Origin of the sequence: Comamonas sp. Tr-654, assembly GCF_011752915.1 — a bacterium.
Classification (GTDB): Bacteria; Pseudomonadota; Gammaproteobacteria; order Burkholderiales; family Burkholderiaceae_C; genus Comamonas.
Genome location: NZ_VWWQ01000003.1, coordinates 281,219 through 338,889, shown reverse-complemented (window position 1 = coordinate 338,889; position 57,671 = coordinate 281,219). Strand labels below are relative to the sequence as shown.

44 protein-coding genes and 3 tRNA genes (2 of these 47 running past the window's edge) are annotated in these 57,671 nt (G+C 63.9%); 24 read left to right on the top strand and 23 right to left on the bottom strand.

Features of this window, described 5'->3' with window-relative positions; genetic code table 11:
* The 4 genes from F3J24_RS11175 to F3J24_RS11160 form a co-directional block, all read right to left on the bottom strand.
* Nucleotides 1–791, bottom strand: the 5' portion of a protein-coding gene (locus F3J24_RS11175; protein ID WP_167005941.1) for a lytic transglycosylase domain-containing protein. It extends 100 nt beyond the left edge of the window; the window shows 791 of its 891 coding nt (coding positions 1–791); its start codon is at nt 789–791; its stop codon lies off the left edge, out of view.
* 105 nt (nt 792–896) lie between these two features.
* Nucleotides 897–1,883, bottom strand: coding sequence for a ribosome small subunit-dependent GTPase A (rsgA, locus tag F3J24_RS11170; RefSeq protein WP_167005938.1), 987 nt, complete (start codon nt 1,881–1,883; stop codon nt 897–899).
* Nucleotides 1,884–1,888: 5 nt separating this feature from the next.
* Complete coding sequence (locus F3J24_RS11165; RefSeq protein ID WP_167005935.1) at nt 1,889–2,227, bottom strand: 4a-hydroxytetrahydrobiopterin dehydratase; 339 nt, start codon at nt 2,225–2,227, stop codon at nt 1,889–1,891.
* A 19-nt stretch (nt 2,228–2,246) separates the two neighbouring features.
* Nucleotides 2,247–3,548 (bottom strand): M48 family metallopeptidase, encoded by a 1,302-nt coding sequence (locus F3J24_RS11160; protein ID WP_167005932.1) that lies wholly within the window; start codon nt 3,546–3,548, stop codon nt 2,247–2,249.
* Nucleotides 3,549–3,578: 30 nt separating this feature from the next.
* On the opposite strand from F3J24_RS11160, the gene orn reads away from it, so the two are divergent.
* A complete protein-coding gene (gene orn, locus F3J24_RS11155) occupies nt 3,579–4,187 on the top strand; it encodes an oligoribonuclease (protein WP_167005929.1) in 609 nt (202 codons plus the stop codon).
* Between the two features lie 283 nt (nt 4,188–4,470).
* Nucleotides 4,471–6,597, top strand: coding sequence for a DEAD/DEAH box helicase (locus F3J24_RS11150; protein ID WP_167005926.1), 2,127 nt, complete (start codon nt 4,471–4,473; stop codon nt 6,595–6,597).
* 179 nt (nt 6,598–6,776) lie between these two features.
* Here the strand turns inward: F3J24_RS11150 and F3J24_RS11145 are convergent, their stop codons facing one another.
* The 7 genes from F3J24_RS11145 to F3J24_RS11115 form a co-directional block, all read right to left on the bottom strand.
* Nucleotides 6,777–8,009 carry a multidrug effflux MFS transporter gene (locus F3J24_RS11145; protein ID WP_167005923.1) on the bottom strand — a complete coding sequence of 411 codons (1,233 nt, stop codon included), beginning with the start codon at nt 8,007–8,009 and terminating at the stop codon, nt 6,777–6,779.
* A gap of 158 nt (nt 8,010–8,167) precedes the next feature.
* Nucleotides 8,168–8,243: transfer RNA gene (locus tag F3J24_RS11140), tRNA-Lys, on the bottom strand.
* 49 nt (nt 8,244–8,292) lie between these two features.
* Nucleotides 8,293–8,368: transfer RNA gene (locus F3J24_RS11135), tRNA-Lys, on the bottom strand.
* 49 nt (nt 8,369–8,417) lie between these two features.
* A tRNA-Lys gene (locus tag F3J24_RS11130) sits at nt 8,418–8,493 on the bottom strand.
* Nucleotides 8,494–8,572: 79 nt separating this feature from the next.
* Nucleotides 8,573–9,451: an NAD(P)-dependent oxidoreductase gene (locus tag F3J24_RS11125; protein ID WP_167005920.1), complete on the bottom strand. Its 879-nt coding sequence runs from the start codon at nt 9,449–9,451 to the stop codon at nt 8,573–8,575.
* A 216-nt stretch (nt 9,452–9,667) separates the two neighbouring features.
* Nucleotides 9,668–10,645 carry a GMP reductase gene (locus tag F3J24_RS11120; protein WP_167005916.1) on the bottom strand — a complete coding sequence of 326 codons (978 nt, stop codon included), beginning with the start codon at nt 10,643–10,645 and terminating at the stop codon, nt 9,668–9,670.
* A gap of 199 nt (nt 10,646–10,844) precedes the next feature.
* Nucleotides 10,845–11,492, bottom strand: coding sequence for a TetR/AcrR family transcriptional regulator (locus F3J24_RS11115; protein WP_167005912.1), 648 nt, complete (start codon nt 11,490–11,492; stop codon nt 10,845–10,847).
* Nucleotides 11,493–11,598: 106 nt separating this feature from the next.
* Between F3J24_RS11115 and F3J24_RS11110 the strand changes: the two genes are divergently transcribed.
* The 4 genes from F3J24_RS11110 to F3J24_RS11095 all read left to right on the top strand — a co-directional run bounded on the left by F3J24_RS11110 (nt 11,599) and on the right by F3J24_RS11095 (nt 18,646).
* Nucleotides 11,599–13,095: an efflux transporter outer membrane subunit gene (locus F3J24_RS11110; protein ID WP_167005909.1), complete on the top strand. Its 1,497-nt coding sequence runs from the start codon at nt 11,599–11,601 to the stop codon at nt 13,093–13,095.
* A 125-nt stretch (nt 13,096–13,220) separates the two neighbouring features.
* Nucleotides 13,221–14,393, top strand: coding sequence for an HlyD family secretion protein (locus F3J24_RS11105; protein ID WP_167005906.1), 1,173 nt, complete (start codon nt 13,221–13,223; stop codon nt 14,391–14,393).
* 7 nt (nt 14,394–14,400) lie between these two features.
* Entirely contained in the window at nt 14,401–15,981 is a 1,581-nt protein-coding gene (locus F3J24_RS11100) for a DHA2 family efflux MFS transporter permease subunit (protein WP_304515584.1), read from the top strand.
* A gap of 181 nt (nt 15,982–16,162) precedes the next feature.
* Nucleotides 16,163–18,646 (top strand): UvrD-helicase domain-containing protein, encoded by a 2,484-nt coding sequence (locus F3J24_RS11095; protein WP_167005903.1) that lies wholly within the window; start codon nt 16,163–16,165, stop codon nt 18,644–18,646.
* Nucleotides 18,647–18,727: 81 nt separating this feature from the next.
* On the opposite strand, the gene F3J24_RS11090 is transcribed toward F3J24_RS11095, so the two are convergent.
* The 4 genes from F3J24_RS11090 to F3J24_RS11075 form a co-directional block, all read right to left on the bottom strand.
* On the bottom strand, nt 18,728–20,803 hold the full coding sequence (locus tag F3J24_RS11090) for a PhoX family phosphatase (RefSeq protein ID WP_167005900.1): 2,076 nt from the start codon (nt 20,801–20,803) through the stop codon (nt 18,728–18,730).
* Between the two features lie 247 nt (nt 20,804–21,050).
* Complete coding sequence (locus tag F3J24_RS11085) at nt 21,051–21,869, bottom strand: BPSS1780 family membrane protein (RefSeq protein WP_167005897.1); 819 nt, start codon at nt 21,867–21,869, stop codon at nt 21,051–21,053.
* Nucleotides 21,870–21,990: 121 nt separating this feature from the next.
* Entirely contained in the window at nt 21,991–22,947 is a 957-nt protein-coding gene (locus F3J24_RS11080; protein WP_167005894.1) for a homoserine kinase, read from the bottom strand.
* A 118-nt stretch (nt 22,948–23,065) separates the two neighbouring features.
* A complete protein-coding gene (locus tag F3J24_RS11075; protein WP_167005891.1) occupies nt 23,066–23,428 on the bottom strand; it encodes a hypothetical protein in 363 nt (120 codons plus the stop codon).
* Between the two features lie 100 nt (nt 23,429–23,528).
* On the opposite strand from F3J24_RS11075, the gene polA reads away from it, so the two are divergent.
* The 5 genes from polA (at nt 23,529) to F3J24_RS11050 (ending at nt 29,673) form a co-directional block, all read left to right on the top strand.
* Nucleotides 23,529–26,342, top strand: coding sequence for a DNA polymerase I (gene polA, locus F3J24_RS11070; RefSeq protein WP_167005888.1), 2,814 nt, complete (start codon nt 23,529–23,531; stop codon nt 26,340–26,342).
* 207 nt (nt 26,343–26,549) lie between these two features.
* Nucleotides 26,550–27,212, top strand: a complete 663-nt coding sequence (locus F3J24_RS11065) for an AzlC family ABC transporter permease (protein WP_167005884.1) — start codon at nt 26,550–26,552, stop codon at nt 27,210–27,212.
* Nucleotides 27,209–27,520: an AzlD domain-containing protein gene (locus tag F3J24_RS11060; RefSeq protein WP_205244717.1), complete on the top strand. Its 312-nt coding sequence runs from the start codon at nt 27,209–27,211 to the stop codon at nt 27,518–27,520. The genes F3J24_RS11065 and F3J24_RS11060 overlap by 4 nt, the downstream gene beginning before the upstream one ends.
* 92 nt (nt 27,521–27,612) lie before the next feature.
* On the top strand, nt 27,613–28,518 hold the full coding sequence (locus tag F3J24_RS11055; RefSeq protein WP_167005881.1) for a dienelactone hydrolase family protein: 906 nt from the start codon (nt 27,613–27,615) through the stop codon (nt 28,516–28,518).
* 201 nt (nt 28,519–28,719) lie between these two features.
* Nucleotides 28,720–29,673: a ZIP family metal transporter gene (locus tag F3J24_RS11050; protein WP_167005879.1), complete on the top strand. Its 954-nt coding sequence runs from the start codon at nt 28,720–28,722 to the stop codon at nt 29,671–29,673.
* 48 nt (nt 29,674–29,721) lie between these two features.
* On the opposite strand, the gene F3J24_RS11045 is transcribed toward F3J24_RS11050, so the two are convergent.
* From F3J24_RS11045 to F3J24_RS11035, 3 genes are all read right to left on the bottom strand, one after another.
* On the bottom strand, nt 29,722–30,459 hold the full coding sequence (locus F3J24_RS11045; RefSeq protein WP_167005876.1) for a LytTR family DNA-binding domain-containing protein: 738 nt from the start codon (nt 30,457–30,459) through the stop codon (nt 29,722–29,724).
* Nucleotides 30,440–31,510, bottom strand: coding sequence for a histidine kinase (locus tag F3J24_RS11040; RefSeq protein WP_167005873.1), 1,071 nt, complete (start codon nt 31,508–31,510; stop codon nt 30,440–30,442). Before F3J24_RS11040 ends, F3J24_RS11045 begins: the two co-directional genes overlap by 20 nt.
* 192 nt (nt 31,511–31,702) lie before the next feature.
* The gene (locus F3J24_RS11035) at nt 31,703–32,668 is read right to left on the bottom strand and encodes a DMT family transporter (protein ID WP_167005870.1); all 966 of its coding nucleotides are present in this window, start codon (nt 32,666–32,668) and stop codon (nt 31,703–31,705) included.
* A 340-nt stretch (nt 32,669–33,008) separates the two neighbouring features.
* Between F3J24_RS11035 and argH the strand changes: the two genes are divergently transcribed.
* From argH to pbpC, 11 genes are all read left to right on the top strand, one after another.
* On the top strand, nt 33,009–34,457 hold the full coding sequence (gene argH, locus F3J24_RS11030; RefSeq protein WP_087084859.1) for an argininosuccinate lyase: 1,449 nt from the start codon (nt 33,009–33,011) through the stop codon (nt 34,455–34,457).
* 99 nt (nt 34,458–34,556) lie between these two features.
* Nucleotides 34,557–35,537: a Bug family tripartite tricarboxylate transporter substrate binding protein gene (locus F3J24_RS11025; RefSeq protein ID WP_167005867.1), complete on the top strand. Its 981-nt coding sequence runs from the start codon at nt 34,557–34,559 to the stop codon at nt 35,535–35,537.
* 154 nt (nt 35,538–35,691) lie between these two features.
* Nucleotides 35,692–41,703, top strand: a complete 6,012-nt coding sequence (locus F3J24_RS11020) for an alpha-2-macroglobulin (protein WP_167005864.1) — start codon at nt 35,692–35,694, stop codon at nt 41,701–41,703.
* A 224-nt stretch (nt 41,704–41,927) separates the two neighbouring features.
* Nucleotides 41,928–43,049, top strand: coding sequence for an ABC transporter ATP-binding protein (locus F3J24_RS11015; protein WP_167005861.1), 1,122 nt, complete (start codon nt 41,928–41,930; stop codon nt 43,047–43,049).
* Between the two features lie 46 nt (nt 43,050–43,095).
* Nucleotides 43,096–44,385 (top strand): ABC transporter substrate-binding protein, encoded by a 1,290-nt coding sequence (locus F3J24_RS11010; protein ID WP_167005858.1) that lies wholly within the window; start codon nt 43,096–43,098, stop codon nt 44,383–44,385.
* On the top strand, nt 44,385–45,341 hold the full coding sequence (locus tag F3J24_RS11005) for a carbohydrate ABC transporter permease (RefSeq protein WP_240154312.1): 957 nt from the start codon (nt 44,385–44,387) through the stop codon (nt 45,339–45,341). The genes F3J24_RS11010 and F3J24_RS11005 overlap by 1 nt, the downstream gene beginning before the upstream one ends.
* Nucleotides 45,338–46,204, top strand: coding sequence for a carbohydrate ABC transporter permease (locus F3J24_RS11000; RefSeq protein ID WP_205244716.1), 867 nt, complete (start codon nt 45,338–45,340; stop codon nt 46,202–46,204). Before F3J24_RS11005 ends, F3J24_RS11000 begins: the two co-directional genes overlap by 4 nt.
* A gap of 34 nt (nt 46,205–46,238) precedes the next feature.
* Nucleotides 46,239–46,625 (top strand): VOC family protein, encoded by a 387-nt coding sequence (locus tag F3J24_RS10995; RefSeq protein WP_167005854.1) that lies wholly within the window; start codon nt 46,239–46,241, stop codon nt 46,623–46,625.
* Nucleotides 46,626–46,706: 81 nt separating this feature from the next.
* Complete coding sequence (locus F3J24_RS10990) at nt 46,707–47,582, top strand: endonuclease/exonuclease/phosphatase family protein (RefSeq protein ID WP_167005852.1); 876 nt, start codon at nt 46,707–46,709, stop codon at nt 47,580–47,582.
* Between the two features lie 87 nt (nt 47,583–47,669).
* Entirely contained in the window at nt 47,670–48,227 is a 558-nt protein-coding gene (locus tag F3J24_RS10985; RefSeq protein ID WP_003058133.1) for an HdeD family acid-resistance protein, read from the top strand.
* Between the two features lie 210 nt (nt 48,228–48,437).
* On the top strand, nt 48,438–50,795 hold the full coding sequence (gene pbpC, locus F3J24_RS10980; protein ID WP_240154311.1) for a penicillin-binding protein 1C: 2,358 nt from the start codon (nt 48,438–48,440) through the stop codon (nt 50,793–50,795).
* 27 nt (nt 50,796–50,822) lie between these two features.
* Here the strand turns inward: pbpC and F3J24_RS10975 are convergent, their stop codons facing one another.
* Nucleotides 50,823–51,716: a LysR family transcriptional regulator gene (locus tag F3J24_RS10975; protein ID WP_167005847.1), complete on the bottom strand. Its 894-nt coding sequence runs from the start codon at nt 51,714–51,716 to the stop codon at nt 50,823–50,825.
* An 80-nt stretch (nt 51,717–51,796) separates the two neighbouring features.
* Here F3J24_RS10975 and F3J24_RS10970 point away from each other — a divergent pair, with 80 nt between their 5' ends.
* Nucleotides 51,797–52,417, top strand: a complete 621-nt coding sequence (locus tag F3J24_RS10970; protein WP_167005845.1) for a nitroreductase family protein — start codon at nt 51,797–51,799, stop codon at nt 52,415–52,417.
* Complete coding sequence (locus F3J24_RS10965; RefSeq protein ID WP_167005843.1) at nt 52,414–53,295, top strand: EamA family transporter; 882 nt, start codon at nt 52,414–52,416, stop codon at nt 53,293–53,295. Before F3J24_RS10970 ends, F3J24_RS10965 begins: the two co-directional genes overlap by 4 nt.
* Nucleotides 53,296–53,335: 40 nt before the next feature.
* On the opposite strand, the gene lldD is transcribed toward F3J24_RS10965, so the two are convergent.
* From lldD to F3J24_RS10945, 4 genes are all read right to left on the bottom strand, one after another.
* A complete protein-coding gene (lldD, locus tag F3J24_RS10960) occupies nt 53,336–54,472 on the bottom strand; it encodes an FMN-dependent L-lactate dehydrogenase LldD (protein ID WP_167005840.1) in 1,137 nt (378 codons plus the stop codon).
* Nucleotides 54,469–55,239 (bottom strand): transcriptional regulator LldR, encoded by a 771-nt coding sequence (gene lldR, locus F3J24_RS10955; RefSeq protein ID WP_167005837.1) that lies wholly within the window; start codon nt 55,237–55,239, stop codon nt 54,469–54,471. Before lldR ends, lldD begins: the two co-directional genes overlap by 4 nt.
* A 17-nt stretch (nt 55,240–55,256) precedes the next feature.
* Complete coding sequence (gene lldP / locus F3J24_RS10950; RefSeq protein WP_167005834.1) at nt 55,257–56,921, bottom strand: L-lactate permease; 1,665 nt, start codon at nt 56,919–56,921, stop codon at nt 55,257–55,259.
* 462 nt (nt 56,922–57,383) lie between these two features.
* Nucleotides 57,384–57,671, bottom strand: the end of a protein-coding gene (locus F3J24_RS10945; RefSeq protein ID WP_043006410.1) for an L-lactate permease. Its footprint extends 1,371 nt past the window's final position; 288 of the gene's 1,659 nt are visible here — the last part of the coding sequence; its start codon lies beyond the right edge, outside the window; the stop codon is at nt 57,384–57,386.

Genomic DNA, 57,671 nt, shown 5'->3' with positions numbered 1-57,671 from the left:
TGCACGGTTTTCTCGCCTGCATTGTAGGCGGCCGATACCAGTGCCACATCGCCCTCGAAGCGCTCCAGCAGCCAGCGCAGATAGGCCAGGCCGCCGCGCACGTTCTGCTCGGGATTCCAGGCATCGCGCACACCAAAGCGCTCGGCCGTCTCGGGAATGAGCTGCATCAGGCCCTGGGCGTTGCGCGGCGATAGCGCCTGCGCCTCGAAATTCGACTCCGAGCGCACGATGGCCAGTGCCAGCCGCGGATCGATCGAGAAGCGGGGCGCGAGGCGTTGCACGAGTTCGGCCATGCGCCGCTTCTCCCTGGGCAGACTGCTCACATAGCTGGCCACCACCTCATGGGGGACGGCCTCCTGGCTGGCCTCCAGAAACTCCTGTGGGGGCGCATCGCCCTGGGTCAGGCAGTCGGGCAGTCGGTCGCCGGGCAGCTTGCCGGCCAGCAGCAAGCGGGCTTTCTCGTGGCCGCGCTGGGCGGCCAGAGCCAGCAGCGTCGTGCCCGTGGCTGGGTCGGGAGTCAGGCCTCGCCCCAGCAACAGCAGCCGGCCCAGCCGATATTGGGCCTCTAGGCTGCCATAGCGTGCTGCCGCGCAATAGCGCTGCGCTGCGCGCCATGGCTGCCGGCTCAGCTCGGCCTTGTAGCCTTCTTCGATCCAGTGAGACAGCGTGGGTGGCTCGTCCTCCCAGCTGGGGGCAGAGTCCGTGCCCTGGGCCCAGGTCAGGCCCATGCCCGCAGACAGCGCTAAGGCGAGGGCGGCGTGCAGGCTGGGCTGAAAAATTCTGGGCTTCATGACGTGAACACCGGGTTATGGCCGGCAGCCAAGCCAGGCGGCGGGCGCTCATCGGGCTTGGGATGGCGGCGTGGCAGACACTGAATAGCTAGCGCGGCATTGCGCTCAGTAGCGTGGTTCCTGACTCAGTTCATCGAACAGCTCGCCATAGATCCGGTAGCGGTTGGCATGGATGGCGTGGGGGCTGTCCTGTGCTTCTACCTGGGCCATGACGGCGCAGCCCGGCTCATGCAGATGGGTGCAGTTGTAGAACTTGCACTGGTCCGCCAGCGCACCGATGTCGGGCATGCAGGCGGCCAGCTGCGTGGGGGCGATGTGGTACAGGCCAAATTCCTGAAATCCAGGTGAGTCAATGATGGCGGTGGTGCGTGCCTCGTCCACCCAGTACAGGGTGGTGCTGGTCGTGGTGTGCTTGCCAGTGTTCAGCGCCTGCGAAATTTCGTTGGTCGCCACCTTGGCATCGGGCAGCAGCAAGTTGATCAAGGTGCTCTTGCCTACGCCCGAAGGACCGAGAACCAGGGTTGTCTTGCCTTGCAGCAGACCGATGATAGCGTCGCGATCCTCGTCGTCGGCATCTTCCAGCGACAGCGGCAGCACCATGTAGTGCGGCGGCGCATCCGCTGCATCGCGCATGGTCCGGTAGGGCTCCAGCCGCTGCCAGGCGCGCAGGAATGGCTCTTCCAGGTCCATCTTGTTGAGCGCAATGATGGGCTTGATGTGCGCGGCCTCGGCGGCGATCAGCGCACGGGCGAGCTGCACTTCGCTGAATACCGGCTCGGCGGCTATCAGAATCAGGAGCTGGTCCAGGTTGGCTGCAAAAGTCTTGGTGCGAATGTCATCCTGGCGGTAGAAGACGTTGCGGCGCTCCACGATTTTCTCGATCGTGCCTTCATCGCCCTGGCCGGGTGGGGGAGCCAGCCATTGCACATGGTCGCCCACCACGGCCTGGCTCTTCTTGCCGCGCGGATGGCAGATGCGGCGCTCGCCGTCCGGGGTCTCGACCACGCAGTGGCGGCCATAACTGGCAACCACCAAGCCTGTCTGGGTGCCGCCTGCTGCTTGGGCGCCTGGGCGCCGTCCTTGTTTTGCCATAGAGATCAGGCTGGCTTCAGCAGTGCTTCGATGCGGCGCGCGCAATCGATGTCGGTCTCGGAGATGCCGCCCACATCATGGGTGTTGAGGCTGACCTTGCAGCGGTTGTAGCCGACTTCCAGATCGGGGTGGTGGTCCTGCTGATGGGCAATCAGGGCCAGTGCGTTCACAAAGGCCATGGTTTCGTAGAAGTTCACGAAACGGAAGGTCTTGCCGATGGCCGCAGGGCCGGCAGACAGCTCCCAGCCTTCGAGGGCTGCCAGCTGCTCCTGCACTTGCTCTGTGCTCAAAGCGCTGCGCTTGAGCTGGGACCAGTCTTTCTGTTGCAGTGTGGGTGTGCTCATGTCTGAAACCGTTATGGTGTTACAAGCTGCCTGCGGGAGCCGGCATGCGCGCCAGGCGATCCACGGCAGGAGGATGTGAATAGTAAAAGCTCACATACCAAGGGTCTGGCGTGAGTGTGGACGCATTGTCCTCGTAAAGCTTGAGCAGTGCCGAAGCCAGCTCAGCGCCATCGGCCTGCTGCATGGCATAGGCATCGGCCTCGAATTCGTCGCGGCGCGACATGGCGGACATCAGCGGTGTGACGAAGAAGCTGAACACCGGCACCGCCAGCATGAACAGCAGCAGGGCCAGGGCATTGTTGTCGGCCGCGATGCCCATCTCCGGCCCCAGCAGCACCGAGACTCCGAGTCCGGTGTAGAACCACATTTGCTGGCTGAGCCAGCCCAGCAGCGCAAAGCCCAGCAGCGAGACGCCAAACATCAGGACCATGCGCTTGCTGATGTGCTTGTGCTTGAAGTGGCCCAGCTCGTGCGCCAGCACGGCTTCGACTTCGCCGGGGCTGAGCTGCCTGAGCAGGGTGTCAAAGAAGACCACGCGCTTGGAATTGCCGAAGCCCGTGAAATAGGCGTTGGCATGCGCTGAGCGCCGGCTTCCGTCCATCACGAACAGTCCTTTGGCCGCAAAGCCGCAGCGCTCCATCAGCCGGGTCACGCGGCTCTTGAGGCTTTCATCGGCCAGCGGTTCGAACTTGTTGAACAGCGGTGCGATAAAGCTGGGGAAAATCCACATCAGCAGCAGATTGAAGGCCGTCCAGGCGCCCCAGGCCCAGAGCCACCACAGCGGCCCGGTCGATCCCATCAGCCAGAGAATCAAGGCCGCCAGCGGCAGGCCGATGATGGCAGCCACCAGCGTCGACTTGAGCAGATCCCCCAGCCACAGAGCTGGCGTCATCTGGTTGAAGCCGAAGCGCTGCTCCAGTCTGAAGGTCTGATAGAGCGACAAAGGCAGCTCGATCAGCGCCGAGATCACGGCAAAGCTGGTCAGCAGCGCCAGTTGCTGCCACAGGCCGGGGCCCATGGACTCAAGCAGCCAGCGGTTGAGCCAGTCCAGCCCGCTCAGCAGCGTCCAGCACAGCAGAACGGCGGCCGACAGCGTGATGTCGATCAGCGACACCTTGGCCTTGGCCAGCGTGTAGTCGGCCGCCTTCTGGTGGGCGGACAGGCTGATGCGATGGGCGAATGCCGGCGGCACGGCGCCGCGATGGGTGGCCACATGGCGCACCTGGCGCGAAACAAGCCACACGCGCAGCAGCCATTGCAGGGCCACGGCCGTCGCAAACAGCAGCGAAAGTGCCAATGTGAAATCTAGTTTGGAAGCCATGTATTGGCAGTGTAGGCGACAATTTGCGCCATGTCTGAAGCTTCCTGTACGAATTCCGTCAGCGCCGCACCCGTGGCCGCTACCCCACCGGTTCTGCCCAAATCCGATCTCAATATGGTGTGGCTGGACTGCGAAATGACGGGGCTGAACCCCGACCGCGACCGCATCATCGAGATTGCAGTGGTGGTCAGCAGCTCCGATCTGCAGATTCGCGTCGAAGGCCCGGTATTTGCCATCCATCAGTCCGACGAGCTGCTGGGCGGCATGGATGCCTGGAACAAGGGCACGCATGGCAAAAGCGGTCTGATCGACAAGGTCAAGGCTTCGACCATCAGTGAAGCCGAGGCGGAGGCCGCGCTGATTGCCTTTCTGGGCAAATACGTGCCCAAGGGCAAGACGCCGCTGTGCGGCAACAGCATTGGCCAGGACCGGCGCTTCATGGAGCGCTACATGCCCAAGCTCAACAATTTCTTTCACTATCGCAATATCGATGTGAGCACGCTCAAGGAACTGGCCAAGCGCTGGAAGCCCGAGGCCTATACCTCCTTCAAGAAGGCGCAGCGCCACACGGCCCTGGCCGATGTGCACGAGTCTATCGATGAGCTGCTGCATTACCGCCGCCAGCTGCTCAGCGTCTGATGGCTCGGTGGCGGGGTCGTATAGCCCTGCCACTTGCGGGAAAACCCGGTGCATGCGACAATGCACTGCTTACCCGATCAATGGGTAATTTTTGCGCATCTCCATCACACACCGGGTTCTTACTTGCGTGCAACGGCCTGCATACAGCCGACACGACAAGCCATAACGCCCATCTGCCCCGTTTTGCGAACGGGCCAGTCAAAGTCTGACGGTGGATGTTGATAACCAACCGTCAAAGAAGCGAGCAGCACGCTGACTGCGTCGCTTTTTGCGTGAGCTATTCATGACAGAAAACTCCCTGGAGCAGGGCCAAGTGGCCGCTGCTGATATTGCTTTGTCTTCGCCTGAAATCGATTCCCGTCTGGACGCCATGCTGGCTGACATGGACGCAGAAGACGCTGCTGAAGAAAACACTGCAGAAGAAACTGCTGCTGAAGAAGTCCCTAATGGCTTCGTTGAACTGGGTCTGGCTCCAGAGCTGGTTCAGGCTGTGGCCGACCTGGGCTACACCCAGCCCACACAAGTGCAGCAAAAGGCTATCCCTCTGGCCATGGGCGAAGCCGCTGATGCCAGCGGTTTCATCGACCTGATGGTGTCCAGCCAGACCGGCTCGGGCAAGACCGCCGCCTTCCTGCTGCCCGTGCTGCACACCCTGATTCAGCAACGCGCTCAAGCCGATGCCGAAGCCAAGGCCGAGTTCGAGCGTCTGTGCGCAGAAGCCACCGCCAAGGGCGAGCCTCTGCCCAAGCGCAACAAGCGCAAGGACCCTACCAACTCCCGCAACTTCAAGGCTGCCGTACCTGGCGCCCTGGTGCTGTGCCCCACGCGTGAGCTGGCCCAGCAGGTGGCGCATGACGCCATCGAACTGGTCAAGCACTGCCGCGGCATCCGCATTGCCAACGTGGTGGGCGGCATTCCTTACCAGCTGCAGATCGCCAAGCTGCAGAACGCCGATCTGGTGGTGGCCACTCCCGGCCGTCTGCTGGACCTGCAGCGTTCCATGCAGATCAAGCTGGACAAGGTGCAGTTCCTGGTGGTCGACGAAGCCGACCGCATGCTGGATCTGGGCTTCTCCGACGACCTGGCTGAAGTCAATCAGATGACTGCCCAGCGCAAGCAGACCATGATGTTCAGCGCCACATTTGCACCTCGTGTGCAGCAACTGGCCATGCGCGTGATGCACGACAACGGCTCCGGCGTGAAGAAGGTGACTGTTGATACGCCTCAGGAAAAGCACGCCAACATCAAGCAGGCGCTGTTCTGGGCCGACAACATGCAGCACAAGCGCAAGCTGCTCGACCACTGGCTGCGTGACAGCAGCATCAATCAGGCCATCGTGTTTGCGTCCACCCAGGTGGAATGTGACGGTCTGGCCAACGACCTGCAGCAGGACGGCTTCTCTGCCGTGGCCCTGCACGGTGCTCTGAGCCAGGGCCTGCGCAATCGCCGCCTGATGGCGCTGCGCAACGGTCAGGTGCAGATCCTGGTGGCCACCGATGTGGCTGCACGCGGTATCGACGTGCCCACCATCACCCACGTCTTCAACTACGGCCTGCCCATGAAGGCCGAGGACTATACCCACCGTATCGGCCGTACCGGTCGTGCCGGCCGCGAGGGCGTGGCCGTGACGTTTGCGGAATTCCGCGACCGTCGCCGCGTGTTCGATATCGAAGGCTATACCCGCCAGCAGTTCAAGGCCGAGACCATTCCCGGCATGGAACCCCAACAGCGTTTCCCCGCCTCCGGCGAGCGTGACGGTCGCCGTGGCGGCGGCGCCGGTGGTCGCGGTGGCTTCGGTGGTCGTCGCGATGGCGATGGCTATGGCCGCAAGTCCGGCTTCGGCAGCTTCGGCGGCGGCCGTGGCAATGATCGCGGTGGTTTCGGTGGCGACCGTGGCGGTGACCGCTTCGGTGGCGATCGCGCCGGTTTTGGTGCACCTCGCGGTGATCGCTTTGCCGATCGCGGCGGCGACCGTGGTGGTGATCGTGGCTTCGGCGGCGGTCGTCCCGGCTTCGGTGGCGAACAACGCCAGGAGCGCAGCTTCGAGCGTCGTGATGACCGCGGCAGCTTCGGCGGCGGCGATCGTGGCGAGCAGCGCGGCGGCTTCCGCGGTGGTGAATCGCGCGGCTTCGGCGGCGGCGAATCGCGTGGCGGCGGCTTCGGTGGCGGCCAGCGCCGTGAAGGCGGCGATTTCGGCCGCAAGAGTTTTGGTGGCGGCCGTGAAGGCGGTCATGCCGGTGCTCCCCGCGAAGGCGGCTTCCGTGGTGGCGAATCGCGCGGCTTCGGTGGCGGCGATCGTCGTCCTGCCTTTGGTCAGGGTGCCGGCAAGCCTTACCAGCCCCATGGCGAACGTGGCGGCGAGCGCAGCTTCGAGCGCAAGCCCCGCGCACCGCGTCGCGACGAGCGTTGATCGCTGATTCGGGCTGCGGCCCGAAGCATGAAAAAAGCCGGCTCTTGAAGCCGGCTTTTTGTTGCCCGTACAGGACTGGGATCATTCTTGAAAAGTGAGCTGCTAGCGTATGTCATTCAATGAGTTCAGATACTTTTCAATCTGAAGTCTATGAATCACGTGCGGTAGCTGCTCCTTTTTTAATGCTCGGAGGCATGGCGGCCGATGTCCGGCCAGTGGTGGTGAAGATAGATCCAGGCAACCAGGCCGATCAGCATCATCAGAATCGAGCCCGTGGCCAGCAGTGCGGCCGAATGCATGACCAGCGGCGCAATCACGCCGGCCACAAAGCCGTTGGCCACCGAGCCCACCACGGCCTGCAGCGAAGAGGCCAGGCCGCGCCGCGCAGGGTGGATGTCCAGCACCAGCAGCGTCACCACGGGCACCATCAGCGCCCAGCCGTAGGCGAACAGGCTGATGGGAATCAAGGCCCAGCTCACATGGGCAGGCCAGATCAGGTTGGCCACCAGATTGATGATGGAGGTCACGCACATCACCAGAAAGCCGTGGCGGATCTGGCGCTTGGGCGGGATGCGTCCGGCCAGGCGGCCGCTGGTCCAGCTGCCGGCCATGATGCCGCCGATGGTGGCGATGAAGAACCAGAAGAACTGCGTGGGCGCCAGCTGCAGGATATCGCCCAGAAAAGCCGGGGCCGACAGCAGATAGAGAAACATGCCGTTGAATGGAATGCCGCTGGCCAGGGCCAGCAGCAGAAAGCGCGGATCGGTGAGCAAGATGCCATAGCCTTGCATCAGCGGTCTGAACTGGAAGGGCTGGCGTTTTTGTGGCGGCAGCGATTCGGGCAGAAACTTGACGTTGATGAGCCAGAGCAGCACGCCCACGATGGTCAGGAACCAGAATACGGCCTGCCAGCTCAGGTGCACGAACAGCCAGCCGCCGATCACTGGAGCCAGTGCCGGCGCAACGCCGAAGAAGATGGTGATCTGCGCCATCACGCCCTGGGCCTGGGTCGGCGGAAAGATGTCGCGCACGATGGCGCGCGAGACCACGATGCCGGCGCCGGTGGACAGGCCCTGCAGCGTGCGGAAGATCACCAGCTGGGTGATGTTCTGCGACAGTGCGCAGCCGGCCGAGGCGATGGTGAACATCACCAGTCCCCAGAGGATGACGGGGCGGCGTCCGAAGCTGTCGGCCAGGGCGCCATGAAACAGGTTCATGAAGGCAAAACCCAGCAGGTAGGCAGACAGGGTCTGCTGCATTTCTACGGGAGTTGCACCCAATGCCTTGGCAATGCCCGAGAAGGCGGGAATATAGGTGTCAACCGAGAACGGGCCAAGCATGCCGAGGATGGCAAGCAGCATGGCCAGAGTCCAACGCGGTCCGCGCCAGAACGTGGAGAGGTCGTTTTGCATAGTGAGTCTTGGGTGGGCAAATACTGCCCGGGGATATCTGCATGATGCCTGATATGGCGCGACTCCGATGTCGGCGCCCATGCTTTTGCAGATTCGGCGGCGCTCGGGCGCGGCCAAGAAAAAAGCCAAAGTTTCTGAAAACTTTGGCTTTTGAATTTTGGTGGGCCCTGAGTGATTCGAACACTCGACCAACGGATTAAGAGTCCGCTGCTCTACCAACTGAGCTAAGAGCCCGCCGGATAAACCGGAGGATCAATCTGAAGAATCAGACCGAAGAAAATTTTGGTGGGCCCTGAGTGATTCGAACACTCGACCAACGGATTAAGAGTCCGCTGCTCTACCAACTGAGCTAAGAGCCCGCCGGAGTAAATCCGGAGGATCAATCTGAAGAATCAGACTGAAGAAATTTGGTGGGCCCTGAGTGATTCGAACACTCGACCAACGGATTAAGAGTCCGCTGCTCTACCAGCTGAGCTAAGAGCCCCACACAACGCCTGCGCTGCAAGCGAGACCGCAATTATGCGCTAATTCTGGAGGGCTTGCAGGAAAACCCGTGGGTTTTTTTAATCCAGTGCGTTGCGGCGTTGCAATTCCACGAACAGGCCCGACTGGTCCAGGTCGCCCAGGCCATTTTTCACGCCCTCGGCATAGAGCTGTTCCAGCAGGCCGGTGATGGGTGCGTCAAAGCCGATTTCCTCGGCCGTGGCGGTGGCGTTGCGCATGTCCTTGAGCTGTACCGTCATGCGTCCGCGCGGTGCAAAGTCGTGCTTGACCATGCGTTCGCCATGCACTTGCAGGATGCGGCTGTCGGCAAAGCCGCCGGAGATGGCTTCACGCACCTTGGCCGGGTCGGCACCGCCGCGTTCGGCCAGCAGCAGGGCTTCGGCCACGGCACCGATGGTGATGCCCACGATCATCTGGTTGGCCAGTTTTGCGAGCTGGCCTGCGCCATGCGGACCCACATGGGTGGCACGGCCCAGCGCAGCAAAGACGGGCAGGGCCTGTTCGAAATCCGCAGCCTCGCCGCCGGCCATGATGGCCAGGGTGCCGGCTTCTGCGCCCAGCGTGCCGCCCGAGACGGGAGCATCCAGATGGCGCAGGCCCAGCGCGGCAAGCTTGCCGGCATGTTCACGCGCCTCGCGTGGCTGGATGGAGGCCATGTCGATGAATAACGAGCCCTTGGGCATGGCTTCGGCCACGCCCAGGTCGAACAGCACTTCGCCCACGATGGCGCCGCTCTCCAGCAGGCTCACGGCAAAGTCCACCCCGCGCACGGCATCTGCCGCGCTGTCGTGGATGCTCACGCCATCGGCAGCCAGCGGCTCGGCCTTGGCGCGGGTGCGGTTCCAGGCGTGGACCTCGTGGCCGGCCTGGGCCAGGCGGCGGGCCATGGGCAGGCCCATCATGCCCGTGCCCAGAACGGCGATCTTCAGTGTGTTCATGGCGTTGTTTCCCTGGAGTTATGGAACGTCAGCACGTTCTTGTGAATGACGACATGCTAAGCCCTGAGACAGCCCGCAATCGCGGTCATGACCACAGATCAGCTGTGTGTGGGGGGTGCGGAAAATGCAAGGCCACAAACAACAAAGGCAGCCTGAGCTGCCCTTGATGCTTTTTTTGGAGGTTCACCTTCGCGCTGGTGAGTCGCGCCTGGCGGCCTACATCAGCAGATGCTCGCCGGCGTTGTCGCCGCCGAGGATGACGTAGTTGACCTTGCGGATGTCCATGAGCTTGGTGCCGCCTGCGTAGCTGATGGAGGACTGCACGTCCTGCTGCATCTCGATCAGCGTGTTCATCAGCGGGCCCTTGACGGGCTCGAGAATGCGCTTGCCTTCCACATGCTTGTACTCGCCCTTGTTGAAGTCGGAGGCCGAGCCGTAGTATTCCTTGAACAACTGGCCATCCACTTCCACGGTCTTGCCGGGCGACTCTTCATGGCCCGCGAACAGCGAGCCGATCATCACCATGGTGGCACCGAAACGGATGCTCTTGGCAATGTCGCCGTGGCTGCGGATGCCGCCGTCGGCAATGATGGGCTTGGTCGCCACGCGGGCGCACCACTTGAGCGCCGACAGCTGCCAGCCGCCTGTGCCGAAGCCGGTCTTGAGCTTGGTGATGCAAACCTTGCCGGGGCCCACGCCGACTTTGGTGGCGTCCGCACCCCAGTTTTCCAGGTCGATCACGGCTTCGGGCGTGGCGACGTTGCCGGCAATCACGAAAGCCGCGGGGATCTTGGCCTTGATGTAGGCAATCATGTTCTTCACGCTCTCGGCATGGCCGTGGGCAATGTCGATGGTGATGTATTCGGGGCAGATGCCGTCGGCCACGAAACGGTCCACCGTTTCGTAGTCGGGCTGCTTGACGCCCAAAGAGATGGAGGCAAACAGTCCCTTGGACTGCATGTCCTTGGTGAAGGCCACGTTGTCGATGTCAAAACGGTGCATCACATAGAAGAAACCGTTTTGTGCCAGATAAGTGCAGATCTTCTCGTCCACCACCGTCTTCATGTTGGCGGGCACCACGGGCAGCTTGAAGCTGCGGTTGCCCAGCACGACGCTGGTGTCACATTCCGAACGGCTTTCCACGCGGCACATGCGGGGCAGCAGAAGAATGTTGTCGTAGTCGAAGATTTCCATGGTTCCAAGCTCCGGAAAAGGTCACGGCGGGAATCTCACCCACCTCAATTTTCAAGGATAGGCGCTTGGCTTGGAGCCCGGTTTTCGGCAGTGCTGGCATGCAGCAGGCAAAAAAAACCGGACCTCAAAAAACTTGGGCCCGGTGATTGATTCTATACGGCGTCGGCGCAAATCGTATGTTCCGACATCGTTATGAGGGTTATAAGGATTTTCTTATAGCGTCACTTTTGCCCTGTGTGTGACCCGGTGTGCCGTAGACCCGCATGAAGGCATCCACAGCGCGCTCGGTGCACAGGGCAATCTCCTGCGCAGAAGGGGCAGGCAGGTGCTGGAACATGAAGCGAGGCAGCAACTCGGCCTCCAGCAGCGCCAGCAGATGATGGCGCATGACCTCGGTGTCGGCATCGCGCAGCAGGCGGCGCTCTATGCCCTGTTGCAAAAAGGCATTGATGGCGACGTTGCCACGCGCTGGCCCCATGTCCCAGCAGCGCTGGCCGATATTGGCGCGCCCGCCTTCGCAGACCAGCAGGCGGCGCACGGCCATCACCTCCGGCGAATACAGCAGGCCCAGGAAACGCTGGCCGAAGTTGCGCAGCGTCTGCGCCGCATCGTCATTGCTGGCCTGCAGCGCCAGCATAGTGTTCTGGAAGTCGGCTTCAGAGGCCTGAAACATCACCTCCAGAAACAGCGCCTCCTTGGACGGAAAGTAGTTGTAGAGCGTGGCCTTGGAGCCGCCCAGCCGCGTGCAGATCTCGGACATGGAAGTGCGCTCGAAGCCCAGTTCGCCAAAGGTGGCCGCTGCAACGTCAATGATTGCCTGTCGCTTTTCTTCCGTTTTGGTGCGCATGGGGCGAAATGTCCTGGGGCGGTTGTGATGTCTTTCAGTGTAGCGCTTGCGATCTCGAATGCTGAAAACATATACTGTACCGTACAGTTCATTATTAAAGTATTTCATGACTCAATGCATAGCCGCCGCGCCGCAGAGCCCTCGGCGTGGGCGCCATGGCTGGTGGGTTCTGGGCTTGCCTGCGCTACTGGCAGCCTGTGCCCAGGTTCCCGAATGGGGAGGCAAGGCCGTATTGGCGCAGCCCGTGCCCGAGACTCTGCAGGCTGCAAACCATGCCCCGCCCATGGACTGGCCCACCCAGCAATGGTGGCAGCGCTATGGCGATGCACAGCTCGATCAGCTGATCGCCCAGGCCCTGGAGGGCGCTCCCGATATGGCTGCTGCTGCAGCCCGCGTGCAGCAGGCCAGGGCCATGCTGGGTGTGAGCGAAGCGGCCTCTGCGCCGCAGCTTTCCGCCCGCGTCTCGGTCAGCGAGGACAAGCTCAGCTACAACCATCTGACGCCAGAGGCCTTCGCGCCGCGCGGCATGAATGACTATGGTCGCGCCACCCTGGACCTGGGCTGGTCGCTGGATCTGTGGGGCAAGCAGCGCGCCGCCGTGGCCGCCGCTGCCGGCGAGCTGGCAGCACGCGAGGCCGATGCAGCCCAGGCGCGTCTCTTGCTGTCCAGCAATGTGGCCCTGGCCTACGCACAGCTGCTGCGCCTGGCCGCCAATGTGCAGACGCTTGAGCAATCGGTGCAGGTGCGCCGGACCACGGCCGAGTTGTTTGAGCAGCGCTACGCCAACGGGCTCGAAAACCAGGGCAGCGTGCACAGCGCCAGGGCGCGTCTGGCCGCTGCGCAGGCCGAACTGGCACAGATGCAGGAACAGGTCGCCTTGCAGCGCAACAGCATTGCTGCGCTGATGGGAGCCGCTCCCGATCGTGGTGCGGCCATCGTGCTCGATGCCGGCCGCCTGCAATCACCGTGGCAGCAGCAATGGGCCTTGCCGCAGCAGTTGCCGGCGCATCTGCTGGGCCGTCGCCCCGATGTGGTGGCCGCCCGTCTGCAGGCTCAGGCGCTGGAGTCGCGCGTGGCATCGCAGCAGGCCGAGTTCTACCCCGATGTGAACCTCAGTGCCTTTGTCGGCGTGCAGTCGCTGGGCCTGGACATGCTGACCCGAAGCGGCTCCAGCATCGCCAGCGTGGGCCCGGCCATCAGCCTGCCGATCTTCAATGGCGGCCGCTTGCGCTCGCAACTGGGTGCCGCGCGTGCCCGTTATGACGAGGCCGTGGCCCAGTACCGCAGCACGCTGAACCGGGCCTTGCAGGAGGTGGCGGACAACGCCGTCAGCCAGCGGGCGCTGCAGCAGCAACTGGCGGCCATGCAGCAGGCCGTGACGGCCGCGACCGAGGCGCATCGTGTGGCGCGCAACCGCTATGAGGGCGGGCTTGCGCGCTATCTCGATGTGCTGTCGGCGGAAGACCAGCTGCTTGCCAGCGTGCGCCAGCTGGTCGACGTGCAGTCGCGCGCCCTGACGCTTGATATCGGTCTGTACCGCGCGCTGGGCGGTGGCTGGAGCGAGTCCGCCGGCGCCTCTGATGCGACCGCGCCAGAGGCCTGAGCCACTTTCCAGAACTGAATCACGACTTACGCAAAGCAGGTTCGGGCAAGACGACTGCCTCAGCAGGCTGGCCGTGATTGCGGTCTTGTTTGCGTGACTCCCATGAATATTTCCAAGGTTTTTGTATGACTGAAAACGCTTCTTCCGTGAGCGCGAATCCTGCCGTGCGCGAACAGCGCCGCAACCGGCTGCTGGCGGGGCTGGCAGGCGTGGTGCTGCTTGCCGGTGCGGCCGCCGGCGCCTATTGGTGGCTGCATGCCTCCCACTTCGTCTCCACCGACAACGCCTATGCGGCGGCAGAGGTGGCTCAGGTCACGCCGTCCATAGGCGGCACGGTGCTGGAAGTGCTGGTCAGGGACACCCAGGCCGTCAAGCAAGGCGATGTGCTGGTGCGCATCGATCCCACGGACGCCAGGCTGGCATTGGCCCAGGCCGAGGCCGAGCTGGCCCGCGCCACACGCCGCGTCAAGGGCTATGTGGCCAATGATGGCGGCCTCAAGGCCCAGGTGACGGCCCGCGAGGCCGATGAAAAGCGCGCCGCCGCGCAACTGCTGGCGGCCGAGGCCGATATGGAGCGTGCCACCATCGATTTGCAGCGCCGCCAGGCCTTGGCCAAGAGCGGTTCGGTCTCGGGCGAGGAACTGACGCAGGCGCAGAACGCTTTTGCCGCAGCCAAGGCGCAGCTCGCATCGGCCGTGGCCGCGCAGGCCCAGGCCAGGGCCAACCGCGAAGCCGCCATTGGCGCCAAGCAGGTCAACGCCACCTTGATCGAGGGTGCAGATGCCCAGACCAATCCCGAGGTGCAACTGGCGCAGGCGCGTCGCGATCAGGCTCAGGTCGATCTGGATCGCAGCACGGTGCGCGCTCCCGTCGATGGCGTGGTGGCCAAGCGCAGCGTGCAGATCGGGCAGCGCGTGCAGGCTGGTGCGCCCTTGATGACGGTGGTACCGGTGCAGCGGATCTATGTGGATGCCAACTTCAAGGAGGGCCAGCTGGGCAAGGTGCGTGTGGGCCAGCGCGTGCAGCTGCAGTCCGATCTGTACGGCAGCGATGTGAAGTACAGCGGCACTGTGGTGGGCTTCAGCGGCGGCTCCGGTTCGGCGTTTGCGGCCATTCCCGCGCAGAACGCCACGGGCAACTGGATCAAAGTCGTGCAGCGCCTGCCCGTGCGCATTCAGCTCGATGCCGCCGAGCTGGCCAGGAACCCGCTGCGCGTGGGCCTGTCCATGCAGGTGACGGTGGACACCCGCAGCGGCCCTGCCGACGCAGCCGGCGTGGCGACCACGGCCGCGCAGTGAGTGCCTCATGAGCGATCACAACGCAAGTGCGGCCGCAGCGGCCGATGCGCCTGCCGTGCCCATGGCCGCCGGCATGGTGCCGCTGACGGGCGGCACGCTGTGGCTGGCGGCCCTGGTGCTGGCCGCAGCCAATTTCATGGCCGTGCTGGACATGACGGTGGCCAATGTCTCCGTCCCCAGCATCGCCGGCAATCTGGGCGCGACTACCAGCCAGGGCACCTGGGTCATTACCAGCTACGCGGTGGCCGAGGCCATCACCGTGCCGCTGACCGGCTGGCTGGCGGCGCGCTTTGGCGCGGTGCGCGTGTTTGCAACGGCCATGGGCTTGTTCGGTCTGGCATCGCTGCTGTGCGGCCTGGCCAATTCGCTGGGCATGCTGGTCTTTGCGCGTATCTTGCAGGGTCTGGCCGGCGGCCCGCTGATGCCGCTGTCCCAGTCGCTGCTGCTGCGCATCTTCCCGCCGCGCATGGCGCCTGCGGCCATCGGCCTGTGGTCCATGACCACGCTGATCGCCCCCGTGCTGGGCCCCATCGTGGGCGGCTGGATCTGCGACGAGTACACCTGGCACTGGATCTTTCTGATCAACATCCCGGTGGCCCTGGTCTGCGCGTTTGCGGTCTGGCATCTGGTCAGGCGCTACGAGCAGCCGCTGCTCAAGAACCCCATAGACACCGTGGGCCTGATTCTGCTCATCGTCTGGGTGGGTTCGCTGCAGCTGATGCTGGACGAAGGCAAGAACCTGGACTGGTTTGCCTCGCCCATGATCGTGGCGCTGGCTGCTGTGGCCGCGGTGGGCTTTGCGGCCTTCATGATCTGGGAGCTGCATGCCGAGCACCCGATCGTGGATCTGCGCGTCTTCAGGCACCGCGGCTTTTCCATGGCCGTGCTGACCATCAGTCTGGCGTTTGCGGCCTTCTTCGCCGTCAATGTGCTCACGCCGCTGTGGCTGCAGAGCTTCATGGGCTACACGGCCACGCTGGCGGGTCTGGTCACGGCCTGGACGGGGCTGTTCGCGCTGATCGTGGCGCCGGCCGCCGCCGGGCTAGCGGCCCGGGTGGATCCGCGCCGGCTGATCTTTGGCGGCGTGTTCTGGATGGGGGTGATCACCTGCTGGCGCGCGTTTGCGACCACGGACATGGGCTACTGGGACATCGCCATGCCGCTGATGTTCATGGGGCTGGGTCTGCCGTTCTTCTTCATACCGACCACAGGGCTGGCGCTGGCCAGCGTGGAGCCGCAGGAGATGGACAACGCGGCCGGCCTGATGAACTTTCTGCGCACCCTGTCTGGCGCGGCGGCGGTCTCCGTGGTCAACACGGCCTGGGAGAACGGCACGACGCGCAAGCATGCGGATCTGGTGGGTTTGAGCGATGCCGGCGGCGAGGTGCTGCACGGGCTGCAGCAGTCGGGGATGAGTCCCGATGCGGCGCTGTCGGCGCTCGATCAGCTCATCACCAGCCAGAGCGTGATGCTGGCCACCAATCAGATCATGTTCATCATCGCGGGCGGCTTTGTGCTCGCGGCCTGCGCGATCTGGCTGGCACCGAGGCCGAGCCGCACGGTCGAGCCCGGTGCGGGTGGACACTGAGTGTGAGTGCCGTGGCTTGAATGAACTGATAGCTGCTTGCGATTGATATCCATGAATTTCAGGTATGAAAGTATCTGAAATCCATATTTATCAAGCGCAGGCTGCTTTTCTTTCAGGAGCATGAAGCCATGAAAGCAGCAGCAAGTCGCAGGGAGTCGCCAGCATTTCTACAATGGGGGCTATGTTCCCGATCGACCTGCTTGACTCCGCGCCAGACGGTGCAAACTCCGGCGCCAACCTCGCCTCTCACTCGCCCCTGCTGACCGGCCTCAACGATGAGCAACTCGCCGCAGTGACCCTGCCTGCGGGCCATGCGCTGATTCTGGCGGGTGCCGGCTCGGGCAAGACGCGTGTGCTGACCACGCGCATCGCCTGGCTGCTGCAGACCGGGCAGGCCACGCCCGGCTCCATCATGGCCGTGACCTTCACCAACAAGGCTGCCAAGGAGATGCTCACGCGCCTGTCGGCCATGCTGCCCTACAACGTGCGCGGCATGTGGATCGGCACGTTCCACGGCTTGTGCAACCGACTGCTGCGCGCCCACTACCAGGCGGCCAAGCTGCCGCAGGCGTTTCAGATTCTGGATACGCAAGACCAGCTCTCGGCCATCAAGCGTCTGTGCAAGCAGTTCAATGTGGATGACGAGCGCTTTCCGCCCAAGCAGCTGATGTACTTCATTGCGGGCTGCAAGGAAGAGGGCATGCGCCCTGGCGATGTGGTGGCGACCGACCCCGACACTCGCAAGAAAGTGGAGCTGTACCAGCTCTACGAAGAGCAATGCCAGCGCGAAGGCGTGGTCGATTTCGGCGAGCTGATGCTGCGCAGCTACGAGCTGCTGCGTGACGATGCCCATCTGCGCCACCACTATCAGCGCCGCTTTCAGCACATCCTGGTGGACGAGTTCCAGGACACCAACAAGCTGCAGTACCAGTGGCTCAAGCAGCTGGCGGGCGACGATGTGGGCGGGCGCTACGAGTCGGCTGCCAGCGTGATTGCCGTGGGTGACGACGACCAGAGCATCTATGCCTTTCGCGGAGCGCGCGTGGGCAATATGGCCGACTTCATCCGCGAGTTCGACGTCAAAAACCAGATCAAGCTGGAGCAGAACTACCGCTCCTTCAGCAACATCCTTGATTGCGCCAATGCGCTGATCAGCCACAACAGCAACCGCCTGGGCAAGAACCTGCGCACCAGCCAGGGTCCGGGCGAGCCGGTGCGCATCTACGAAGCGCCCAGCGATCTGGCCGAGGCTGCGTGGATGGTCGACGAGATCAAGCAACTGGTCAGAAACGATGGCTTCACGCGCCAGGAAATTGCCGTGCTCTACCGCAGCAATGCGCAAAGCCGGGTGATCGAGTCGGCGCTGTTCAATTCCAAAATTCCGTACCGTGTGTATGGTGGCCTGCGCTTTTTCGAGCGTGCCGAAATCAAGCACGCCCTGGCCTATCTGCGCCTGCTGGAGAATCCGCACGACGACACCAGTTTCCTGCGCGTGGTGAACTTCCCCGCGCGCGGCATTGGCGCGCGCACCATCGAAGTCCTGCAGGACACGGCGCGCAGCAGTGGCACTTCGCTGAGTGACGCCGTCACCGCCGTGGGCGGCGCGGCAGGCACCAAGCTGCAGGGCTTTGTGGCCCAGATCGATGTGCTGCGCGAGCAGACGCAAGGGCGCACGCTGCGTGAAATCATCGAGACCGTGGACGAGCAAAGCGGCCTGATCGAGCATTACCGTAACGAGAAGGAAGGCGCGGACCGCATCGAGAACTTGCAGGAACTGGTCACGGCTGCCGAGAGCTTTGTGACCCAGGAAGGCTTTGGCCGCGATGCCGTGGCCATGCCGCTGGACGAGCAGCAGAATGCGCCGCAGCTGAGCCAGTCGCTCGTCAGCCAGGGGCTGGACCCGAATCAGCCGCTGCTGGACGAGGCGCTCAGGGCGCCGGCCGGTACGGCAGCCTCTCTGGTCAATGCCGACACTGGCGAGACGCTGTCGCCGCTGCAGGCCTTCCTCGTCCATGCGGCGCTGGAAGCCGGCGACAACCAGGCCCAGGCCGGCCAGGATGCCGTGCAACTGATGACCGTGCATGCCAGCAAGGGCCTGGAGTTCGATGCCGTGTTCATTGGCGGTGTCGAGGAAGGCCTGTTCCCGCACGAGAACGCCATGATGGATCGTGGCGGTCTGGAGGAGGAGCGGCGCCTGGCCTATGTGGCCATCACGCGTGCGCGCAAGCGTCTGTATCTGAGCCATTCGCAGACGCGCATGCTGCATGGCCAGACGCGCTACAACGTCAAGAGCCGCTTCTTTGATGAGCTGCCCGAAGAAGCGCTCAAGTGGATCACTCCCAGGCAAAGCGGCTTTGGCAGTTTTGCGCCCTCTTCAGGCGCCGGTGGTGCCTGGGGATCAAGGGCTGGAGGTCAATACGGCTCGGGCTCGAGCTGGGACGGCAAGCAGACCGAAGTCTTTGCCAGCCCGCCTGTGCCACAGCAAAAGGCCGAGCCTGCGCATGGCATCAAGGCCGGTATCGCGGTGTTTCACAACAAGTTCGGCGAGGGCAAGGTGCTGGCGGTGGAGGGCACGGGTGACGATGCGCGTGCCCAGGTCAGCTTCGGTCGCCATGGCACCAAGTGGCTGGCGCTGGCGATTGCCAAGCTGACGATTGTGGATTGAGTTTCCCCAAGTCCCTGGCACAGAAAAAAGCCGCGGCCTTTTGCAAGGCGCGGCTTTTTTGTTGAGGCCCGGGTGCGGTGCTTACTTGGCGCTGAGCTTGATTTGCGAAGGTGTGGCTGTGATGTAACCGACCGATGCTGCGACTTTGTTCTTGTAGTTCTTGTTGATTTCGGTATCTACCGCATCCTTGACAGCTTGCACGGTTTTGCTGGTGTATTCACCCGCATGCTGGAAGCTGCTGAGAATATAGGTCCAGCCGTTGAGGTCTTCCACACCGTGAAGACCGGTGGACTCTGCGCCAGCAGGGCAAGACAGCACGCGAGCCAACGATTTGGTGTCCACGTTGTATCCCCACATGTAATTGTTCACGTGCTGGCCGCTGTCCTCGCCGATAAACAATGTGCGCAGCTTTTCGGAGTACTTCAAGTTGTCAGGCTGAGAAATCTTGTCTTGCGCATCAGTGTTGCCGATGGCGTCGGGCGCGGCCAGCTGTTCGCCAGCAATCAGCAAGCTGGTTTCTGTTGGCACCCATTCGCTGTCCATGGATGCTCCGGTATCGTCCTTTTGGCCGCCACCCAGTTTGTGTTGCAGCACATAGCCGGCGGTGCTCGATGCAAACCCGGCAAGGCTGGCCACGGGAGTTGCACCTGCTGCTGCGTTCAAAGGCAGTTCCTTGTTGTGCGTGCTGCCGGCAACCAAGGAGCTAGTGCTGCCGGAAACAGCCGAGTAGGCCATCTTGTCTTTGGCGTTGACGGTTGTGCCTTCGAGCTTGTTGAACACCAGGCTGCCTCCTTTGAGCGCCGCGTAGCGGTGTGTTTCCAAGAAGGCTGCCGCTTTTTCCTGACCTGCTTTGAGCTTGACCCAGGCGCTCTTGCCGTTGAGTTTGATTTCCGTGAAGCTGGCATCGCTGGGGTTGCTTGTTGTCGAAGCAAAAATGCCGTTTTCCTTGATGCTGCCGTTGGTCGTAACTGTGGTCAGGGCGCTGGTGTTGATCAGTGTCTTGATTTCATCACTGGTTGCTTTGCCCAGCTTGATCCACTGAATCTTGCCCGCACTGGTTTCATTCAGTGCCGTCGTATATTTCGCGACGTACAAGGTACCCGAGGACAGGTCGCCTGCTTTATCTGCGATGAACAGGAACAGGCCACCATTGTTAGAGTCGTCTCCGCCCAGAACGGTCTTTTGATCCGGGAACACCTGCACCAGTTCACGAGAGTAGCGGCCCAGATTGAAGTACTTGCGGAAGTCTGCGGTGCCATCGGCCTTAACCGTGACTTCTGGCAAATGACCATACCAGTAAGGGTTGGCATCGGGATTGCCAAAGGCGTTTTGGCTGAAGGCCTTGAGCGTCGAGAGCGATTGGTTGTCACCCTGATCAAAGGCGTCAGGATGATACTCCTCGCTCGAGAGGTGAGTGCCCCAGGGAGACAGGCTCCCGCCGCAAGGAATCCATAGACCGTGGGATTCGTTTGCGAAGGTGTTGACGTTGTGATAGCTCTTGAGCGTGAGCTTGCCTGTGCTGCTATCTTGATTCAGGGCCAATACTGCGATGGGCGAAGGCAGCTTGCCGTATGCGTTGGAGTTGTATTCAAATTGCACAACTGCATAGACGGTGTTGGCGGGAGCGCCAGATAGGCTCAGCAGAGAGGAGCCGTCAACGCAATCGGAGAAAACTTGGCCTGCTTTGGTCCACTCGGTAGGCGCATTTGCCTTGCTGTAACCATCCAGTGTTGCTGCCGACCCATCAGCAGCTTTCACCGTTGTAATGGGGTTGCCATTGGCGTCAAAATAGCCGCCAGCGACGATCTTGCCGCCGCCAGTCTTTTCCACACTGTCGCCTGTGTTGAAGAAAGTGGCATAACCCAAAGTGTAGGCCTGTTGGCTCTTGTCGTCGAAGTTGACAGTCAAGGTGGAGCCCACGGCCATTGTTGCCATGCCTGTAGGGCTGCTCAGGCTAGGTGCAGCCATGGCGGTGAAGCTGGCCGAGACGTAGTTCTTGGTAACGGGAGGCGTTGTGGGCGTTGTCGGGGTGTCGTCATCGCCACCACCACATGCGGCCAGCAGGCTGGATGCGGACACGACCGAACCCAGGGGGAGTAGGGGAGCGCCGGAAAAGAGTTGCAGGGCCTTACGACGGCTGAGCAGATTTTGTGCCATGAGAGTTTCGCAGTGTGGGGTGAAGTGCGGACTTGGGGCCGCGCTGAATTGGATGAATGCCAGGACATGAGGTGCATGCCTTGGTCAGTCCTGCGAATCCTAGGAAACGAATATGACAGCGGCGTGGCTGCTTGATGACATCGGCATGAATGATGGTTTGCGCCGCTGTCGGGGGCGGACCGGCGTGAGGCCCATAAAAAAAGCCCCGACCTGGGAGGGCGGGGCTGCTGCGGTCTGCCGCCGGCGCTTACAAATCCGGCGCGGGCGGGGCGTTGTCGATCAGCGTCTGCTCGGCGTCGGGAGGGCTGAAGCTGTCACGGAAGGTAAACACGATGGAGGTAAAAAAGATGGCAGCCAGCATCAGGGCCGTTGCCACCATCAGACCCCCGGCAATGCTGCCGATGAGCATGGCCAGAATGCCGGTGACGATGGCCAGGGCCATGCCGGAGACGATGAACACGCCGATCCAGCAGACACCGAACACCAGATAGGCACCGATATTGCGAATGCAGCCGACAAAGCTGAAGAACAGCGATTTGACGGGGCTGATGCCATGCCAGTGAATGAGCGCCGGTGCATGCCAGAAGGCCAGCGACAGCGGCAGGTAGAGAAACATGCTCAGCCACATGGCGGACTGGAACTCGGGCTCCTCGGCGAGCTCGCGGGTCATGGGTGTCTGGCCCAGGTAGACGCTGGCAAAGGTGCCGCCATCGACCAGGCTGGAGGCACCGATGATGAGCAGAAAGCCGGCGGCATAGAGGCCGCCCAGGATCAGCATGGAGTGCAGGTGCTGGCTGCCGGAGCGAAAGGACACCAGCAGCAGCGCCGGTGTGGGCTTGCGACCGTGGGCGGCTTCGGAGGCCGCGACCATCATGCTCAGCGAGATGCAGGGTAGCAGTGCCAGCGCGATGACGGGGCCGATCAGCGGCAGGGCCGAGATCAGCGACATGCTGGCCATGCCCAGAAAGAATAGGGCGGCCAGGGCCAGAGGCTGGCTTCTGAAAGTGCGCAGGCCCTGCAGCACCCATTGCAGACCGGTGCCGGGTGGAACGATTTGAAGTTTCATGGAAGAGGCTGAAATACTTTTGCGAGAGCGTGCAAAAGTCGCTGTTGCACTGTACCCGAGACGGCTGGGCGGGGCCATCAAAAGCCCCGGGGCACCGCGCTTCTTGGCGCCGGACTGGCGCTCAGTCCAGCGTCAACGGATGGGCGATGCGCTGGCTCAGCACGCGCTCGAAGTGGGTGGGGTCGTGGGGCTGCAGCAGGGCGGCTTCACGCGGCAGATGGAAGTCCCAGAGGCGGGAGATCCAGAAACGCAGGGCGCCGGCACGCAGCTGGGCGTTGAGCAGTTCGCGCTCGGCTGCGGCCAGCGGGCGCACGGCCTGGTAGGCCGCAAGCATGGCCTTGGCGCGCTCGGCATCATGGGCACCTGTTGCGTGATCGATACACCAATCGTTGAGGCAGACCGCCAGATCGAAGAGCCAGGTGTCCACGCCCGCGAAATAGAAGTCGAAGAAACCGGTGAGACGGTCGCCGTCGAACATCACGTTGTCGCGGAACAGATCGGCATGGACGGGGCCGCGCGGCAGGGCCGCATAGCTGGCCGAGGCGGCGACATGGTTCTGGTAGGCCAGCTCGGCGCGGAGCATGGCGGCGGTTTCCTCGCCCAGATGCGGCAGGACCACGGGCACGGTCTCATTCCACCAGGGCAGGCCACGCAGATTGGGTTGCTGGCGGTCGTAGTCCTGACCGGCCAGATGCATGCGCGCCAGCATGTCGCCCACGGCCGCGCAGTGCACGGCCGCCGGGGCCAGCTGGCTCTTGCCGGCCAGGCGATTGACGATGGACGCAGGCTTGCCGCAGACCTTGAGCAGGATGTCGCCGCTGCGAGTCTCGCTTTGCGGGTCCGGCACAGGAATGCCGGCCCGTGCCAGATGCTTCATCAGGTACAGATAGAACGGCAGCTGTTCGGCGCTCAGGCGCTCGAACAGTGTCAGCACCCACTCACCCTGGTCGGTCGTCAGAAAGTAGTTGGTGTTTTCGATGCCGCCTTGAATGCCGCGCAATTCCTTGAACGAGCCCAGGGACATGCGGCGCAGCAGGTCGCGCGCATCTTTATCGGAAACTTCGGTGAAAACAGCCATGGTGAATACGCCGGTCTGGGGCGACCGACCGAACTAGCAGGGAGAAGGTGTCTATATGCAACAGGGCAGTGCTCTGAAGCACTGCCCTGTCATGAATGGGGGAAAAGCGCGCCGCGCTTTAGAACTTGAGGAAATTCCAGACGCGCGTACCTGTGGTGTCGCCGCTGTTGCTGTCGCGGTTGCGGGCTGAGCGGGCGCCGTCGTTGGACTGCACCTCGTACTCGGGCATGGAGCCTACCTTGGGTTGCACGGTGATGCTCTGGGTCTGGCCGCCCACGCGGGTTTCATCCACACGGCTGCCGGCATCCTCCACGCGGATATGTTCGATCCGCTGGTTGTGCTTGCCGGTCGGCGCCGCATTGTCCTGCTGACCCTGGGGCGCAGGAGCGACCACGGCATTGGCCGGAGCAGGGGTGGGGGACTGGGCCAGAACGGATCCGGCAGCCAGGCTCAGGATGATGAAAAGTGGTGCAGCGCGCATGATGCATAGATTGTAGGGCGACTTCGAATTGTCCCACCAGGCGCAACCTGTCTTTGGGCGGCAGACCGCAGGAGCCGGGCACGCGTGCACAATCCGGGGTATGAGCAATTCCAAGACCCTGGTGCTGGTGGACGGCTCCAGCTACCTCTACCGCGCCTACCATGCCATGCCCGATCTGCGGGCGATTCCCGGCGACCCGGCCAGCCCGGCCACGGGCGCTATCCGCGGCATGGTGAACATGATGCAGGCGCTGAGGAAGGATGTGCAGGCCGATTACGCCGTCTGCGTGTTCGATGCCTCGGGCCCGACCTTTCGCGACGAGATGTACACCGAGTACAAGGCCACGCGCTCGCCCATGCCCGATGATTTGCGCAGCCAGATCGAGCCCATCCACGAGGTGGTTCAGTTGCTGGGCTGGAAAGTGGTGGCCGTGCCCGGCGTGGAAGCCGACGATGTGATTGCGACCTTGGCGCAGGCCGCGGCGGCCCAGGGCATCAACGTGATCGTCTCCAGCGGCGACAAGGACTTGAGCCAGCTGGTGGGCGAGCATGTGACCATCATCGACACCATGAACGGCAAGAAGCGCGACGTGGCCGGTGTGACGGCCGAGTTCGGCGTGCCGCCGGCGCTGATGATCGACTACCAGGCCCTGGTGGGCGACACCGTGGACAACGTGCCCGGCGTGACCAAGGTCGGGCCCAAGACCGCCGCCAAGTGGCTGGAGGAGTTCGGCTCGCTGGACAATCTGATTGCCAACGCGGCAGGCATCAAGGGCGTCGCGGGCCAGAACCTGCGCGATGCGATTGCCAGCGGTCAGCTGGCGCTGAGCCGCCAACTGGTGACCATGAAGACCGATTGCGATCTGTCCGCCTACATCAGCGGCCTGCCGCAGCTCGATGCCATCACGCTGGCCGAGCCCGATAGCGCAGCGCTTGCTCCCTTCTACGAGAAATACGGCTTCAAGGGCCTGGTGCGCACGCTGGGCGCTGCAGCTCCCGACGCCAAGACGGCCAAGCCAGGCAAGGCAGCCAAGGTCGACAGCGCCCAGGGCGGCCTGTTCGATGCCGATGACGCGGCGGCGACGGAGGTCGCCGTGGCCGCCCAGCAGCGCGAGGTGCTCTACACCACGATTCTGAGCGAGGCGCAGCTCGACGAATGGCTGGCCAAGATAAGCGCTGCCGAGCTGACGGCGCTGGATACCGAGACCGATTCGCTGGATGAGATGGTGGCTCGCGTCGTCGGTATCTCCTTCAGCGTGGCCGTGGGTGAGGCCGCCTATATTCCGCTGCGCCATGAGGGCATGGACGTGCCCGAGCAGCTCGATATGGACAGGGTGCTGGCTAGGCTCAAGCCCTGGCTGGAAGACGCCGGCAAGAAGAAGCTGGGCCAGCATGTCAAATATGACCAGCATGTGTTTGCCAACCACGGCATCACCGTGCGCGGCTATGCGCACGACACCATGCTGCAGTCCTATGTGCTCGAAGCCGACCGCCCGCACAATCTGACCAGCCTGGCGCTGCGCCATGTGAATCGCAGCGGCATCAGCTACGAAGACCTGTGCGGCAAGGGCAAGAGCCAGATTCCGTTTGCCCAGGTGCCCGTGGACAAGGCCGCCGCGTACAGCTGCGAGGACTCCGACCAGACGCTGGACGTGCACAACACCTTGTGGCCGCGCATCCAGGCCCATGCCGGGCTGCTGCATATCTACGAGCTGGAAATGCAGACCAGCGAAGCGCTGTTTCGCATCGAGCGCAATGGCGTGAGCATCGACGCGGGTGAACTGGCACGCCAGAGCAATGATCTGGGCGCACGCATCCTGAAGCTTGAGGAAGAGGCTTACGAGATTGCGGGCCAGCCCTTCAATCTGTCCTCGCCCAAGCAGCTGGGCGAGATCTTCTTCGATAAGCTGGGCATGCCCGTCGTGAAGAAGACCGCCACCGGCGCGCGCAGCACGGACGAGGAAGTGCTGGAAAAGCTGGCCGAGGACTATCCGCTGCCTGCCAAGCTGCTCGAGCACCGCTCGCTGTCCAAGCTCAAGGGCACGTACACCGACAAGCTGGCCCAGATGGCCTTGCCCAGCGACGGCCGCGTGCACACCCATTACGCCCAGGCCGTGGCGGTGACGGGGCGTCTGTCCAGCAACGACCCCAATCTGCAGAACATTCCCGTGCGCACGCCCGAAGGCCGCCGCGTGCGCGAAGCCTTTGTGGCCCCAGAGGGCAAGCTGATTGCCAGCGCCGACTATTCGCAGATCGAGCTGCGCATCATGGCCCATCTGTCGGGCGACGAAGCCTTGCTGAGCGCCTTCAAGAACGGCCTGGACGTGCACCGCGCCACGGCCGCCGAAGTCTTCGGCGTGAGTGTGGACGAGGTCAGCAGCGAGCAGCGCCGCTATGCCAAGGTGATCAACTTCGGCCTGATCTACGGCATGAGCAGCTTCGGCCTGGCCAAGAATCTGGGCATCGAAACCAAGGCTGCGGCCGCTTATATCGACAAATACTTCCAGCGCTATCCTGGCGTGAAGCGCTATATGGACCAGACCGTGGAGCTGGCCCACGCCCAGGGCTATGTGGAGACCGTGTTCGGTCGCCGCCTGGTGCTGCCCGAGATCAACGGCGGCAACGGCCCGCGCAAGAAAGCGGCCGAGCGCGCGGCCATCAATGCCCCCATGCAGGGCACGGCGGCCGATCTGATCAAGAAGGCCATGGTGGCCGTGCAGGCCAGGCTGGATGCGGAAAAGCCCGAGGTGCTGGTCATCATGCAGGTGCACGACGAACTGGTGTTCGAGCTGCCCGAAGCCGCCAGGGACTGGGTGCAGGCCGAGATACCGGGCATCATGGCCGGCGTGGCCGATCTGTCCGTGCCGCTGCTGGCCGAGATCGGCTTTGGCAGCAGCTGGGAAAAAGCGCATTGAGCTTTCACCCAAAGGCGCACTGATACGCTTTCGTCCCGGGGGCGCCAAGGTTTTGCCGAGGTAGCTCCTTAAAAAAAGAGAGCTGCTTGCGCTTTCTGAAAAAGCACTTCAGGTTGTTTTCGACCTGAAGTGCTTTGTTTACAAGCGCTTCCAGCTCCTGAATTGTTCTAGCTTGATCCAGGAAATATCTTGTTCAAAGGCTTTGCAATGACGCCCGCCGTGCGCATGGGGCTGTCGATTTCGGTGGCGACGGGGCTGTACGGCATCTCCTTCGGCGCGCTGTCCGTGGCGGCCGGCCTCAACCTCTGGCAGACCATGGCGCTGAGCGCGCTGATGTTCACGGGCGGTTCGCAGTTCGCCTTCATCGGCGTGGTGGCGGGCGGCGGCAGCGGCATGGCGGCCGTGAGCGCGGCCTCACTGCTGGGCGTGCGCAATGCCATCTACGGCATGCAGATGAGTCGTCTGCTGGGCGTCCAGGGGCTGCAGCGCTGGCTGGCGGCGCACTGGACGATCGACGAATCCGCAGCCACGGCATCGGGGCAGGAAGAGCTGGCCGAGCAGCGGCGCGGCTTTTGGGTCGCCGGGGCGGGCGTGTTCCTGCTCTGGAATCTGTTCACCTTGCTGGGCGCGCTGATGGGCAATGCGCTGGGCGACACGCGCCGCTTCGGTCTCGACGGGGCTGCTGTGGCGGCCTTTCTCGGCCTGCTCTGGCCGCGCCTGAACGCGCGCGAGCCGGTGGCGCTGGCGCTGGGCTGCGGGCTGGTCACGGCCCTGGCCATACCCTGGGTGCCCGCAGGCGTGCCGATTCTGCTGGCCGCGGCCCTGGGCGCCTTCTGGGGCTGGGTGCGCCCTTCGGAGGCCGAGCAATGACGCTGTCCCTGTGGCAATGGATTTTGCTGGCCTGCGCGCTGGCCTTTGTAACCAAGCTGCTGGGCTACAGCCTGCCCGAGCGCTGGATGCGCAGCCCGCGCATGGCCCAGATCGCGGCCTGTCTGACGGTGGCATTGCTGGCTTCGCTGACGGTGATGAACACCCTGGCCAGCGGCACGCGCATCAGCCTGGATGCGCGCCTGGGCGCCTTGCTGGTGGCGGCGCTGGCCCTGTGGCTGCGGGCACCATTCTTGCTGGTGGTGATTCTGGGGGCCGTGGCTGCGGCGCTGCTGCGCTGGCTGGGCTGAGGTGCCTGCAACGCACTGGCCTTAGACTGCATGGCTCGGACGGCTTGAGATCGTCAACACGTTCTGAAATTCCATCAACCCAAGGAGGATCCATGAAGTACGAAGACATCGCTCAGGATATGCAGGGGCTGCTCGGCGCTCGCGCCGATTCCCAGCCCAGCCGCCGCACGGCCTTGCGCGCAGCCCTGGGGGCCGGCCTGGGCGTGGGCTATGCCTGCGCCGCTGGCCCGGTCATGGCACAGACGGCCATCAAGACCCCGGTCGACGGCTTGACGGCGGGTGAGGTCAGCATCGATGTCAAAGGCTTCAAGCTGCCGGCCTACCGGGCCATGCCTGCGGGCAAGCAGAATCTGCCCGTGGTGCTGGTGATCTCCGAAATCTTCGGCGTACACGAATACATTGCCGACACCTGCCGCCGCCTGGCTCGTGCTGGCTATCTGGCGATAGCGCCCGACCTGTTCGTGCGCCAGGGCGATCCCATGGCCTATGCCGAGATGGCCAAGCTCATGAGCGAGGTGATCGCCAAGGTGCCCGATGCCCAGGCCATGGGCGATCTGGACGCTGCCGTGCAATGGGCAGGCACCCAGGGCGGCGACATCAAGAAGCTGGCGATCACCGGCTTTTGCTGGGGCGGGCGCATCACCTGGCTGTATGCCGCGCATGCCCCGCTCAAGGCCGGCGTGGCCTGGTACGGGCGTCTGCAGGGCAACAAGAACGATCTGCAGCCCAGCTATCCGCTGGATCTGGTGGGACAGCTCAAGGCGCCGGTGCTGGGCCTGTACGGCGGCAAGGACACGGGCATTCCGCTGGAGTCGGTCGAAGCCATGAAGGCAGCGCTCAAGACCGGCTCTGCGGCGGCCAGGGCCTCGGAGTTCGTGATCTTCCCTGAGGCGCCCCATGCCTTCCATGCCGACTATCGCCCCAGCTACCGCGAGCAGGCCGCACAGGAGGGCTGGACCCGCATGCTGACCTGGTTCAACCAGCATGGCGTGGCTTGATGTCACATACGCTGAAATTTTCGGCCCGGGGGGGCTTGACAGCTTTGCTAAGGTGAAAGAAGTCCCGGCGTGCCATGCATGTCATGCGCATCCGGGGCTGACGGTATGGGGATAGTCGCAAGCGGGCCGCGTTGGGCGGCGCATTCTGCGAAAATCCTCAAGATTCGCCTGTAAAAGGTTGCGGTTAAGCCATATAAAGCTATGACATTGGTAGCAATTATTCTGGCCACCCTGGCTGCTGGTATCGGCAGTGTCTGGGTGGCCGCGTTGTTGATGAGTCTGGGAGGGGGGCGCACGCCAGGGCTGATGCCCCAGCGTCTGCTGAGCCTGGCTGCGGGGGCCTTGCTCGCCACAGCCTTCATGCATTTGCTGCCCGAAGCGTTCGAGAGCCACGGCAAATCCCATGATCTGTTCGTGGTGCTGCTGATCGGGCTGGTGTTTTTCTTTCTGCTGTCCAAGGCCGAGCTCTGGCACCACGGCCATGAGCATTCGCATGGCGACGCCCACCAGCCTGTTGCCGTGCACCATGCTCACAGTCATGGCCACGACCATCAGCATGGTCACGCTCACCATGACCATGGCGAGCACGCGCATGGTCACAGCCATGGCAAGGGCGGCTGGGCCATTCTGACGGGCGACAGCGTGCATTGCTTTGGCGATGGCGTGCTGATTGCATCGGCCTTCATGGCCGATATCCGCCTGGGCCTGATTGCTGCCCTGTCGGTGCTGGCGCACGAGGTGCCTCACCACATGGGCGATATCGTGGTGCTGCGCCAGTCCAGCAGCAATCGCCGCGTGGCGCTGATCAAGGTGTCCATGGCGGGAGCCGTGACCACCCTGGGCGGGGTGGCTGGCTATTTCCTGATCGGACAGCTGCACGAGCTGCTGCCGTATTTCCTGGTCGTTGCGTCGAGCAGCTTCATCTATGTGGCGCTGGCCGACCTAATTCCCCAACTGCAAAAGCGCCTGAGCGCCAAGGAAACCGCAGCCCAGGTCTTCTGGCTGCTGCTGGGCATCGTCATCGTGACGGTGATGAGCGGTGCGGCGCACAACCATGGACACGAGCATGACCACGATCATGGTGCCGAGGTCGGGCATTCGCACGAGCCCGCCCCCGCGCCTGCCCATGAAGCTGCGCACAAGCACGAGCATTGATTGCAACTGCAGTCGATAAAAAAACCGGCTTTCAGCCGGTTTTTTTATTCAGGAAATATCTTTCAGTTCGGTCTTGACCGCCGCCAGCTGGCGGCGCGAGACCGGAAGCAGCTCGCTCACGCCCTGCAGGCGCAGGCCCCAGCCTTCGCCTTCCTGCGGGTCGTCATATTTTTCGAGGCCGCGCAAGGCCGCACGCAGCACCAGGGCGTTGCGGTGTATGCGCAGCAGATGCTCGCCATGGCGAGTTTCGAGATCGGCCAGCGCTCCGTCGAGGATGTAGTTGCGCTGCACGGTGCGCACGGTGATGTATTTCTGCTCGGCCTTGAGAAAACGCACTTCGGACAACGGCAGCCGCAGCGTGCCGCCGCGCTCCTGAATCAAAAGCACAGGGCCGCTGTCCACGACGCTGCGCGTGCTCAGCGCACGTTCTGCCTTCTGCAGCGATTGCTGCAGGCGTTCCAGGCGTACGGGCTTGGTCAGATAGTCCACGGCATCCAGCTCGAAAGCCTGTACCGCATGGCTGGCATGCGCCGTCACGAACACGATGGCGGGCGGGTTGGCCAATTCCGCCAGGGACGCTGCCAGCTGCAGCCCGTTGTGGCCGGGCATGTGGATGTCCAGCAGCACCAGCTGGATGGGGGCGGGCTGTGCGGCCTGCAGCATCTGCAGGGCCTGGTCGGCATCGGCGGCTTCCTGAATATGGTGGGGGCCATGTGCGCAGTCGCCGAGCAGAGTGCGCAGTCTGGCGCGAGCCAGAGCTTCGTCATCAACGATCAGAATGTGCATAGCGGGATTCTCCCGGTTTTGGCTCGGTCTGCTGCAAAGGCACGCTCAGGCGCACCACGTACAGCCCGTCGCGCACCTTGGCGCTGAAACTGCCTTGCAGGTCGTGCAGCAGCGACAGCCTGGCCCTGACGTTGTCCAGGGCCATGCCATGGCCGCTGCTTTGATGCTCGGCACTGGCCGGCGGCAAGGTGTTGATAATCTGGATCAGCGCCTCGTTGCCGCGCCTTTCGGTGCGTACCTGCAGCTTGCCGCCGCGCGCATTGGGCTCCACTCCATGGCGGATGGCGTTCTCCACTAGCGGCTGCAGCAGCAGCGGCGGCAGCAGCGCGCCATGCACGCTTTCATCGAGCTGCCACTGCATCTGCAGGCGCTCGCCAAAGCGAACCTGCTCTATGGACAGATAGCGCTGGGCCAGCTCTATTTCCTGGGCCAGCGTGGTGGTCAGATGGGGTTCGGCCAACGCATAGCGAAACAGATCGCTGAGATCCTCGAGCAAGGCTTCGGCCTTGGCCGGCTCGGCGCGCACCAGCGCAATCGCGCTGTTGAGCGTGTTGAACAGAAAGTGCGGTCTGATGCGTGACTGCAGCTCGGTGAGACGGGCCTGAGTCTGCGCCGGTGTGTTGCCGCGCGCGCGCAGCACCAGCGCCGTCACGAGCAGCGCGGCGAGCAGGCCGCCTGTGACAGCACTGGCCAGCCAGGGTGCTTTGGCTATGCCGATGAAGAACAGCATGCCGCAGGCATAAAGCCCTGCGAGCGCGCCCAGCAGCACGCCGGCCAGATATTGGCCGCGCGTGTCCAGACGCTGCAACTGGTGCTTGAGGCTGCAGGCGGCGATCAGCCAGACCAGGGTGCCTGGCAGGCAGGCCCCGGTGAGCAGAGCCGCGCTGGCAAACCACTCCCAGAGCGAGTCCGCACCATAGATGGCCGCCGTGCCCACCACCACCTGTACAAACAGCACGGCGCGCAGCACCACGCCGGCATTGCAGGCGTCGAACACCAGGACCGGGCGGGCCGAGGTTGCTGTGGCAGCGATGAGCGGTGAGATGGGCACGGGTGGTCTGGAGCAGGGCGGTGTTTGGGACGCAGCCTGGAGCGGGCTGAAAATGCACCAAGGGCATTCCTGCCGACAGAGCAGCATGCCCGGTCCGAATTGGCGCGAGTCCTGCGATTATTGGCCAGCAGCTGCGCTGCAGCGGCAATTCGCACGGCATCTGTCGGTTCGATGCATCAGCTTTGTGCTGACTCAAACCGAGGCCGCCGCCCGGCTGGCGGCCTGATAGCGTCTGAGCGACCAGACCACGCCCGCAAGAATCAGCAGCATGGGGGCCAGCTCGACGAGCAGGGGCAGGCGCTGTTCATAGAGGAAGTGGTAGGCCAGGGCAAACAGGGTCTCGAACACCAGCAACTGGCCCACGAAGGTGATGGGCAGGCGCTGGCTGGCGGCATTCCACATCCAGTTGCCCAGCCAGGACGAGAGGATGGCCACGGCCAGATTCAACAGCCAGAACAGCTGCCAGCGCTGGGCCGGAATGTCGGGGCTGCCGGCACCGCTGGCCTCAGGCGATATCAGCCATAGCAGAACCCAGAGCAAGGCGCTGATCAGCCCGACGACCAGACCCCAGAGCGTGGACCACTCCGTGCCGTTGAAGCGGCTTTGTGCCAGGTAGCGGGTGTTGTCCAGCGCATAGCGGCTCCAGCAGAGCATGGCCAGCACGGCCATCAGCACGCCCAGCAGATAGCGCCCCTGGTTGCCTGCGGGCCCCGTGGTCAGCGCATGGGCGTTGACAAGCACGATGCCGGCCAGAATCAGCGCCATGGGTGCCAGCATGCGGCGCAGCGGAAGCGCGCCATGGGTGTTGCGGCCCAGCAGCGGCACGGTGACGGGAACCAGGCCCACGATCAGCGAGGTCACGGCCATGCCTATCCATTGCACGGCGGTGGCGACCAGGGCAAAGTACACCACATTGCCCGTCAGGGCCAGCCAGACTAGATGCCGGATATCGGCCGCTTGCAGCCTGGGCAGCAGCCTGGTGGCCCGGGGCAGAAAAACGCATAAGGCCACCACGCCGTAGAGCACGAAGCGGCCAAAGGTGATCTGCAGCGGCGAGAACTCCGGCAGCATGGCCGGCACGAGAAAAATCGCGCCCCAGAGCGCGCAGGCGGCCAGCGCAAAACCGAGGCCGGAAATCAGGGAAGAGCGGGATTGCATGCCGGGCGGCGCATCGACCGCCTGGGCAGCGGCCGTGAAGGGAAGGTAAGCAAAGACAGCGTGATTGTCCGCGAAGGCCAGAAACCGGGTGGCTGCAGCCGGATTTGCCAGCTTGGCGGGATACGGCTTGCAGGCCTTGTCTATCAATCGCAGGGTGCTATTGAATCGTGAGTGTGTGGGGCGCGAACAGCGCTTTGTCGCAGTGGCCGGCAATGGCTCTGGGACGCTGTGGCGCCGGGGCCGGGTCAGGCCGATAAAATCCCTGTTTCTGCTTTGCACAGCCGTCACGCCAAACTTCTGCATTGGGCGGCCTGTGGTTTTACGGGATTGTTGCCCTCACATGTCTACATCTGCTCCTTCGCACAACCAGCTCGATTCCAAGGCCGAAGCCTGGTCTGCCCTGTTCTCCGAACCCATGAGCGACCTGGTCAAGCGCTACACCTCCAGCGTGTTCTTTGACAAGCGCATGTGGCAGGCCGACATCCAGGGTTCTCTGGCGCATGCCGAAATGCTGTCGGCCCAGAAGATCATTGCGGCCGAAGATTTCGCCTCCATCCAGAAGGGCATGGCGCAGATCACGGCCGAAATCGAGGCCGGCACTTTCGAGTGGAAGCTGGATCTGGAAGACGTGCACCTGAATATCGAAGCGCGCCTGACCCAGCTGGTCGGTGATGCCGGCAAGCGCCTGCACACCGGCCGCAGCCGCAACGACCAGGTGGCCACCGACGTGCGCCTGTGGCTGCGCAGCGAGATCGACCTGATCGAAGGCCTGCTCAAGGAGCTGCAGCGCTCGCTGGTCGACGTGGCCGCCAAGAACGTGGACGTGATCCTGCCCGGCTTCACCCATCTGCAGGTGGCTCAGCCCGTGAGCTTCGGCCACCATATGCTGGCCTATGTGGAAATGTTCAAGCGCGACGCCGAGCGCATGCTGGACGTGCGCAAGCGCGTCAACGTGCTGCCCTTGGGCTCTGCCGCCCTGGCCGGCACCACCTACCCGCTGGACCGCGAGCGCGTGGCCAAGACCCTGGGCATGGAAGGCGTGAGCCAGAACTCGCTGGACGGCGTGTCCGACCGCGACTTCGCCATCGAGTTCACCGCTGCCGCCTCGCTGTGCATGGTGCACGTGAGCCGTCTGTCGGAAGAGCTGATCATCTGGATGAGCCAGAACTTCGGCTTCATCAAGATCGCCGACCGCTTCACCACCGGCTCGTCCATCATGCCCCAGAAGAAGAACCCCGATGTGCCCGAACTGGCACGCGGCAAGACCGGCCGCGTGGTCGGCCACCTGATGGGCCTGATCACGCTGATGAAGGGCCAGCCCCTGGCCTATAACAAGGACAACCAGGAAGACAAGGAGCCGCTGTTCGACACGGTGGACACCTTGAAGGACACGCTGCGCATCTTCGCCGAGATGATCGGCGGCCAGCTCAACCCCGCCAGCGGCGTCAAGGAAGGCGGCATCACGGTGAATGCCGAGAACATGCGCGCTGCTGCCCTGAAGGGCTATGCCACGGCCACCGACCTGGCCGACTATCTGGTCAAGAAGGGTCTGCCCTTCCGCGACGCCCACGAAACGGTGGCTCACGCCGTGAAGCTGGCCACCATGAAAGGCGTGGACCTGACCGAGCTGCCACTGGCCGAGCTGCAGGCCTTCAATCCCAACATCGAGGCTGATGTGTTCGAGGCCCTGAGCCTGGAAGGCTCGCTCAACGCCCGCAACACGCTGGGCGGTACGGCCCCGGCTCAGGTGCGTGCGCAACTGGCCAAGCATCAGGCTCGCCTGGCCTGATGGGCCCCGGCACTGTGGCGTAACGTTGACGCCTTGAAAGCGCCCTTTGCCGGGCGCTTTTGTTTTGGTTAGTCTGCAAAAGAGATAAGGAGAAAACACATGACGCAATCTCGTCGTCAATTGCTGAAAGCCGGTGCGGGAGCGGTTGCAGCATCGGCTCTGGGCCCGCTGGCCTGGGCCTCGTCGGGCCAGCCCATCCGCATTCTGGTGGGCTTTCCGCCCGGCGGTGGCTCGGACGCGATTGCGCGCCTGCTGGCCGACAAGCTCAAGGACGAGCTGGGCGGCGTGACGGTGCTGGTGGAGAATCGCCCCGGCGCTGGTGGCCAGATTGCAGCGCAGTTGCTCAAGGCCTCGCCTGCCGATGGCCATACGCTGTTTCTCACGCATGACCACACCATCTCCATCCTGCCCAAGGTCGTGAAAAAGCCCGGTTTTGATCCACAGCAGGACTTCATCCCCGTGGCCGGGGTCGCCACTTTCGTGAATGCGCTGGCCGTCTCCAGCAACACGCCGGTGAGGAATCTGGCCGAGTACGCGGCCTGGGCCAAGGGCAGTGCCAAGAATGGCACCATCGGCATTCCGGCGCCGGCATCGACCCCCGAATTTCTGGTCAAGATCCTGGCCGACCACTACAAGCTCGACCTGGTGGCTGCACCGTATCGCGGCAGCGCTCCGCTGTTGGCCGATATGCTGGGCAATCAGATTCCGGCCGGCATTGCCTCGGTGCCCGACTTCATGGAGAACCAGAAGGCCGGCAAGCTGCGCGTGATCGGCGTGCTCGGTGCCAAGCGCCAGGCTTCCATGCCCGAGGTGCCGACCTTGCTGGAGCAGGGCATCAAGGGCTTTGAAGACATGCCTTACTACGGCATTTTTGCACCCCGGGGCGTGCCCCAGGCCTTTGTCGAGCGCTTCTCTGCAGCGGTAGGCAATGTGCTCAAGCAGCGTGACGTCTACGCGCAGCTGACGGCTCTGGGTCTTACAGTTGGATACATGAATCCCCGCCAGTTGGGGGAGCGCGAGGCCGCTTATTCCAAGGTCTGGGCCGGTATCATTCAGCGCAGCGGTTTCCAGCCGCAGTAGTTTCGCGCGTGCAGCACATGCTCAAGGCCCTGCTTCACCTGTGAGGCAGGGCTTTTTGCATTCTGCCGCCCCGCACTGCTGCGTCGCTGATTCCAGACTTCAGATTCAAACAGCCAGGGCCGGCAACATGCCTGCCCCAAAAGGAAGTGACTGTATGACTGTGCCTTACGCAGAGGGAAGGAAGAGGGAGCAGGTCGCGCCGCTTTGGCGCGGGCTGCTGAAGGCAGGCCTGTTATGGGGTCTGGCGGCCACGGCGGCACACGCCGTCGGGGTGCGCCAGTTCAGCCCGCAAGGCGATGTGAGCAAAGTGGGGCAGGTGGTGGTGCAGTTCGATGCGCCTGCCGTGCGCTTTGGCGACCCCAAGGCAGAGGCTCCGGTCAATCTGCAGTGCAGCAATGCCCAGGCCGCCAAGGGCACGGGGCGCTGGAACAGCGAAAAGGAATGGGTCTTCGACTTTGCCCAGAACCTGCCCGCAGGCGTGCGCTGCACGGCCCAGCTCAACCCGCAGTTCAAGAGCGTCTCGGGCGGAGCCCTGACGGGCGCGGCCAGCTATCAGTTCCAGACCGGCGGCCCGCAGGTGGCCCGCATCGCGCCCGACACCTATGAAGAGGTGGACGAGCAGCAGTATTTCGCGCTGCGCCTGACGGGCGCAGCATCCGTCGACAGCCTCAAGCAGCGTGTCTGGTGTACCTCCGAAGGCGTGGGCGAGCGCATTCCCGTGCAGTTGATTGAGGGCAAGGACCGCGAGGCCGTGCTCAAGCAGCGCCACTGGGACAAGGATGCGGCCCAGAATCCGCAGAACTATGCGGTGCTGGCCTGTAACCGCCGCCTGACCTCGGGCAGCAAGATGACCCTGGTCTATGGCAAGGGCGTGGCCATGGCCAACGGCCTGGCCAGCAAGGACGAGCAGCGCTACGAGTACCAGGTGCGCCAGCCGTTCAGCGCCGACTTCAGCTGCGAGCGCGAGAACGCCAACGCCGCCTGTCTGCCGATCCGCCCCATGCGCCTGTCCTTCAGCGCGCCGGTGCCACGCAAGCTGATCGAGGGCATACGACTCAAGAGCGGTGCCTCGGCAGTGGCACCGATCATCGAGCAGAACGGCGACAAGCTGGCCGAGGATTCGCTGGTGGATAGCGTGACCTTCCCCGCCACCATGCAGCCGAACTCCAAGTATGTGGTGGAGCTGCCGCCGCAGTTCAAGGATGCCGCGGGTCGCACGCTGAGCAATGCCAATATGTTCCCGCTGGCCACGGCCACGGGCAATATGCCGCCGCTGGTGAAGTTTGCCGCGGCGCCCTTCGGCATCGTCGAGCGTTTTGCGGAAGGCCCCAAGGGCCCGGCGCTGCTGCCCGTGACGCTGCGCAATGTGGAGCCGCAGCTTCTGGGCAAATCGCTGGACGCCAGCGTGGTGCGCACCAAGAAAGGCGGCTCGGATGCCGACATCATCGCCTGGCTCAAGAAGGTCGAGCGCTATGACAGCTATAGCGTGGAGCGCAAGCGCGCTGCGCGCGATGTGAAGGTGCTGCCACCGGTCATCAACGACGACAAGCACTGGGTGCAGACCCGCATGCTGTCGCTGCTGGACGGCCAGAGCCAGACCCAGACGCTGGAGCTGCCCAAGGCCGCCAGGAACGATCCGCGTCCCTTCGAGGTCGTCGGCATTCCGCTGAACCCGGGCTTCCAGGTGGTGGAGATTGCCTCGCCCATGCTGGGCCAGTCGCTGCTCGACGAGGGCTATGGCGAGGGCCGCACCATGTATGTGCGCACCTCGGTGCTGGTGACCAATCTGGCCGTGCACTTCAAGCTGGGCCGCGAGAACTCCGTGGCCTGGGTGACGACGCTGGACAAGGGCAAGGTGGTGCCGGGCGCCACGGTGCAGGTCTCGGACTGCAACGGCCAGGCCATCGCATCGGCCGTGAGCGACGCGCAAGGCATTGTGACCTTCAACGGCCTCAACCCCAATCCGCCCTCCTGCAGCAACGAAGACGGCTACTACCGCAGCAGCTCCTATTTCGTGAGTGCGCGTGCCAAGACCGATGCCGGTGAAGAGTTGGCTTTTGTCTGGAGCAACTGGAACAAGGGCATAGAGTCCTGGCGCTTCAATGTGCCGACCAGCTCCAGCAACAAGCGCGACGAAGTCGCGCATACGGTGTTTGACCGCATGCTGTTCCGTGCTGGCGAAACCGTGTCCATGAAGCACTTTCTGCGTGCCCTGACCGGACCAGGCAAGAACTCCAAGGGCTTTGAGCAGACCCAGGACAAGCCCGACCGCCTGACCATCACCCATCTGGGCAGCGGCCAGCGCTTCACCCAGGCCCTGAGCTGGAATGCCAACGGCAGCGCGACCAGCGAGTTTCCCATCTCCAAGGCCGCCAAGCTGGGCGAATATGCGGTGGAGCTGGGCTATACCAATGGCAGCGGTCGCCGCTCCAGCTTCAGCACCGGCATCTTCCGTGTCGAGGAGTTCCGCCTCCCTGTGATGGAAGGTCGCGTGGGGCCGGCCGGCAAGGATCAGCTCTATGCGGTCAGCAGCGTGCCTGCCGAGGTGCAGATCAACTATGTCTCCGGCGGTGCCGCCGCCAACCTGCCGGTCAAGGTTTCGGCGCTGCTGCGTTCCAAATCACTCAATTTCGCGGACTGGGACGGCTTCAGCTTCAACCCGCCGCGCAGCGCCCAGGACATGGGCAGCAGTGACGACGAGGAAAGCACGGCGGCCGACGAGACCAAGGTGGTAGCCGACAAGCTGCCCGTGACGCTGGACAAGAACGGTCTGGGCAAGGTCAGCATCGACAAGCTGCCCAAGTCCGGCGAGCCGCGCGAGCTGCTGATGGAAGCGACCTATGCCGACCCGAACGGCGAGGTGCAGACCCTGCGCAGCACGCGCACCATCTGGCCTGCCGCCGTGGTGGCGGGCGTGCGCTCCGAGAACTGGATCTCGGTGGATCGCAAGCTGCGCTTCCAGGCGCTGACACTGGATACGGCGGGCAAGGCCCAGGCCGGAGTGCCGGTCAAGGTCGAGGCCGTGGCGCGCATCACCACCTCCAGCCGCAAGCGACTGGTGGGCGGCTTCTACAGCTACGACAACCAGACCACACTCAAGAATCTGGGCACCGTCTGCTCGGGCACCAGCGACAGCCATGGCCTGGTGCAATGCGAGGCCCAGCTGTCCCAGCCCGGCGAGGTGGAGCTGATCGTCAAGGCTGCCGACAAGGACGGCCGCAGCAGCCAGGCCGCGACCTCGGTGTGGGTCACGGGCCAGGGCGAGCTCTGGTTCGGTGGAGAAGACCATGACCGCATGGACGTGCTGTCCGAGCGCAAGAGCTATGAGCCTGGCGAGACCGCTCGCTTCCAGGTGCGCATGCCCTTCCGTCGCGCCACGGCGCTGGTGGCCGTGGAGCGCGAAGGCATCGTCAGCACCCAGGTGGTGGAGCTGACGGGCGAGAACCCCACGGTGGACGTCAAGGTCGAAGACAACTGGGGTCCCAACGCCTATGTCAGCGTGCTGGCGCTGCGCGGCCGCCTGATGGAAGTGCCCTGGTACAGCTTCTTCACCTGGGGCTTCAAGTCGCCGCTGGAGTGGTGGCGTGCCTTCTGGAATGACGGCAAGGAATTCATCGCACCGACCTCCATGGTGGATCTCTCCAAGCCTGCCTTCCGTTTCGGCATGTCCGAAATTCGCGTGGGCCTGAAGAGCAATACGCTGGACGTCAAGGTGTCCTCGGACAAGTCCAGCTACAAGGTGCGCGGTACGGCCAAGGTCACCATCAAGGCCACGCTGCCCGATGGCAAGCCCGCTGCAGGTGCCCATGTGGCACTGGCAGCCGTGGACCAGGCCTTGCTGGAGCTGATGCCCAACAGCAGCTGGAATCTGCTTGATGCCATGCTGACGCGCCGCGAATGGGGCGTGCAGACGGCCACTGCCCAGATGGAGGTGATTGGTCGACGCCACTATGGCAAGAAGGCCGTGCCTGCGGGTGGTGGCGGTGGCCGCAGCCCCACGCGCGAACTGCTCGACACCCTGCTGCTGTGGAAGCCTGATGTGGTGCTGGACGGCAACGGCATGGCCCTGATCGAGGTGCCGCTCAACGATGCCCTGACCACCTTCCAGGTGGTGGCCGTGGCCGATGCGGGCGTGAGCCTGTTCGGCACCGGCCAGGCGGCGATCCGCACCACGCAGGATCTGCAGATCATCAGCGGCCTGCCGCCGCTGGTGCGCGAGGACGATCAGTTCCGTGCCCAGGTCACGCTGCGCAACACATCGGCCAAGGCCATGAAGGTGGAGGTCACGCCGCGCGCCACCATGCTGGAGCTCAAGGCCCAGACCGTGGAAATTCCCGCTGGCGAGGCGCGTGAAGTGGCCTGGGATGTGAAGGCTCCGGCCCAGCTCTCCGGCACGCGTGCCGAAGCGCTGATCTGGGAGATTTCCGCGCGCGACACTGCTGGCGGCGCCGATGCGGCGCAGGATGCGCTCAAGATCAGCCAGCGCATCGTTCCCGCCGTGCCGCTGTCGGTACAGCAGGCCACGCTGGTGCAGGTCAACGGCAGCTACAGCGTGCCCGTGAATCCGCCCGCCGATGCCCTGCCAGGCCGTGGCGGCCTGCAGATGTCGCTGGTGCCCAAGCTGACCGAAGGTCTGCCCGGCGTGCGCGACTGGTGGGCCCGCTATCCCTACTCCTGCCTGGAGCAGACCACCAGCAAGGCCGTCGGCATGAACAACGCCGAGCTGTGGGGCAGCACCATGGCCCAGCTGCCCAACTATCTGGACGGTGACGGCCTGGCCAACTACTTCCCGCCCCAGGACGGATCGGTCAGCCGTGGCAGCGATACGCTGACCGCGCATCTGCTTAACCTGTCGGCCATGGCACAGGGCGTTGACAAGCGCTTCGTGATCCCGGCCGCAGAGCGCGCACGAATGGAGGACGGTCTGATCGCGTTTGTGGAAGGCCGCATCCAGCGCAACTTCTGGAGCCCGCGCAAGGATCTGGAAATGCGTAAGCTGGCGGCGATTGCCGCGCTGGCACTGTCGGGCAAGGCCACGCCGCGCATGCTTGACAGCATCAATGCCACACCCAATCAGTGGCCTACGCACACGGTCATCGACTGGGTGATGCTGCTGCAACGCATGAGCGATGCGCCACAGCGCGATGAGCGCCTGGCCCAGGCCATGCAGATTCTGCGCGCCCGCCTGACCTACAACGGCACGCGTGCCGGCTTCTCGACCGATCAGGACGACAGCTGGTGGTGGCTGATGCAGGGCCCGGACGTGAATCTGGCACGCCTGATTCTGGCGACCATCAACGACCCTGCATGGGCCGAAGACATGCCGCGTCTGGTCAGCGGCTTCATAGCGCGTCAGCAGTCCGGTGCCTGGAACACGACCACGGCCAACCTCTGGGGAGCTTTGGCGCTGCGCCGCTTCTCTCAGAAGTTCGAGTCCGAGCCCGTGGCCGGCAGCACCGTGGCCAGCATGAACGGCAACGAGGCCAAGGTGAACTGGGCCGATGTCAGGCGCGCCACTGCCGAGGATGCGCAGGGCACGGCCCATTCCAACAGCGTCTTCGGCGAGCCCGTGCGCGCCGGCGGCCTGATGAACAACACCATGTTCATGCCCTGGGCCAAGGCCGGCAAGGGTCAGCTCAGCGTGACGCAGCAAGGCACGGGCAAGCCCTGGCTGACCGTGCAGTCCGTAGCGGCCGTAGCCCTCAAGGCGCCGTTCAGCGCCGGCTACACCATCAAGAAGACCGTGACTCCGGTGGAGCAGGCCGACAAGGGGCTGTTTGGTGGCGGCCAGTACACACGCGGCGATGTGCTGCGCGTGACGCTGGAAGTGCAGGCCAAGACCGATATGACCTGGGTGGCGATCACCGATCCCGTTCCCACAGGGGCGACGATTCTGGGCGGCGGCCTGGGCCGTGATTCGGAGATCGCGTCCAAGGGCGAGAAGCAGGAGGGCGCAGGCTGGCTGGCCTACGAGGAGCGCAGCTTCGAGTCCTATCGTGCCTACTACCAGTACCTGCCCGCAGGCACGACCAAGGTCGAATACACCGTGCGCCTGAACAATGCCGGTGAGTTCGCCCTGCCACCCACGCGTGCCGAAGCGCTGTATGCGCCCGAGATGTTTGGCGAGATTCCCAATGCCAAGCTCAAGGTGGTGATGCCCAAGTAAGCCCTCTGCGGTTTCTCGGTCCTACGCCAAGCCCCGGTCTGCGCCAGCAGCCGGGGCTTTTTCATGCACTGGTGCTATGGATACAGAAGCTGCTTTCGCCTTTGAAGACGATAATTCAAAGGTATTCCTATCTGAAATCAATAAATAGAGAGCGCAAGCAGCTCCTGTTTTGATGACGTCCGTGCTGACACGCGGCTGTCATCCAGTCTTTCTAGACTGGCGCGATGTCTTTGATCGAGCTGGAGAACGTCGCCAAATCCTGGGGTGACGCCACGGCCCTGCATGCCGTGAATCTGCGCATTGAGCCAGGCTCGTTCTGCGTCCTGCTCGGTCCTTCGGGCTGCGGCAAATCCACCACTTTGCGCATGATTGCCGGGCTGGACATGCCCAACTCGGGGTCGGTGCGCATCGATGGTCGCGACGTTACCCATCTGCCGCCTGCGCAGCGCGGCATTGCCATGGTGTTCCAGAACTATGCGCTGTTCCCGCATCTGAGCGTGGCCGACAACATCCAGTTCGGTCTGCAGGTGCGCAAGGTCGGCAAGGCTGAGCGCAGGCAGCGTCTTGAGCAAACGGCCGAGCTGCTGGGACTGACGGCGCTGCTGGACCGTCGGCCAGCCCAGCTCTCTGGCGGCCAGCAGCAGCGTGTGGCACTGGGCCGTGCGCTGGTGGCGCAGGCCAGGGTCTGCCTGATGGACGAGCCGCTGTCCAATCTCGATGCCCAGCTGCGCCAGGAAATGCGCGCCGAGCTGCGCGAGCTGCAGCAGCGTCTGCGTCTCACGGTGGTCTATGTGACCCACGATCAGGCCGAGGCCATGAGCATGGCCGATCAGGTGGTGCTGCTCAACAAGGGTCTGGTGGAGCAGGCCGCCGAGCCGCGCGACATCTATGCCCGACCTGCCACCACCTTTGCTGCGCGCTTTATCGGCACGCCCGCCATGAACATCGTGGCCCTGCAAGGCAACCGGATTGCCGGCAGCGATGTGGTCGTGGCCCCGGATCTGGTGGCGGGTGGCGCCTATCCGCAGGCGCTGGGCGTGCGGCCCGAGGTGATTGCCGTGGCACGCGATGCCGATGGCGCCGTCGAGGGCGATGGCAAGCGCATTGCGGCCACCGTGCAGGGCTTTGAATATCTGGGCGCCGATCTGGTGCTGCGCTGCCGGGTGGGCAGCGAGCTGCTGACGGCGCGTGTGCCCGGCCATGCCCATGCCGACCTGCGGCCCGGGCAGGCCGTGTTCCTGTGCTGGCCGCAGCAGGCTGCGCACTGGTTCGATGCGCAGGGCGGGCGCATTCATGTGTGCGGGCAGGCGGTGGAATCCGCCCGCTCCTTGCTGGCCGCAGCCTGAGCCGCCAGCGTTTTCGATTGTCTGCAAATCCCGAGGAGAGATTCCCATGCGTCGTCAAACCTTTGTTCACGGCCTGTTCGCCGCTGCCGCCGGCCTTGGCCTGGCGGGCACTGCTCTTGCACAGTCCCCGCTGGAAGTGCCTTTCTATTACCCCGTGGCCGTGGGCGGCCCCATCACCAAGGTGATTGATGGCTACGCAGCGGACTTCAACAAGGCGCATCCGCAGTACAAGCTCACGCCCATCTATGCGGGCACCTATCAGGAAACCATCGTCAAGGCACTGACGGCACACAAGGCGGGCAAGGCGCCTGCGACCTCGGTGCTGCTGTCCACCGATATGTTCACGCTGATGGATGAGGGCGCGATCGCGCCCATCGACGACTTTGTGAAGACCGATGCCGACAAGGCCTGGCTCAAGGGCTTCTACCCGGCTTTCATGGCCAACAGCCAGACCGGTGGCAAGACCTGGGGCGTGCCCTTTCAGCGCTCCACCGTGGTGATGTACTACAACAAGGAAGCTTTCAAGGAGGCCGGCCTGAACCCCGACAAGGCACCCCAGAACTGGAAGGAGCTCAGGGAGGCGGCCCACAAGCTGACCAAGAAGGACGCCAGCGGCAAGGTCGTGCAATACGGCATCCAGATTCCGTCCACCGGCTTTGGCTACTGGATGCTGCAGACCCTGACCACGCCCAATGATGTGCTGCTGGCCAACGAGTCCGGGACCCGCGTCACGCTCAACAACCCCAAGGTGGTGGAAGCGTTGAACTTCTGGGTGAGCCTGGTCAAGGATGGCGTGCACCCGGCCGGTGTGGTGGAGTGGGGCACGACGCCCAGGGACTTCATGGAAAAGAAGGCCGCCATCATCGTGACGACCACGGGCAATCTCACCAATATCCGCGCCAATGCCAAGTTCGACTTCGGCGTGGGCCAGATCGCCGGCAATGTCCGCAAGGGCTCGCCGACGGGCGGGGGCAATTTCTACATCTTCAAGAACGCGCCCAAGGAGCAGCAGCAGGCTGCGTTCGAATTTGCCAAATGGGTGACCCAGCCCGAGCGTGCCGCCCAGTGGAGCATGGACAGCGGCTATGTGGCGGTCTCGCCCGCGGCTTATGAGACGCCTGCGCTCAAGAAGTATGGCCAGGACTTTCCCCAGGCCCTGGTGGCGCGTGATCAGCTGCCTGTGTCGGTCGCCGAATATTCCACCCATGAGAACCAGCGCGTGACCAAGGTGCTCAACGATGCGATCCAGGCTGCCCTGAACGGCACCAAGACCGCAGCCCAGGCCATGGACGATGCGCAGAAGGAATCCGACCGCATTCTGCGTCGCTACCAGTAATGAGCAGTCCGGCGCTTGACACCGGCAGTGGCGCCATGGCGGCGCCCTTGTCATCCAGGGCCGCCCGCAGGCTGGCGCAGGCCGCGGCACGCCAGCAGGCCGTGCATGCCTGGCTGCTGCTCATGCCGGCGCTGGTGCTGCTGCTGGGCTTTACGCACTGGCCGGCCCTCTCTACGCTGATCGACAGCCTGCATGCCACGGCGCGTGGCGGCCAGCCCGGTGAATGGGTGGGACTGGAAAACTATGCGCTCATGGTCGACGACCCCGTGTTCTGGCAGGCCGTGCGCAACAATCTCTGGTTTGCCGCAGCCACCATTCCGCTGTCCATGGGACTGGCCTTGCTGATGGCACTGTGGGTCAACGAGAAGCTCGCGGGGCGGGCCTTGCTGCGCATGGCGTATTTCACGCCCACGGTGCTGCCCATGATTGCCGTGGCCAATATCTGGCTGTTCTTCTACACGCCCCAGTACGGACTGCTGGAGCAGGTGCGCGGCGCACTGGGCCTGGGCGCGCACAACTGGCTGGGAGATCCATCCACGGCCCTGGCCTGCATCACGCTGGTGGCGGTGTGGAAGGAGGCAGGCTTCTTCATGATCTTCTATCTGGCCGCGCTGCAGACGCTCAATCCCAGCCTCAAGGAGGCGGCGGCCATCGAAGGCGCATCGCGCTGGTATTTCCTGCGCCGCGTGCAGTGGCCGCTGCTCATGCCGACCACGCTGTTCATTCTGGTCAACGCCGTGATCAATGCCTTCCGGCTGGTGGACCATGTGTTCATTCTCACGCGCGGCGGGCCGGACAATGCCTCCACGCTGCTGCTCTATCACCTCTACGAGGTGGGCTTCAAATTCTGGGATACCGGCTATGCCGCGGCCATCACTGTGGTGCTGGTCGTGGTGCTGGCCGCCGTGGCGCTGTTCCAGTTCTTCGTGCTGGACAAAAAGGTGCACTATCAATGACCGCTGCTGCATTTCCATCAACGCGCAGCAGCGCCGGGACGGACCGGGGCCTGAGCTTTTATGGCGCTTCATGGCTGGACACCCTGGCCGCCTGGACGTTGGCCCTGCTGTGGCTGCTGCCGCTGGCCTATGCGGTCTGGACGGCGTTTCACCCGTCCGATGCGTCCACGCGCCTGGATCTCTCCGCGCCCTGGACGCTGCAGAACTTCCGCCATGCCTGGGAAGCCGCGCCGTTTGCGCGCTATTTCCTCAATACCATCTTGCTGGTGGCCATGATTCTGGCGGTGCAGCTGCTGCTGTCCACGCTGGCCGCATTTGCCTTTGCGCGCTTGCGCTTTCGCGGCAGCAAGTTGGCGTTTGCGCTGGTGCTGGTGCAGCTGATGATCATGCCGGACATTCTGCTGGTGGCGAACTATCAGACCATGTCCAGGCTGGGCGCGGTCGATACCCTGGTGGGCATGGGGCTGCCGTATTTCGCCTCGGCCTTTGCCATCTTCCTGCTGCGCCAGACCTTTAAGGGCATACCCCGCGAACTGGACGAGGCCGCGCGCGTGGAAGGTGCGAGCACGCTGCAGATTCTCTGGCGTGTCTATGTCCCGCTGGCCAGGCCGGTCTACACCGCGTTTGCGCTGGTTTCGGTGAGCTTTCACTGGAACAATTTTCTCTGGCCGCTGATCATCACCAACAGCGTGCAGGCGCGTCCGCTCACCGTGGGCCTGCAGGTTTTCTCCAGCGTGGAATCGGGCGTGGAATGGTCGACCATCTGCGCTGCCACGCTGATGACTTCGGGGCCGCTGCTGCTTGCCTTCCTCATCTTCCAGCGCCAGTTCGTGCAGAGCTTCATGCGCGCAGGCATCAAGTGAACGGGATACAGTCGGACTCTTTGAGGAGCTGACGATGCCCGGTCCCGCTGCTGCTGGTGTGCTGATCTATGCCAAGGACTTCCAGGCCCTGGCGCGCTTTTACGAACAGGTGCTGGACATGCAGCGGCTGCATGAGGATGAGCACATCATCGTGCTGGAGTCCGCAGCCTTGCAGCTGGTGATTCACGCCCTGCCTGCCGAGATTGCGGCGCAGGTCCAGGTCGGCAGGCCGCCGCAGCGCCGTGCAGATGTGGCGCTCAAGTTCTTCGTCACCGTACCCGCGATCGCCGGGGCCGCAAGCGTCGCGCAGGCGCTGGGCGGCCAGGTGTTCGACGAGCGCTGGCAAGGCCCCGGCTTTGCGGTCTGCAATGCCATGGACAGCGAAGGCAATGTGTTCCAGCTGCGTGAGAGCCAGGCCTGATCGGCTGCTCTGAAAATATCCGCTGCCAGCGCTGCGCAGGCAGGCGCTGCAGTCATTTTCGATGTGGAAAGAAGCGACAAGATGAATATCCTGAGCTGGAATGTGCAATGGTGTTGCGGCATGGATGGACAGGTCAGTGTGGAACGCATCGTGCGCCACGCGCTGCAAATGGGCCAGCAGGCCGGCGGACTGGATGTGCTGTGCCTGCAGGAGATCGCCGTCAACTACCCCGATCTGCAGGGCCGGCCCGGCGACCAGCCGGCCGAGTTGCAGGCGCTGTTGCCGGGCTGGCAGATTGTCTTTGGTGCCTCGGTCGACGAGTTCACGCCCGGGGGACATCAGCGCTTTGGCAATCTGGTCGCTACACGCCTGCCGCTGCTGCAGGTGCAACACTATCCGCTGCCCATGCCGGCCGATGCCGATGTGCGCTGCATGCAGCGCATGTGCTCGGTGGTCACAGTCGCTGACGCGGCATTGGGGCCGGTACGCATCATGACCACGCACCTCGAGTATTTTTCGAAGCGCCAGCGCATGGCCCAGGCCGGTGCCCTGCGCGCCCTGCATATGCAGGCCTGTGCACTGGCCGATGCCCCGCCGCAGCCGGCCAGCGACGGCTCTCCCTACCAGACCAAGCCGCATACCCGCCATGCCGTGCTTTGCGGGGACTTCAACTTCGAATCGCACGAGCCCGAGTATGCCGTCCTGTCAGCCCCGTGGGCGGCCGGTGAACAAGACTGTCTGCAGGCCGGCCAGTGGCGCAATAGCTGGGATCTGCTGCACCCCGGCCAGCCGCAGCCGCCCACCTTCAGGCTGGTGGACCGGACCTGGGGCGCCGAGCCCGGAGCCTGCGATCTGCTGTGGGTCAGCGACAGCCTGTGCCAGCATGTGCAGGCCTGGCGTGTGGACAGCACCACAGAGGCGTCCGACCACCAGCCGGTGATGTTGACGCTGGGCTGAACTTGTTGTTAGGGTCGGAGCTGGATTCGAGAGACCTGCTGCTGCGCAAGTCGCAGTGATGTGGAACCGTGAAAGAGAGGAGTCTTCATGCCTGTAGAAATTCCGTCCATGTCCATCATGCTGCACCGTAGCTGGTGGGTGCTGTTGCTGCGCGGTGCTGCCGCCATCATCTTCGGGGTGCTGACCTGGATGCAGCCCGCAGCATCCGCGGCCGCACTGGTGCTGGTGTTCGGTGCCTATGTGTTTGTCGATGGCTTGCTGGGCATCTACACAGCCATCAAGAGCCGTCAGCAGTCGCGTCACTGGTGGCTGGTTCTGCTGTGGGGGCTGACGGGTGTGGTTGTGGGGGTACTCACGGTCATCAACCCGGCGATCACCGCATTGGTGCTGACCATCTATATCGGTGTCTGGGCTCTGATGACCGGTGTGCTGCAGATCGTCGCGGCGCTGCGTTTGCGCAAGGAAATTCAGGGCGAATGGCTGCTGGTGCTCGGCGGGCTGCTGTCGGTGCTGTTCGGCATCTTCGTGCTGATGCAGCCCGGTGCGGGCATGATGGCCATGCTGTGGGTGTTGGCGACCTATGCCGTGATCTTCGGCGTGCTGATGGTGATACTGGCGTTCAAGATCAAGAAGTTCACGGCCTGAGAACTTAATCTCGTTCCGAAATGCAGTGACTTCGGCAAAAAGCGGCTCGTAGAAGCCGCTTTTTTGTTGCCGCTTGTCTGAGCAGTCTGTTTGTCGGGCCATCTTTGGGACAATGCCTGCTGACTTCCAACAGCGCACAACGACATGGAACAAGGCATGCAGCGGTATTTCCAGCCCCCGAGAGTGAAACAGTCCTGGCGGGCAGTCGGCATGACGGCCGCCTTGTGGCTGGGTCTTGCCGCCAGCAGCCATGCCGTGCCCAGCTACGACGAGGTGCGCAGCGAGCATCGCTCCTCGGAGACCCTGCTGCTGTCGCGCGAGGGTGAGCTGCTGCAGCGCCTGCGCACCGACAGCACGGTGCGCCGCGGGCCCTGGGTGGCATTGGCCGATGTATCGCCGGCGCTGCGCACGGCCCTGGTGCTCAGCGAGGACAGGCGTTTCTACGAGCACAGCGGCGTGGACTGGGCTGCCGTCACCGCTGCCGCCTGGGGCAATCTCTGGAACACGCGCACGCGCGGCGCGAGCACCATCACCATGCAGCTCGCAGGTCTGCTAGACGGCGACTGGCGTCAGGGGCCGGGTGGGCGCAGTGTGGTGCAGAAGGTGGGGCAGGCCGTGGCGGCCCAGGTGCTGGACAGGCGCTGGCGCAAGGACCAGATTCTCGAGGCCTATCTGAACATGGTGCCGTTTCGCGGCGAGATCGTGGGCATCGATGCGCTGTCCCAAAGCCTGTACGGCAAGGCAGCCCATGGGCTGGATGCACGCGAGGCGGCCATTGCCGCGGCCCTGGTGCGTGCGCCCAATGCGTCGGTGGAGCGCGTGGCCCAGCGTGCCTGCGGCGTGCTGCAGGTGATGGTACCGGACGATGTGGCGGCCAAGGATTGCTCGGCCATGCAGCTCTATACCTCCAGCGTGCTGCAGCGGCGCCAATGGCTGGCCAGCGAGGGCGTGGCGCCGCATTTTGCGCGGCGCTGGCTGGCGCTGCCGCAGAACAGGGGGCACGAGCAGGTGCGCTCGACTTTGAACGCAGCCTTGCAGCGCTTTGCCGTGACCAGCCTGCAGCAGCATCTGCGCGAGCTGCAGGGCCGCAATGTGGAAGATGGTGCGGCCGTGGTGCTGGACAACCGCAGCGGCGAGATTCTGGCCTGGGTGGGTTCCTCGGGCACGCTGAGCCAGGCATCCGAGGTCGATGGCGTCACCGCTTTGCGCCAGCCCGGCTCCACGCTCAAGCCCTTTCTCTATGCCCAGGCGATGGCCGAGAAACGCATCACCGCCGCCTCGCTGATCGAGGATTCGTCGGCCCACATTCCCACGCAGAACGGCCTCTACATTCCGCAGAACTACGACCGGCGCTTCAAGGGCTGGGTGTCGGCGCGCACGGCGCTGGCGTCCTCGCTCAATGTGCCGGCGGTGCGTACGCTGGTCATGGTCACGCCCGATGCTTTTTTCGAGCAACTCAAGAAGCTGGGCCTGCCGCTGCGTGAAAGCGGGGGCTACTACGGCTTCAGCCTGGCGCTGGGCAGCAGCGAGGTCGCGCTGCTCAATCTGACCAATGCCTACAGGGCGCTGGGCAATGGCGGTCAATACCGCCCCGTGAGCTGGGCTCTGCCCCAGACAGACGGCCGCAGATCTGGCGATGCAGCGCCGGGCAACGAGATGCCGCTGCAGGCACTGGATGCGCGGGCCGCCTTCATCGTCGGCGACATTCTTTCCGACAATATGGCGCGGGCCCCGACCTTCGGGACCGACAGCGTGCTGGCCACGCGCTTCTGGACGGCCGTGAAAACCGGCACCAGCAAGGATATGCGCGACAACTGGGCCGTAGGCTGGTCCGAGCGCTACACCGTGGGCGTCTGGGTCGGCAATGCCGGTGGCGAAGCCATGCACTCCGTGAGCGGCACCAGTGGCGCAGCGCCCATCTGGGCCGATATCATGGGCTTTCTGCATCGCAATGTGCCCAGTCATGCACCCCGGCCACCCGCTGGCGTGCTGCAGCAACAAGTGCAGTTTGGCGCGCTGGCCGGTGGCGGAACGCCCATCGAAAGCGCGCGTGGCGAATGGTTTGTGCAAGGCACGCAGCAGTCGCTGTTTGCCATGGATCACGTGGCGGGCAGTGCAGAGCAGAAAAGCCTGGTCAGGCAAAAAGGAAGCAAGTCCGGCAGCGCTGCGGCTGCGGCCGCTGTGCGTATCTCGCGCCCGGCCAATGGCACGATTCTGGCGCTGGACCCCGATATTCCGCCCGATAGCCAGCGCGTGCAATTGGTGGCGCGCCAGGCCGGCATGGCGGCCGAGCAGGACTGGCGTGACGGCAGCTTGCGCTGGCGGCTGGTAACCCGGCAGTACGGCCCGCCCGCGACTGCCGACAAGAATGTGCAACCCGTGATGCGGGAAGTGCAGCGCGAGCTGGGGCGTGGCAGTCAGCTGGGCTGGCTGCCATGGCCAGGGCGCCACAAGCTGGAGCTGCTCGATGCCTCAGGCAAGGTGCTGGACAGCATCGCGCTGGAAGTGCGCGGCGCCGGTGCCTTGGTGGCTGGGCCGGAGCAGATCCAGAGCCAGCGCCGGCGTTGAATGCTGGCCGGTCAATCGGCCAGGCGCTCAGTTGCCAGAATCGAACTGGGCTACCAGAAAGTCCAGCAGCGCCCGCAGCTTGGGCGTCATGTGCTGGCGCGACGGATAAATGGCATAGAGCGCGGTCTTCACCGTGCTCCAGTCTTCCAGGGCGGCCTGCAACCGGCCCGTGCGCAGGTCTTCCTCGACATAGGGCAGCGGGATCAGGCTGACGCCAAAGCCCGCGCGCAATGCATCGCGCACCGCCAGGCTTGAGGACACCGAGTAGCGCGCATTGACCGCCACGCGCTCCATGCGCCCGCCTTGCTCAAATTCCCAGGCATCCGCATGGCCCGAGAGGCTGAAGCGTATGTGCTCCAGGCCGTTGAGGTCGGCAGGCGTGTGCGGGCGGCCGCGCTTCTCGAAATAGCCAGGCGCGGCGCACAGCACATGCGACATGGTTGTCAGCGGTCGCGCAATGAGCGAGGAATCCTCAAGCCGGTCACTGCCGCGTATGGCCAGATCGAAGCCTTCGCGCACGATATCGACGCGCCTGTCGTCCAGGTGCAGGTCCAGCTGCAGCCCGGGGTGGCGCTCCAGGAAGGCGGGTAGGGCGCAAGAGATCTGCGTCAGCGTGAATGTCATGGGCGCGCTGACCTTGAGCAGGCCGCTGGGCGCAGCCTTGAACGGGCATAGCGCCGTGTCGGCATCGGCCAGCGCATCGAGTGCCCGCGTGACATGCTCGAGATACAAGCGGCCTTCCTCCGTCAGCGCCATGCGCCGTGTGGTGCGCTGAATGAGGCGCGTGCCCACATGGGCCTCAAGCTCGGCGATGTTCTTGCTGATCGCGGCCGGTGACAGTCCCAGGCTGCGGCCCGCCTCGGCAAAGCTGCCTCGCTGCGCGACGCGATGAAAGACTTGCAAGGCGGTCAGTCGGTCCATGTGATTCTTCTCTGTTGGTGAATGGTTTATTTTGATAATCGCCAATTATTAATTCAGGGTGAATTATCTACAGTCGTGCCATGACGACACTTCATCCCACACTCACCCTCATTGAGCAGCGCATCTCGGCTAACCGCTTCGATACTTCCCACCATCTGGCGGATGCCGACATATCAAGGTTGGTGCAGCTGGCCACGCGTGCACCCACGGCCTACAACCTTCAGAACTGGCGCTTCATCGCCGTGCGCACGCCTGGGGCCAAGGCCAGGCTGCGCGCAGTGGCGCAGGACCAGGCCAAGGTCCAGGAGGCGGCCGTCTGCTTCATCGTCTGCGGCGTGCTGGCCGACCCCGAGGCGTTGGCCGAACGGCTGCAGCCCTCCGTGGACGCGGGCTTCATGCCTGCCGCCATGGCGCAGGGATGGCTGCAGGCCGCGCAGCAGCAGTACGCCAGCGCGCAGGCGGTGCGCGACGAGGCCCTGCGTTCGGCCAGCTTCGGCGCCATGACACTGATGCACGCGGCGCAGGCACTGGGCCTGGCGTCCTGTGCGATGACCGGCTTCAATGCCGAAGGCGTGGCAGCCAGCTTCGGTCTGGCGAGCGAGGAAGTGCCGGTCATGCTCGTCACCGTGGGCCGTGCTGCGCCCGGCAACTGGCCGCAGAAGCCACGCCGGCCGCTGGATCAGGTGCTGGAGTTCGTATGAGCGCCGGCCAATCTGCGCATACGTCCTGGCGGACCCAGGCGCGAGATCTGCTGCTGACGGCGCTGGCACCCGCCATCTGGGGCAGCAGCTACATCGTCACCACGCAGCTGCTGCCGCAGGTGCCCGCGATGACCGTGGCCTTGCTGCGCGCGCTGCCCGCAGGCCTGTTGTTGCTGGCATTTGCACGGCGCCTGCCGCAGGGCGTGTGGTGGCTGAGGGTGTTCATTCTGGGAGCGCTCAACTTCTCGGTGTTCTGGAGCATGCTGTTCGTCTCGGCCTACCGCCTGCCGGGAGGGGCGGCCGCCACCGTCGGGGCCGTGCAGCCGCTGGTGGTGGTGTTTCTTGCGGCCTGGGTGCTGGGCAGCGCGCTGCGGCCGGCCTCGGTGCTGGGAGCCCTGGCCGGCCTAGCGGGTGTGGCCTTGCTGGTGCTCACGCCTGGTGTGAGGCTGGATGCGACGGGGATTGCGGCGGGCCTGGCCGGAGCGGTTTCCATGGCCTGCGGCACGGTGCTCACGCGCAAGTGGCGTCCTCCCGTGCCGCTGCTGACCTTCACCGCCTGGCAGCTCACGGCCGGCGGACTGTTGCTGCTGCCAGTGGCGCTATGGACCGGACCGGACTTTCCCACGCCCACACCGGGACATCTGATTGGACTGGCCTGGCTGGGTCTGGTGGGCGCGGCGCTGACCTATGTGCTGTGGTTTCGCGGCATTGCCCGGCTGGAGCCGGACATGGTGGCGCCGCTGGGTTTTCTGAGTCCGCTGACGGCGATTTTGCTGGGCTGGGCATTCCTGGACCAGACGCTGACGGCCGTGCAGATGGCTGGCGTGGCCCTGGTCATGGGCGGGATCTGGCTGGGGCAGCGGGGCGCGGCGCGCTGATCCCCGCAAGGCCCGGCCCAGGGCCGGAGCCTGTGCGGGATCAGTCCCGTACCAGCAGATTGCCAGTGATCTCTGAGACGTTCTTGACGCTGGTCAGCGTCATGGCCACGCGCATTTCCTTTTCGAGCAGGTTCAGCAGGTTGGTCACGCCGGCTTCGCCTTCTGCAGCCAGCGCATAGACGAAGGCGCGGCCTATCATGGTGCAGTCTGCGCCCAGGGCCAGCAGGCGCACGATGTCCAGGCCGTTGCGCACGCCCGAGTCGGCCAGGATCTTGATCTGGCCCTTGACGGCATCGGCAATGGCAGGCAGGGCGCGTGCCGACGAGAGCACGCCGTCGAGCTGGCGCCCGCCGTGGTTGGAGACGATGATGCCGTCGGCCCCGAAACGCACGGCATCCCTGGCGTCCTCGGGGTCGAGAATACCCTTGATGAGCATGGGACCCTTCCAGAAGTCACGGATCCACTCCAGGTCCGACCACGAGATGGAGGGATCGAAGTTCGCGCCCAGATAGCCCATATAGTCTTCGAGCGAGACGTTCTGGCCCTTGTAGGTGGAGATATTGCCCAGCGTGTGCGGGCGGCCCATCAGGCCTACGTCCAGGGCCCAGTGCGGATGGGTCACGGCCTGCAGATAGCGGCGCATGGCGGCGTTGGGGCCGCTCATGCCCGAGTGGGCATCGCGGTAGCGGGCTCCGGGCACGGGCATGTCCACGGTGAAGACCAGGGTGGAGACGCCCGCAGCCTGAGCGCGCTCCAGCGCGTTCTTCATGAAGCCCCGGTCCTTGAGCACATAGAGCTGGAACCACATCGGTCGTCCCAGTCTGGGCGCGACTTCCTCGATGGGGCAGACCGAGACACTGGACATGGTGAAGGGAATGCCCTTCTTGTCGGCTGCCGCGGCGGCCTGCACTTCGCCACGGCGGGCGAACATGCCGGTCAGCCCCACGGGAGCCAGCGCCACGGGAATCGAGAACTTCTCGCCGAACAGCTCGATGCTGGTATCGAGCTGGCTCATGTCCTTGAGCACGCGCTGGCGCAGGGCCACGTCGGCCAGGTCGTCGACATTGCGCGCCAGCGTCTTCTCGGCATAGGCGCCGCCGTCGAGGTAGTGGAACAGAAAGGGCGGCAGGCGCTTTTGCGCAGCCGCGCGGTAGTCGGTAGTGGAGGAGATGATCATGAAAAAATGGCGGAGGAAGAGGAGAAACGATCCAGCCGCTTGCGTCGGGCCGCCTCGGCATCCGACTCGGACAGCTTTTCGTGAACATAGGCCAGGTGCTGGCCGATAGCGCTTCTGGCCTGCTCTGGCTCGCCGTCGACAATGGCCTGCATGAGATTGCGGTGCTGCGCAGTCAGATGCTCCAGCGTCGAGAGATCATCATGCACGAACATCAGGCGCCGGTTCTGGGCCACGGTGCCCAGCACCAGCTCGAAGAGGCTGCCCATGAGCTGTACCAGCACGGCATTGTGCGAGGCTTCGGCAATCGCCAGATGGAACTGGGCGTCGGAGCGGGCCGCGCTGGCGGCATCGCGTGCCTGCTGGTGGCGCAGCATGTCGTCAAAGCAGCGGCGGATGCGGTCCCTGTCCTTGTCGGTGGCACGCTGGGCCGCATACCAGGCGGTGCTGAGTTCCAGGGCCTGGCGTGCTTCCAGCACGTCGTAGCGGTATTGGGGGTCGTCGCGCAGCAGGGACTCCAGCGGTGCGACGGCCTGCTCGTGCCACAGAGGCTGGCGCGAGCCGACAAAGGTGCCGGCCCCCACGCGGCTTTCGAGCACGCCGCGGCTGGCCAGCTTCTGTATGGCCTCGCGCAGCGCCGTGCGCGAGACCCCCAGCTGCTCGGCCAGCGCCCGCTCGGTCGGCAGCTTGGCACCGCTCTGGAGCTGGGTGCTCTGGATCAGCTCCAGCAACTGCTGGGCAACGCGGTCGGACAGGCGGATGGCGGGCATGGGGTCTGGCAGGAGTTTCAGGTGGTGGGAATCATCCACGGAAACACATAAGCCTGCAGCGTGCAGATGATGCCGATCAGCACCAGGAAGGCCAGGCTGTGCTTGACGGTAAAGCGGAACAGGTCCGATTCCTTGCCGGCCAGGCCCACGGCCGCGCAGGCAATGGCGATGGACTGGGGCGAGATCATCTTGCCGGTCACGCCGCCGGTGGTGTTGGCCGTCACGGCCAGAACCTCGGGCAGCCCCAGCTGGGCGGCTGTTGTGGCCTGAAGGGCGCCGAACAGCGCATTGGCCGAGGTATCGGAGCCCGTGAGGAACACGCCGACCCAGCCCAGGAAGGGCGAGAAGAATGCAAAAGCCTTGCCGGTGTGGGCCAGCGCCATGGCCAGCGTGGTGGACAGGCCGGAATAGTTGGCGATGAAGGCGAAGGCCAGCACCATGCCGATGGAGTAGATGGGCAGTGCCAGCTCCTTGAAGGTCTCGCCCAGTGTCTGTAGCGCCGTCGCTGGCTTGAGGCGCAGCAAAAGAATGGCGAGCACGGCGGCGATCAGGATCGCGGTCCCCGTGGCCGACAGCCAGTTGAAGGAGTAGACCGCGCCATAAGGCGTGGGCGTGGCAACGACGGGCGCCATTTTCTGCACCAGATTGTGCAGCATGGGAACGGGAATGCTGAAGACCGTGCCGGACAGCGCGCCACCCGAAGCGAACAACGCCTTGAAGGGCTTGAGGCTCCAGATGGTCACCATGGCGGTGAGGATGATGAAGGGCGACCAGGCCTTGATCACCATGCCGGTCGTCAGCTTGGCTGGGGCCGTCGTCTGGATTTTGGCTGCGCCCGGCTCGGTGTCGAAGCGGAAGATGCGCTTGGGCTGCCAGAACTTGAGAAAGGTGGTCAGTGTCACCAGGGCGAAGATGGCCGAAGTGATGTCCGGCAGTTCGGGGCCGATGTAGTTGGCCGTCAGAAACTGTCCGAGTGCAAAGCTGCCGCCGCCGACCAGCACCGCAGGCCAGGTTTCCTTCACGCCGCGCCAGCCGTCCATGATGGCCATGAGCCAGAACAGCACGATGATGGTCATGAACGGCAGCTGGCGGCCGGCCATCTGGCTGATGGCCATGACATCGACGCCCGAGACCTGACCGGCCACGATGACGGGAATGCCCATGGCGCCGAAGGCCACGGGAGCGGTATTGCCGATCAGGCACAGGCCCGCTGCATACAGAGGCCGGAAACCCAGGCCCACCAGCAGCGCTGCCGTGATGGCCACGGGAGCGCCGAAACCGGCGGCTCCCTCTAGGAAGGCACCGAAGCAAAAGCCCACCAGGATCAGCTGCAGGCGCTGGTCTTCGGTGACCGAGAGAATCGACGAGCGGATGATGTCGAACTGCCCTGTCTTGACCGAGACCTTGTAGAGAAAGACCGCCGCGACAATGATCCAGGCAATCGGCCACAGGCCGTAGAAGAAGCCGTAGACGCCTGCGGCCAGCGCATTGGCAACCGGCATGCGATAGAACAGCAGCGCCACAGCCAGGGACAGCGCCACCGTGATGGTGCCCGCCACATAGCCCTTGAGGCGCAGCTTGGTCAGCGCGAGAAAGAAAAAGATGATGGGTATCAGCGCCACCAGCGCCGACACCCACACATTGCCTGCGGGGTCGTAGTTCTGCGACCAGATTTCTTGCATTGCCTTGATCTCCTGGATATGCGCGGGGAGGGCAACCCTCCTGAGCGTCCAGAAGCTTCCCCGTCAATTCTTTGAACAACCGTGTCACCCTGCGCCGGACGCTGACATGCAATCTGCTTCGGCTCGGTCGATCAAATTGGTATTACCAATATTCGACGTTTTGGGGTCGGATGGATTATAGAAATGAGGTTTTATTCATAAATTAGTGGTTTTCCCTTGATTTTTGGAATTAATTGGTAATACCAATATGTGAATTGGTATTCCATAGATCTTTCTTGAAGAGCGCAAAAAGCCGCAGGCCCGAAGGCGCTGCGGCTGCTGTGGTGCCCACTTGATGGGCAGAGAAAGGGGGGCGGCGGAAAACCGCCTCAGCCCGGGCCGGAGATACCGAGCGGCCTGGATGGCCTGCTCGGATTCCCCCGGGACGTTCCGTCGAGGTGAGCCGCGAAGCGGCTCGGGGACTCAGTTCACCATCAGCTTGAACGGCCAGACATAGGCCTGCATGGTGACGAACAGGCCCATCAGGCAGGCCAGGGCGATGGAGTGGAAGAACACATAGCGCAGGATGTCGCCCTCGCGGTTGAACCAGCGTGTGGCGGTCGAAGCCACAACAATGGATTGCGCATCGATCATCTTGCCCATCACGCCGCCCGAGCTGTTGGCGGCACCCATGAGGTTGGGCGACAGGCCCAGTTGGTCGGCGGCGACCTTCTGCATGCCGCCAAACAGCACGTTGGACGCCGTGTCCGA

Excerpts from the sequence above, each read along its gene's own strand:
- F3J24_RS11035 (WP_167005870.1), bottom strand. The coding sequence starts at position 32,668 with ATGCAATCCCGCTCTTCCCTGATTTCCGGCCTCGGTTTTGCGCTGGCC.
- orn (WP_167005929.1), top strand. The coding sequence starts at position 3,579 with ATGTCTGAAGCTTCCTGTACGAATTCCGTCAGCGCCGCACCCGTGGCC.
- F3J24_RS11025 (WP_167005867.1), top strand. The coding sequence starts at position 34,557 with ATGACGCAATCTCGTCGTCAATTGCTGAAAGCCGGTGCGGGAGCGGTT.
- argH (WP_087084859.1), top strand. The coding sequence starts at position 33,009 with ATGTCTACATCTGCTCCTTCGCACAACCAGCTCGATTCCAAGGCCGAA.
- F3J24_RS10995 (WP_167005854.1), top strand. The coding sequence starts at position 46,239 with ATGCCCGGTCCCGCTGCTGCTGGTGTGCTGATCTATGCCAAGGACTTC.
- rsgA (WP_167005938.1), bottom strand. The coding sequence starts at position 1,883 with ATGGCAAAACAAGGACGGCGCCCAGGCGCCCAAGCAGCAGGCGGCACC.
- F3J24_RS11115 (WP_167005912.1), bottom strand. The coding sequence starts at position 11,492 with ATGCGCACCAAAACGGAAGAAAAGCGACAGGCAATCATTGACGTTGCA.
- F3J24_RS11100 (WP_304515584.1), top strand. The coding sequence starts at position 14,401 with ATGAGCGATCACAACGCAAGTGCGGCCGCAGCGGCCGATGCGCCTGCC.
- F3J24_RS10985 (WP_003058133.1), top strand. The coding sequence starts at position 47,670 with ATGCCTGTAGAAATTCCGTCCATGTCCATCATGCTGCACCGTAGCTGG.
- F3J24_RS11110 (WP_167005909.1), top strand. The coding sequence starts at position 11,599 with ATGACTCAATGCATAGCCGCCGCGCCGCAGAGCCCTCGGCGTGGGCGC.
- F3J24_RS11165 (WP_167005935.1), bottom strand. The coding sequence starts at position 2,227 with ATGAGCACACCCACACTGCAACAGAAAGACTGGTCCCAGCTCAAGCGC.
- F3J24_RS11045 (WP_167005876.1), bottom strand. The coding sequence starts at position 30,459 with ATGCACATTCTGATCGTTGATGACGAAGCTCTGGCTCGCGCCAGACTG.
- F3J24_RS11090 (WP_167005900.1), bottom strand. The coding sequence starts at position 20,803 with ATGGCACAAAATCTGCTCAGCCGTCGTAAGGCCCTGCAACTCTTTTCC.
- F3J24_RS11095 (WP_167005903.1), top strand. The coding sequence starts at position 16,163 with ATGTTCCCGATCGACCTGCTTGACTCCGCGCCAGACGGTGCAAACTCC.
- F3J24_RS11060 (WP_205244717.1), top strand. The coding sequence starts at position 27,209 with ATGACGCTGTCCCTGTGGCAATGGATTTTGCTGGCCTGCGCGCTGGCC.
- F3J24_RS11050 (WP_167005879.1), top strand. The coding sequence starts at position 28,720 with ATGACATTGGTAGCAATTATTCTGGCCACCCTGGCTGCTGGTATCGGC.
- F3J24_RS11075 (WP_167005891.1), bottom strand. The coding sequence starts at position 23,428 with ATGCGCGCTGCACCACTTTTCATCATCCTGAGCCTGGCTGCCGGATCC.
- F3J24_RS11150 (WP_167005926.1), top strand. The coding sequence starts at position 4,471 with ATGACAGAAAACTCCCTGGAGCAGGGCCAAGTGGCCGCTGCTGATATT.
- F3J24_RS11005 (WP_240154312.1), top strand. The coding sequence starts at position 44,385 with ATGAGCAGTCCGGCGCTTGACACCGGCAGTGGCGCCATGGCGGCGCCC.
- F3J24_RS11085 (WP_167005897.1), bottom strand. The coding sequence starts at position 21,869 with ATGAAACTTCAAATCGTTCCACCCGGCACCGGTCTGCAATGGGTGCTG.
- lldR (WP_167005837.1), bottom strand. The coding sequence starts at position 55,239 with ATGCCCGCCATCCGCCTGTCCGACCGCGTTGCCCAGCAGTTGCTGGAG.
- lldD (WP_167005840.1), bottom strand. The coding sequence starts at position 54,472 with ATGATCATCTCCTCCACTACCGACTACCGCGCGGCTGCGCAAAAGCGC.
- F3J24_RS10990 (WP_167005852.1), top strand. The coding sequence starts at position 46,707 with ATGAATATCCTGAGCTGGAATGTGCAATGGTGTTGCGGCATGGATGGA.
- pbpC (WP_240154311.1), top strand. The coding sequence starts at position 48,438 with ATGACGGCCGCCTTGTGGCTGGGTCTTGCCGCCAGCAGCCATGCCGTG.
- F3J24_RS11015 (WP_167005861.1), top strand. The coding sequence starts at position 41,928 with ATGTCTTTGATCGAGCTGGAGAACGTCGCCAAATCCTGGGGTGACGCC.
- F3J24_RS11000 (WP_205244716.1), top strand. The coding sequence starts at position 45,338 with ATGACCGCTGCTGCATTTCCATCAACGCGCAGCAGCGCCGGGACGGAC.
- F3J24_RS11160 (WP_167005932.1), bottom strand. The coding sequence starts at position 3,548 with ATGGCTTCCAAACTAGATTTCACATTGGCACTTTCGCTGCTGTTTGCG.
- F3J24_RS10965 (WP_167005843.1), top strand. The coding sequence starts at position 52,414 with ATGAGCGCCGGCCAATCTGCGCATACGTCCTGGCGGACCCAGGCGCGA.
- F3J24_RS11120 (WP_167005916.1), bottom strand. The coding sequence starts at position 10,645 with ATGGAAATCTTCGACTACGACAACATTCTTCTGCTGCCCCGCATGTGC.
- F3J24_RS11020 (WP_167005864.1), top strand. The coding sequence starts at position 35,692 with ATGACTGTGCCTTACGCAGAGGGAAGGAAGAGGGAGCAGGTCGCGCCG.
- F3J24_RS11080 (WP_167005894.1), bottom strand. The coding sequence starts at position 22,947 with ATGGCTGTTTTCACCGAAGTTTCCGATAAAGATGCGCGCGACCTGCTG.
- F3J24_RS11010 (WP_167005858.1), top strand. The coding sequence starts at position 43,096 with ATGCGTCGTCAAACCTTTGTTCACGGCCTGTTCGCCGCTGCCGCCGGC.
- F3J24_RS11055 (WP_167005881.1), top strand. The coding sequence starts at position 27,613 with ATGAAGTACGAAGACATCGCTCAGGATATGCAGGGGCTGCTCGGCGCT.
- polA (WP_167005888.1), top strand. The coding sequence starts at position 23,529 with ATGAGCAATTCCAAGACCCTGGTGCTGGTGGACGGCTCCAGCTACCTC.
- F3J24_RS10970 (WP_167005845.1), top strand. The coding sequence starts at position 51,797 with ATGACGACACTTCATCCCACACTCACCCTCATTGAGCAGCGCATCTCG.
- F3J24_RS10975 (WP_167005847.1), bottom strand. The coding sequence starts at position 51,716 with ATGGACCGACTGACCGCCTTGCAAGTCTTTCATCGCGTCGCGCAGCGA.
- F3J24_RS11105 (WP_167005906.1), top strand. The coding sequence starts at position 13,221 with ATGACTGAAAACGCTTCTTCCGTGAGCGCGAATCCTGCCGTGCGCGAA.
- F3J24_RS11065 (WP_167005884.1), top strand. The coding sequence starts at position 26,550 with ATGACGCCCGCCGTGCGCATGGGGCTGTCGATTTCGGTGGCGACGGGG.
- F3J24_RS11145 (WP_167005923.1), bottom strand. The coding sequence starts at position 8,009 with ATGCAAAACGACCTCTCCACGTTCTGGCGCGGACCGCGTTGGACTCTG.
- lldP (WP_167005834.1), bottom strand. The coding sequence starts at position 56,921 with ATGCAAGAAATCTGGTCGCAGAACTACGACCCCGCAGGCAATGTGTGG.
- F3J24_RS11125 (WP_167005920.1), bottom strand. The coding sequence starts at position 9,451 with ATGAACACACTGAAGATCGCCGTTCTGGGCACGGGCATGATGGGCCTG.